Here is a 57,671-nt window from a genome sequence, read left to right as displayed (position 1 = left end):
GACGCCGACCCGACCACCGGCCTGAGCACCGCGCAGGCGCGCGAGCGCGCCGCATCCGGCCTGTCGAACGCGTTCGAGGCCGACACCAGCCGCACCTGGTGGAGCATCGTCCGCTCGAATGTGTTCACCCTGTTCAACGCGATCGTGTTCGCGTGCTTCGCCGCACTGCTGGTGCTCGGCCACTGGCAGGACGCCCTGTTCGGGCTCGCCGCCCTGTTCAACACCCTCGTCGGCTGCTACCAGGAGATCCGCGCCAAGATCGCCCTCGACCGGCTCGCGCTGATGAACGCGCCGCACGCCCGCGTGCGCCGCGACGGACGCGACGCCGAGCTGGCGCCCGCCGAGGTCGTGCTCGGCGACATCCTCGTGTTGCGCGCCGGCGACCAGATCCCGGCCGACGCGGTGGTCGCCGGCGACGGCGGACTCGAGGTCGACGAGTCCATGCTCACCGGCGAGGCCGACCCCGTCGACAAAGTCCCCGGCGACGAGGTGCTCGCCGGATCCGCCGTCGTCGCCGGCCGGGGCCTGGCCCGCGCCACCCGCGTCGGCGCGCACACCTACGCCAGCCGGTTCGCGCACGAGGCGCGCCGGTTCCGCCTCGCCCACTCCGAGCTGCGCCGCTCGATCAACCGCATCCTCGCCTGGGTCGCCTGGGGCATCGGACCGGTCGCCGCCCTGGTCACCAACGCCCAGGTGCAGGTGCACGGCGGCTGGGAGCACGCCCTGCGCAGCGGCGGCTGGCGCCTGGCCGCGGTCGATTCGATCGCCGTGATCATCGCGATGATCCCGCTCGGGCTGGTGCTGCTGACCAGCATCGCCTTCGCGGTCGGCGCCGCGCGGCTGGCCGGCGACCAGGTGCTCGTGCAGGAGCTGCCCGCCGTCGAGGGCCTCGCCCGAGTGGATGTCGTCTGCCTCGACAAGACCGGAACCCTCACCCACGGCGACATCGCGTTCGACGCCGAGCATCCCCTCGACACCCGGCCGGCACCCGGCTGGCGCGACGCGCTCGCCTGGTTCGGCGCCGACCCGAACGCCAACGCCACCGCGCACAGCCTCGCCAGCGCCTACCCGGTCGCATCCGCCCCCGCGGCGCGCGCCGAGATCCCGTTCTCGTCGGCCCGCAAGTGGAGCGCCGTCACGCTCGACGACGGCACGTGGGTCTTCGGTGCTCCCGGCCTCATATTCGCGGATGCCACGCACCGCGCCGTGCCGTGGGACGGAGCCGCCGCGGACGAAGGCGAGGCGTCATTGGCCGCGGCGGTGCACGAGCTGGCCGCCACCGGCCGACGAACCCTGGTGCTCGCGCACACGGCCGCACCGCTGGACGACGACGACGTGCAGGCGCAGCGCCTGCCCGCGGGCCTGCACCCGGTCGCGCTGCTCACCCTGCGCGAGCGGGTGCGCGACGACGCCGCCTCGACACTCGCCTACTTCGCACGGCAAGGCGTGGCCGTCAAGATCATCTCGGGCGATGCCGCCGAGACGGTCACCGCCATCGCCCGCGAGGTCGGCGTTCCCGACCCCGCCGGCGTCGACGCCCGCACCCTGCCCGGCGACCCGCACGCGCTGTCCGAGGTCATCGAGCGCACCACCGTGTTCGGACGGGTCACCCCCGAACAGAAGAAGGCGATGGTGATCGCCCTGCAGCGCCGCGGCCACACCGTCGCGATGACCGGCGACGGCGTCAACGACGCGCTCGCGATCAAGCAGGCCGACATCGGCATCGCCATGAACAGCGGCGCCGCCGCCACCAAGGCCGTCGCCCGGCTCGTGCTGCTCGACGGCCGCTTCGCCCACCTGCCGTTCGTCGTCGACGAGGGCCGCCGGGTCATCGCCAACATCGAGCGGGTGTCGGTGCTGTTTCTGACCAAGACCGTCTATGCGACCGTCATCGCGGTGCTGTTCGGGGTGCTGATCATGCAGGTCCCGTTCCTGCCGCGGCAGCTGTCGATCACCGACGGCCTGACCATCGGCATCCCCGCGTTCTTCCTCGCCCTGCTGCCGAACGCCCGACGCTACCGACCCGGATTCCTGCGCCGCACGCTCAGTCTCGCGGTGCCGGCGGGGGTGGTCATCGGGGTCGGGATGACGATGCTCGCACACATCGGTCGCGACGTGTGGCAGCTGCCGCTGCCAGAGACCCGCACCGCGGCGACCATGCTCGTGGCGATCCTGGGCCTGTGGGTGCTGGTGCTGGTCTCACTGCCGCCCACCGGGGTGAAGGCGCTGGTCGTGGCCGCGATGGTGGCCGGATACCTGCTGGTCACCTGGGTGCCGTTCACCGCCTGGTTCTTCCAGCTGCACACACCCCGCCCCGAACTGCTCGTGCTCGTCGCATGGATCGGCGCCGTCGGCATCGTGCTGATCGGCGTGGCCTTTCTGCTGCAGCGACTGTGGTTGCGGCAGCGGGAACGAGCCGAAACAGCAGACGCCGGTCGGGTATGATGAAGAAAGGTCGAATCGATTCGACCTTTTTCTGTTCCCTCGTGGGCCGCGGACGCCCCGGGCGCGAGGCCACCGGACCATGTCGCGTGGGGCCTCACACCGCCGTCGCGGTACGCCCGCCGTCCGTGCTGCCGCACTCCGTCCGCACTCCGTCCGCAACTCTGTCCGACCCCTGCCTGACCCCGCCTGCCACCGACCGACCCTCTGCCGACCCTCCGCCTGACCCTTCGACCGGAAGCCCCGTGACCGCCGACACCGCCGCACACCCGACCGTCCCCGCCGCCGCCGACGAACCCGCCGCGCACGCCGCTGACGAACCTGCGCCCGACCAGCCCGCTGCCGCGCACGCCGCCGGCGGCGATGCCGCGCCGTCGCGCGAGCCGGTGGCATCCACCGATCTCGCCCCCGGCGAGACGCGCACCGCCACCGGGTCGATCCGCACCGCCACCGGCTCCATCCGCATCCCCGCCGCCACCGCCGCCATCCGCACGCTCGGCCCCGACCCGGCCACCGCGCCGATCATGCTGCACCCCGGCGATGCGATCTCGACCGCACGCCGGGTGCTGTACATCGTGCTGCTGGGGGCGCTGACCGCCCTCGGCCCGTTCACCGTCGACCTGTACCTGCCCGCGTTCCCCGTGCTCGAGCGCGACTTCGACACCACCGCCGCGGCGGTGCAGCTGACCCTCACCGGCACCATGATCGGCTTCGGGCTCGGCCAGCTGATCGTCGGACCGCTCAGCGACAAGCTGGGCCGCCGCATTCCGCTGCTGATCGTCACCGGTGTGCACGTGGTGGCGTCCGTCGCTGCAGCCCTGGCCCCCACGCTCGTGCTGTTGGGCGGTGCGCGCGTGCTGATGGGGGTGGGCGCCGCCGCCGGCGGCGTGGTGGCCATGGCCATGGTGCGCGACCTGTTCGGCGGGCGGCGCCTGGTCGTCATGCTCAGCCGCCTGGCCCTGGTCACCGGGGCTGCGCCGGTGATCGCGCCGCTGATCGGCTCGGCGCTGCTGTCGGTCATGGACTGGCGCGGCATCTTCGTCGTGCTCGCCTCATACGGCGTCGTCATGCTCGGCTGCGCGATCTTCGTGCTGCCCGAGACGCTGCCCAGGGCGCGCCGTCACGACCGCGGCGTCACCACGATGCGGCAGCGCTACGCCGCCGTGTTCCGCGACCGCATCTTCATCGGCGTGCTCATCATCGGCGCGATGACCTTCAGCGGACTGTTCTCGTACCTGTCCAGCTCGTCGTTCCTGTTCCAGCAGACCTACGGCTTCAACGCCCAGCAGTACGGGCTGCTGTTCGCCGCGAACTCGATCGGCCTCGTCATCGGCAACCAGATCGCCGCGCGGCTCGCGGCCCGGTTCGGCCCGCAATGGGTGCTCGCCTTCTCGACGGCGGTGCTCGTGCTCGCCGCCGCCGCGATCGCCGTGTGCGACCAGCTGGGCGCAGGGCTCTGGGGCACGATCGTGCCGCTGTTCGTGTTCATGTCGGCCTGCGGGTTCACGTTCCCGTGCGTGCAGGTGCTCTCGCTCGACCGGCACGGCAAGGCGGCCGGCACCGCGGCATCCCTCATCGGATTCTCGAACAACGCCGTGGCCGGCCTGATCTCGCCGCTGGTCGGGCTGATCGCCCACGAGGCGGGCATCACCCCGACGACCATGGCCGTCGTGATGATCGGCTGCGCGGTGGTCGGCGTGCTGTCGCTGTGGCTGGTGGTGCGCCCGCGCACCGTGCCCCAGCTCACGCCCTGACCGCACTCGCCGGCCGGCCTCGCCGGGCGCACTCGCCGCACGCGCTCGCCGGCGGGCGGTCAGCCGCGTGCCGCGGTGCGCGGCTCGGCCGTGCTGCCGCGCACCACCAGCTGGGTGAGCGCGGTCGCCGCGTCGGGCGCGGCGTCGGGATGCCGGATGCCGCGCATCAGCAGCTGCACGGCGCGTTCGCCCTGTTCGCGCGGGCGCTGGCGCATCGTGGTCAGCGAGAACATCTCGGCCATCGGATGGTCGTCGATGCCCACGATGCTGAGGTCGGCGGGCACCCGGATGCCGAGCCGTCGGGCGGCGATCGATGCCCCGACCGCGACCTCGTCGCACACCGCGACCAGCGCCGTCGGCCGGGTGCGCCGGTCGGCCAGCACCGCGCCGGCGGCGGCGAATCCGTCCGGGGTGGTCGTCGATGCGCAGTCGATGACCCGCATCGGCACCGGCAGGCCGGCCTCGTGCAGCGCTGCCTGCGCGCCCGCCACCCGCTGCCGGTCCCCGTGGCTGCCGCCGTCGGGCGGTCCGCCGATGAAGCAGATGTCGCGGTGACCGAGCTCGACCAGGTGCTCGGCGGCCACCCGTGCGGTGGCGGCGTCGTCGATGCCGACGCTGGGCACGGCCACGCTGTGCGCGCCCACCCCGACCACGGGCCGGCCGAATGCGGCCAGGCGTTCCTCTTCGCGGGAGTCGGGTTCGATGCCGACGGCGACGATCCCGTCGAACCGCTTGCTCGACAGCAGCGCGTCGAACACCTCGGTGCGCACGGGCGTGCCGGCGGCGGCCGCGTACAGCGCGAGCTCGTGGCCCTCGGCCCACAGCGCCGACTGCGCGCCCTCGACCACCTCGGCGAAGAACCAGCGTGACAGCGTCGGCACCAGCACGGCGACGGTCTGCGTGCGTCCGGTGACCAGATTGGCCGCGCTGCGCGAGGCGACGTAGCCGAGTTCGCGGGCGGTGCGCGCCACCCGGTCCCGGGTGGCGGCGGCCACGTAGCCGCGGCCGGTCAGTGCGCGGCTGGCGGTCGCAGGGGAGACCCCCGCGGCACGTGCCACCTCCGCGATCCCGACCATGCACCGCCTCTTCCTCACGACGGTCGTGGAAGCGTTTCCACACGTCACCGTGTGCTCATGCGCTGTTCCACATCTGTGACCAAACGTTATCGCACGGAGATGCTGCTCGTCTTGCCCCGATTGCCACCGCGCAATATCGTGGCGTCTGGAAGCGTTTCCTGAACGTGCTCCGGTGCGGCGCTTCCCCGTGCCGGGGATCTCGAAGGGGAGTCGAATGACTGCGCACAGCAGAAGCCGCCTCGTGGCGGCGATCGGCGGTATCGGCATCGCGGGGCTCCTGCTCGCCGGGTGCTCCGGCGGCGGGGGAGGCACCTCGCCCAGCGAATCCGCGAAGCAGGATCTCTCCGGCAAGACGTTGACCATCGTGGCCTCGTGGTCGGGCGACGAGCAGAAGAACTTCGAAGCGGTGCTGAAGAAGTTCGAGGACGAGACCGGGGCCAAGGTCACCTACACCAGCTTCGGCGACAACGGGCCCACCTATCTGCAGGGTCAGATCGCCGGCGGCAACCCGCCGAACGTGGCCGTGGTCAGCCAGCCTGCCCTGCTGCAGTCGCTGGCGAAGGCCGGCAACATCAAGCCGCTGGATGCCGCCGTCGCCGACGAGGTGAAGAAGAACTACTCGCAGGACTGGGTGAACCTCGGAACCGTGGACTCCAAGCTCTACGGCGTGTGGTTCAAGGGCGCGAACAAGTCGACCGTCTGGTACAACAAGGACATCTACGACGAGGCCGGCGCGACCGTCCCCACCACGTGGGATGACTTCCTCAAGCAGCTGGACGTCGTCCACGACTCGGGCTACTACGGCCTGTCGGTCGGCGCCGACGTCGGCTGGCCGCTCACCGACTGGTTCGAGAACATCTACCTGCGCACGGCCGGTCCCGACAAGTACGACCAGCTCACCGCGCACGAGATCCCGTGGACCGACCCGTCGGTCAAGACCGCGCTTGAGACCCTCGCCCAGGTGTGGAAGAGCCCGGCCCTGCAGCCCGGCGGCGCGCAGCGCACCTTCCCCGAGAGCGTGACCGAGGTCTTCGGAAAGGACCCGAAGGCGGGCACCGTGTACGAGGGTGACTTCGTCGCCGGCAACATCACCGCCGACGGCAACTCCACGGTCGGCAAGAACGCGCTGTTCTACGACTTCCCGTCGATCAACGGGTCGGGACCGGCCGTGGTCGGCGGTGGGGATGCCGCGGTGCAGTTCACCGACGACGAGGCCACGAACGCCCTGATGAAGTACCTGGCCTCGCCCGAGTCGGCCGAGGTGTGGGTGCCCAAGGGCGGTCTGACCTCGCCGAACAAGGCGGTGGACACCTCGCTGTACCCGGACGACGTGTCGCGGCAGATCGCCGAGGCGCTCACCAAGGCCGAGACATTCCGGTTCGACATGTCCGACCAGACCCCCAGCGCGTTCGGCGGCACGCCGGGCCAGGGCTTCTGGCAGGAGATGATCACGTTCTACCAGCACCCGGACGACGTGCAAGGCACGATGGACCGGCTCGAGAAGGCCGCCGCGGCCGCCTACAAGTAGGCCGCGAAGGCAGCCATCGTGACCGCCGTCGTCGACGCCGCCGCCGACCCGGCCGCGGGGAGCGGGCATCCCGTCCGCTCCCCGCGCAACGGGCGGGGGCGACGCGTGCTGCTGCTGGTGTCGTTCCTCGCGCCCGCCCTGGTGGTGCTGGGCGCGTTGGTGGTCTACCCGATCGTCTACACGCTGATCCGCTCGTTCTACGGCGTGCACGGCGAGTTCACCGGGTGGGACAACTACGTGCGGATGTTCACCAACCAGAGCACGTTCACCGCCATCCGCAACAACATCATGTGGGTGATCGTCGCGCCGATCACCTGCACCGTGCTGGGCCTGATCTTCGCCGTGCTGCTCGAGAAGCTGAAGTGGAAGACCGCGTTCAAGCTGATCATCTTCATGCCGATGGCGATCTCGATGCTCGCCGCCGGGGTGATCTTCCGCGGCATGTTCCAAGAGAACCCGAACCTCGGCGTCGTCAACGCGGTGCTGGTCGGGGTCAACGACGCGTTCTCGGCTCAGGCGAGCTACCCCGGCGCCCGGCCGCGCGACGGCTTCGGCATCATCGAAGACAAGGGCGTGGTCGCAGCCGAGCACGAGGTCGCGGCCGGCAGCGTGCAGGACTTCCCGCTCGTGGGCGTCAAGCAGAGCGCGGTGCCCGACACCGCCGAGCAGGCGGCCGCCGCACCCGCCGCGAAGCCCGACCAGATCACCGGCACGGTGTTCCTCGACGTCGTCCCCGGCGGCGGCGGCACGCAGGGGCAGATCGGTGACGGCAAGAAGGGCCTGCCGGGCATCCGGGTGGATGCCGTCGCGCCCGACGGCTCGGTCAAGGGCTACGCCACCACGGGGGCGGGCGGCACCTTCACCATCGAGGGCCTTGCGGCCGGTCAGAGCTATCGTGTCGCGCTGCCGGCATCGAACTTCGCCCAGGGCTTCCAGGGCGTGTCGTGGCTGAGCCCGGCCCTGATCAACGTCGTCATCATCCTGTCGTACGTGTGGATCTGGGCGGGGTTCGCGATGGTGATGATCGCGTCGGGGCTGTCGGCGATGGACCGGTCGCTGCAAGAGGCGTCGCGCATCGACGGCGCGAACGAATGGCAGGTGTTCACCCGCATCACCGCGCCGCTGCTGTCACCGGTGCTGATCGTCGTGTTCGTCACCCTGATCATCAACGTGCTGAAGATCTTCGACCTGGTGTACGTGATCCCACCCGGTGAGTCCAAACCGGCGGCGAACGTGATCGCCGTGGAGATGTGGACGGTCTCGTTCGGCGGCGGCAACGACCAGGGCCTGGGCTCGGCACTGGCGATCCTGCTGCTGATCCTCGTGCTGCCCTCGATGATCATCAACGTCCGTCGCTTCAGAGAGGAGCGCAGCCGGTGAGCGCCGCAGCCGATCTGACCATCGTCCGCGGCAAGAAGACCGCCGCGCAACGCATCCTGGGCGTGCTCAGCTCGGGCATCGTGAACATCGTGCTGCTCATCGTGGCACTGTTCTGGCTGGTGCCCTCGATCGGGCTGTTCCTGATGTCGCTGCGCACCTCGGGCGACAACTCGTCGTCGGGCTGGTGGACGATCTTCACCAAGCCCGCGCAGATCACCCTCGAGAACTACGCCAACCTGCTGGGCAATCCGCTCATCATGGGCTCGTTCTGGAACACCATCGTCATCGCGGTGCCCGCGACCGTACTGGTGGTGATGATCGGGGCGATCGCCGCCTACGCGTTCGCGTGGATGGACTTCCCCGCCCGCGACTGGTTGCTGATCGTGGTGATCGTGCTGCTGGCGGTGCCCGTGCAGGTGGCGCTGATCCCCCTCGCGCAGCTGTTCGGCGCGATCGGCATCTTCGGTTCGGTGCTCGGGGTGATCCTGTTCCACACCGCGTTCGGGCTGCCGTTCGCGATCTTCCTGCTGCGCAACTTCTTCACCCAGGTTCCCGGCGAACTGCTCGAGGCGGCACGCATCGACGGGGCGGGGGAGTGGCGCATCTTCTTCCGCGTCATCCTGCCGCTGGGGTTGCCGGCGATCGCGTCGCTGGCGATCTTCCAGTTCCTGTGGACGTGGAACGACATGCTGGTCGCGCTGATCTTCACGAACGCGGACTCGATGCCGATCACGGTGGCGATCCAGTCGCAGCTGCGTCAGTTCGGGTCGAACATCGACGTGCTCAGCTCCGGCGCGTTCCTGTCGATGATCATCCCGCTGATCGTGTTCTTCGCGTTCCAGCGCTACTTCGTTCAGGCGCTGCTGGCGGGGTCGCAGAAGTAGTCTCGGGCCGCACCGGCCGCAGCAGGAACAGGCGGACGGTGCGGCCCGATTCCTGCTCGTACGAGCGGTAGCGCGGCCATTGCGCCTCGATGCGCGCCCAGGCCGTGTCGCGGTCGGCTCCGGTGATCGGCTCGGCGACCACCGACATCCGTCGCCCGCGCACCGTGATCTCGGCGTGCGGGTGGGCGAGCAGGTTGGCGGTCCACGCGGGATGGCGGGGGCCGGCGAAGTTCGTGCCCGCGACGATGGCCCGCCCCGACCCGTCGGGCGTGTACATCAGCTGCACCTCGCGCGGCTGCCCGGTCTTCGCGCCGACGGTGTGCAGCGTGAGCGACGGGACCAGCAGGCCGCTGATCGGCATGCGCCCGCCGCTCACGACCCGGAACGCGGCTTCGAGCACCGGCATCGCCCGCCGCCCGATGCGCCGGAACAGGCGGGTGTGGGTCAGCGGGGCGATCAGCACGCGCAGCGTACGGCGGATGAGCCTCATCTGCTCATTGTGTCCTACCGGCGTGTTCGGGCCGGTCACTAGGCTGTGGCCATGACCACCGACGATGCCGCCGCCGCCGAACTCGCCCGCCTGCGTGCCGAGGCCGAGGCCGCCGAGGCGGCGCTGAAGGCCGCCCAGGCCAAGGCCGCGCTCGCCGCCGCCGAGGCCGCCGCGGCGAAGGCGCAGGCGACGGATGCCACCGGCCCCGCGCCCGCGCCGGACACCCGGGAATCGGCGACACCGCAGGCATCCGCCCCCCAGCCCGAGTCGGCCGCGACCGAGCCCACTCCTGCCGCGCCGGCGGCCCCTGCACCGCCCGAGTCGGCAGCGCCGGCTGCGACCGAACCCGCACCGGCGGCGGCAGAACCCGCGGCGCAGGGCGAGGCATCCGGCCCCCTCGACGCCACGCAGGTGCAGGCGATCGTCGACGGGTACACGTTCGAGGCCGCCACGCTCGACCTCGGCGCGCTGGTGAACACCGATCCGGTGCCGCAGGCGCAGATCCGCATCCCGCTGGCGATGATGAACCGGCACGGGCTGGTCGCCGGCGCCACCGGCACCGGCAAGACCCGCACCCTGCAGGGGCTGGCCGAGCAGCTCGCCGCGAAGGGGGTGCCGGTGTTCGCCGCCGACATCAAGGGCGACCTGTCGGGCATGGCGACCCCGGGAGAGTCCAGCGACAAGCTGCGCTCGCGCACGCAGGGGATCGGGCAGGACTGGAAGCCTGAGGCGTTTCCGGTGGAGTACCTCGCGCTCGGCGGTGTGGGCAAAGGGGTGCCGGTGCGGGCGACGGTCTCGGGGTTCGGGCCGCTGCTGCTGAGCAAGGTGCTGGGTCTGAACCAGACGCAGGAATCCAGCCTGGGGCTTGTGTTCCACTACGCCGACCAGGCCGGTCTCGCGCTCGTCGACCTGTCGGACCTGCGCGCCGTGCTCACCTACCTCACCAGCGATGAGGGCAAAGACGAGCTGAAAGGCATCGGCGGGCTGTCGGCGGCCACCGCGGGGGTCATCCTGCGAGAGCTCATCACGTTCGCCGATGCCGGCGCCGACGTGTTCTTCGGCGAGCCCGAGTTCGCCGTCACCGACTTCCTGCGCACCGACGCCTCGGGCCGGGGGATCATCAGCCTGCTCGAGGTTCCCGGTGTCATCGACAAGCCCGAGCTGTTCTCGACGTTCCTGATGTACCTGCTGGCCGAGCTGTTCGAGATCCTTCCCGAGGTGGGCGATGCCGACAAGCCGAAGCTGGTGTTCTTCTTCGACGAGGCACATCTGTTGTTCCGCGGCGCGTCCAAGGACTTCCTGGCCGCGATCACGCAGACGGTGCGGCTCATCCGCTCCAAGGGCGTGGGTGTGTTCTTCGTCACGCAGACGCCGAAGGACGTGCCCTCCGATGTGCTCGGCCAGCTCGGCTCCCGGGTGCAGCACGCGTTGCGTGCGTTCACCCCCGACGACGCCAAGGCGCTGAAGGCCACGGTCGGCACGTATCCGCGTTCGGGCTACGACCTCGAGCGGGTGCTGCAGGAGCTCGGCACCGGTGAGGCGATCGTCACCGTGATGAGTGAGAAGGGCGCGCCGACGCCGGTCGCGTGGACCCGGCTGCGCGCGCCCCAGGGCCTGATGTCGCCGACGCCCGACCCGCAGATCGTCGCGGCGGTCAAGGCATCCCCGCTGCTGGCCACATATGGCACCGCCATCGACCGGGAGTCGGCGCGCGAGCTGCTGGCGAAGAAGATGGATGCCGCGGCCGCCGCGCACGCCGCCGACGAGGCCGCGAAGGCCCAGGCCAAAGCCGACGCCGAGGCCGCCAAGGCGCAGGCCGCCGCCGACAAGGCCGCGGCCGCCGCGCAGCGCAAGGCGCAGGCCGAGTACGAGCGGCTGATGCGCAAGACCGGCGGCACGACCCGCACCAGCCGGAAGGCCGCCAAGAGCCCGCTGGAGGAGATCCTCGGCTCGCGCACCACGCAGACGATCCTGGGCGGCGTCATCCGCGGCATCTTCGGCACCGGCCGGCGCTGACAGGCGGCGACAGGCGGCATCGCCTGCGGGGCCGGCCCGTGTCGGTGACGCGCGTGTCACATGGGTGCGCCTGTGCTGTGCGACGGCGCCGTCGATGTGTGGCGCGGTTGCAGCGCCCTGGCGCGGTTCTGTCGCGCGGGTGCAGATCCCTGGTGTGCTCGGGTGAACCGAGCCGGTTCCGCGGTGGGGCGGCACGCCGGGTCAGGTCGGGACGATCCGACCGGCGTCCATCCGCAGCACCCGGTCGATGCGGCCGGCAGGTGCCTCCACGTGTGAGATGAGCAGCACCGCCTGGTCAGGTCCGACCGCTGCGAGCAGGTCGGCCAGCAGGGCGTCGGATGTCGCGGGGTCGACGCCCGCGGTCGGCTCGTCGAGGATCAGCACCGAGAACCCGGCCAGCAGCGCCCGGGCCAGCGCGATGCGCTGCGCCTGCCCGCCCGAGACCAGCCCGCCGCGTTCCCCGACACCGGCGTCCAGCCCGCCGCGGCCGTGCACCCAGTCGGCCAGGCCCACCCGGTCCAGCACCGCCCAGAGCTCATCGTCGGTGGCATCCTCGTGCGCGAACAGCAGGTTCTGCCGGATCGACTCGTGGAACAGGTACGGCGTCTGCTCGCACAGTCCGATGCGGCGGCGCAGGTCGTCGCCGGCGATGCCGTGCACGTCCACCCCGCCGATCCGGTACGTCCCGGTGCACTCCAAGAACCGCACCAGCACATGGGCGAGTGTGGTCTTGCCGGCTCCGCTCGGACCGGTCAGCAGGAGGCGTTCGCCCGGCCGGATCCGCAGGTCCACATCGACGATGCGGCCGTCACCATCACCGTCACCGTCGCCGTCGGCGGCGTGCGGCCAGGCCGCCGACACACCGCGCAGCACGATCCCGTCGCCCAGTGCCGGCGCCGCCCCGGTGGGCTCGGGCTCGTTCTGGGGCAGCTGCGTCGGAATCGCCTGCGGCACGGTCTGCGCGATGCGCTGCGCCGCCGCGCGCACCTGCCGCCACGACGAGAGCGCGAGCGGCACCGGGCCGAACACCTCGAACACCGCCATCGGCACCAGCACCAGCACAGCCAGCTCCGGACCGCCCAGACCCGCTGTGTGTCCGGCGGGCAGACAGGCGAGCAGGATGAGCAGCGACGCCACCCCCGCCAGCAGCGACACCGCCCCGGCAGTCAGCCCTTGGGCTGCGGCGCGGCGGGTCGTCGCCCGCCGCAGCGCCTCGTCGGCTGCGCGCACGCCGCGGGCCGCGGCATCCGTCGCCGCATAGGCGGTGAGCACGTCGAGCGCGACCAACTGGTCGAGCAGTGCATCGGCCAGTTGCGACCGCAGCGGTGCCACCGCGCGTTCGGCGCGGGCGCCCGCGGCCGCCCCCAGCCCCACCGCGAGCACGAAGCCCACCACCAGGCAGCCGAGCAGGATGAGCGCGGCGACCGGGCTCAGCACCGCGGTGAACGCCACGGCCCCCAGTGCGGTCAGGCCCGCCACCGCGAGCGGCTGCACGATGCGCAGCGGCAGGTCTTGCAGCTGGTCGACGTCGTCGACGAGGTTCGACAGCAGGGCGCCGCGTCCGGTGCGGCCCAGGCCGTCGGGCGCCAGCGGCACGAGCCGCCGCACCAGCCCCGCCCGCACGGCGGCCAGCCGGCCGAGGGCGGCGTCGTGACCGGCCACGCGTTCGAGGTAGCGGAACACGCCGCGGCCCAACGCGAACGCGCGCACCGCGACGATCACCGCCGACAGGTACATCAGCTCGGGTCGCTCGGCGGCGCGGGTGATCAGCCAGGCGCTCGCCGCCAGCAGTGCGACGGAGCTGACCGCGGTGCCGAAACCGGCCAGCACCGCGGGGGCGAACCGGCGTGCGGGCGGCTGCGCGCTGCGCAGCACGGCCCGCACCGCAGCACGGTCGACGCTCATGAGTCACCTCCGGCGACCGCCGGTGCGGGCAGTCGTACGATCTCGTCGGCGATGCGGTGGGCGCTGGTGCGGTGCGACACGAGCACCACGGCGGCACCGGCATCCGCCTCGGCGCGCACCGCATCCCAGACGCGTGCCTCGGTGTCGGCATCCAGCGCGCTGGTGGGCTCGTCCAGCACGAGCACCGACGCCGGCGACCGGCGCAGCCGGTACAGCGCGCGGGCGAGCGCGACCCGCTGGGCCTGACCGCCCGACAAGCCCGCGCCCTGTGCACCGAGCACCCGGTCGGGTGCGATCGGGTGCGCCTGCGCCGCGGCCAGGCATGCGCCGACCAGGTCGTCGTCGCGGGCGTCATCACCCAGCGCGACGTTCTCGGCGACGGTGCCGGAGACCAGTCCCGGACGCTGCCCGGCCCAGGCGATCTCATCTCGCGCGTGGGCGACACGGTCACCGCGCACGCGCAGGTCGCCCTCGTAGACGGCGAAGCCGAGCAGGGCGGCCACCACGCTGGACTTCCCCGCCCCGCTCGGCCCCTCCAACAGCAGCACACGGCCCGGTCGCACGTGCAGGTCCACCGCCGGCAGCAGCATGCCGTCCCGCCGCACCCGCAGCCCGGTCGCCGACAGCAGCGGTGCGACGGTCGCGAAGGACAGGGCACCCGACGCCGGGTCCGGCCCTGACCCCGCGCCCGGCCCCGCGGCATCCGTCGTCGGGCCCGGTGCTGGCCCCGCGCCCGGACCCGCGGCATCCGTCGCCGTCTCGGTCGCGCCGGGGCCCGCGGCATCCGTCGCCGTCTCGGCCGCGTCCGGACCTGCGGCATCCGCCCTGGACCCCGGGCCAGGCCCCGTGCCGGGACCCGCGGCATCCGTCGCCGTCGCGGCGGCGTCCAACACCGCGAAGATCCGGTCGGTGGCGGCCACGCCCTCGGCGGCGGCATGGAAGTGTACGCCCACCTGTCGCAGCGGCAGGTACGCCTCGGGTGCCAGCAGCAGCACGAACAGACCGACCAGCAGGTCCATCTCGCCGGCCAGCAGCCGCAGTCCGATCGTCACGGCGATGATCGCCACCGAGATGCTCGCCAAGAACTCGAGCGCGAACCCCGACAGGAACGACACCCGCAGCACCGTCATGGTCTCGCGCTTGTAGTCGGCGGTGACGGTCTCGATGCGCCGCGCCGCCCGGTGCTGCCGCCCGAAGACCTTCAGGGTGCCCAGGCCCCCGACGGTGTCGGCGAAGCGGGCCGCGAGCCGCGCCAGCGTGTCGAACTGGCGGCGCTGCACGGCACGGGTGGCCAGCCCGATCAGCACCATGAACAGCGGGATCAGCGGCAGTGTGACGATCACGGTCAGAGCCGACACCGGGTCGGCGGCGAAGATCGCGACCACGACGATCGGCGTGGTCAGGGCCGTGGCCACCAGCTGCGGCAGATACCGGCCGAAATACGCGTCGAGCGCGTCGAGGCCGTGCCCGGCGGTCACCGCCAGCTCGGGCGCGCTGCGCCGCGCCAGCCACGCCGGACCGAGCCGTTGCACGGCGGCCACGAGCCGGTCGCGCAGCTGCAGCGACGCCCGCGCGGCGCCTGCCGCCGACACCTGCTCCGAGAGCGCGATCAGCACCGCCCGCACCACCACCAGGGCGAACGCGGCCGCCAGCGACGGCAGCAGGGATGCCACCGGCTCGCCCGCGATCGCGCCCACGAGCGTGCGCGCCAACAGCCAGGCGAACCCCACCGTGACCGCGGTCTGCGCCACCACGATCACCGCGCTGACGGCGAAGAACGACCGCGAGGCCCGGGCGTAGCGCAGCAGCCGGGGGTCGACCGGCGGGGTCCGCCGCTGCCGGGGGTCGACCGGCGGGGTCCGCCGCTGCCGGGCGGGCGCCGATCCGTGCTGCTGGTCGGTCACCGTCAGCGGGCCGCGGCGGCCGCCGCCTGTTCGATGCGCGAGCGCGAGATGCGCCGGCGGAACACCCAGTACGTCCAGCCCTGGTACAGCAGCACCAGCGGCAAGAAGACCAGGGCCGCCCAGCTCATGATGGTGAGCGTGTACGGCGTGCTCGACGCGTTCGCGATCGTCAGGCCGAAGGCGGGGTCGGTGGTGGAGGGCATCACATACGGGAACAGCGCGGTCCACAGTGTCAGCACCGCGCACACCACGGTCACCGCGCCGCCGGCGAACGCCCACCCCTCGGCCCCGCGCAGGTTCGCCATGAGCGAGCCGATCAGGGCGAGCGCGGCGATGAGGGCGACCGTGACCGTCACGCCCAGCAGCGGGGCGCCGGATGCCGCGGCCTTCGCGATCGTGAAGGCCAGGAACCCGGCGGCCACCACGACGGTGAGGATGCCGGAGCGGGTCGCCAGGCGACGGGCATCCGTGCGCACCTGCCCGTCGGTCTTCAGCGCGACGAAGTACACCCCGTGCGTGAAGAACAGCAGCAGCGTGGTCAGCCCGCCCAGCAGCCCGTACGGGTTCAGCAGCGTCAGCAGCGATCCGGTGACGTTGTGGTCGGCGTCCATCGGCACGCCCTGCACGATGTTCGCCACGGCCACGCCCCACAAGAACGCCGGCACCGCTGAGCCGACGACGATCATGGTGTCGAAACCGCGCTTCCACCGCAGCGACTCGCGTTGGTGCCGGTACTCGAACGACACCCCGCGCAGGATCAGTGCGAGCAGGATCACCAGCAGTGCCAGATAGAACCCGCTGAACAGCGACGCGTACCACTCGGGGAACGCGGCGAACAAGCAGGCCCCGGCCACGATCACCCAGGTCTCGTTGAGATCCCACACCGGACCGATCGTGTTGATGATCTGCCGGCGACCGACGTCGTCCTTGCCGAGGAACGGCAGCGACATGCCCACGCCGAAGTCGAACCCGTCGAGCACGAAGTAGCCGACGAACAGGATTCCGACGATCCAGAACCAGAGGTAGGCGAGATCCATGACGTCCTCCTAGTACACCGTCGACGGGATGCTCTCGGCCGGGCTGCCCGGCCCGCCCGATCCGTCATCGGGTTCGGGCAGCGGGTCGGGGCCTTTGCGCACGGTGCGCAGGATGAGGCCGAACTCGACGACGGCCAGGGCGGCGTAGATCGCGGTGAACGCGATCAGCGAGGTCAGCACCTGCCAGCCGGGCACGGTCGGCGAGACGCCGTCCTCGGTGAGCATCAGGCTGAACACGATCCACGGCTGCCGGCCCATCTCGGTGAACACCCAGCCGACCAGGCTCCCCAGCAGCGGCAGCGGCGCCGACCAGATCGCCACACGCCATGCCCACTGCGGCACCGCGCGCTTCGCCTTCGTGCGGGTCAGCCACAGCCCCACCACCGAGATCAGGGTGGCGGCCGCACCGAAGCCCATCATCCAGCGGAACGACCAGTAGGTGACCCAGATGATCGGCGAGAACGGCAGGGACCCGTCCAGCTGCTCGGCGAACTGCGGGAACTGGGCGAGGTACGCCGCGTTCAGGTCGTTGATGCCCTCCACACAGCCGTCGAAGGTGTGGGTCGACAGCAACGCCAACAGGTACGGCACCCGGATCGAGAAGATCTCATGGGATCCGTCGGGTGTGCCCAGCGAGAACAGCGAGAACGAGGCATCCGCCCCGCACACCGTGTGGTACGCGGCCTCGGCCGCCGCCATCTTCATCGGCTGGGTTTCGACCATCACCATCGCGAGCTGGTCGCCGGCCAGGAACACCCCGACGAACGCGATGATCATGCCCCACATGCCGAACCGCAGCGCCGGGCGCATCATCTCGACGTCGCGGTGGCGCGACAGGTGCCACGCCGCGGCGGCGATCACCACGGCGGCGGCGAACATGAACGCCGCGAACATGGTGTGCGGGAAGGTCGCCAACGCGACCGGGTTGGTCAGCACCGCCCAGAAGTCGACGAGCTCGGCGCGGCTGCCGTCGGGGGCCATCTCATAGCCGACCGGGTTCTGCATCCACGCGTTCGCGGCGAGGATGAAGTAGGCCGACAGGCAGGCGCCGATCCACACCATCCAGATCGAGGCCAGGTGCGCGAGCTTGGGCAGGCGGTCCCAGCCGAAGATCCACAGGCCCAGGAACGTCGCCTCGAGGAAGAACGCCAGCAGGCCCTCGAACGCGAGCGGGGCGCCGAACACGTCGCCGACGAAGCGGGAGTAGTCCGACCAGTTCATGCCGAACTGGAACTCCTGCACGATGCCGGTGACCACGCCCATGGCGAAGTTGATGAGGAAGATCTTGCCGAAAAAGCGCGTCAGCGCCAGCCACTTCACGTGCGCGGTGCGGTACCAGCAGGTCTGGAAGATCGCCACGATCAGCCCCATGCCGAGGGTGAGCGGCACGAAGATGAAGTGGTACAGCGTGGTCAGCCCGAATTGCCAGCGAGCCAGCAGCAGCGGGTCGAGCAGATCCATGGATGTTCTCCGTTCCGCCGGGACGACGAGGGTCCGCCTCTACGACGAATGCCGCGCCGGGGGTGGCCCCGGCCGCGGCATCGCTTCCGTCTCTCACCCTAGACAATGCCCCGATGGATGCCACAGAACGGGCCGTGAGAAATCACCCATGCGTAGGCTGGATCCATGACATATTCGGCAGCCGTGATCACCGTGTCAGACCGCTCCAGCCGGGGTGAGCGAGAAGACGTCAGCGGGCCCATCGCCGTCGCCGCGCTGCGTGAGGCGGGCTTCGCGTGCGGCGACCCGGTCGTCGTGCCCGACGGGGCCGACAGTGTCGAGGCGGCCCTGCGCGACGCGTTGACCGACGGCATCCGGGTCATCGTCACCACCGGCGGCACCGGTCTCGGCCCGCGCGACGAGACCCCCGAAGGCACCCGGCGTGTGATCACCCGCGACGTGCCCGGCATCGCCGAAGAGCTGCGCCGGCGGGCGACGGCCGAAAAGCCCGGCGGCATGCTCTCGCGCGGGGTCACCGGCATCGCCGAGGCCGCGTTCATCGTGAACCTGCCCGGGTCGCCCGCCGCGGTGCGCGCCGGCATCCCGGTCGTCGTGGCGGTGGCGCCGCACGTGCTCGAGCAGCTGCGCGGCGAGGACCACCGGTGACCGTACGGTTGGCACGGATCAGCACCGAGCCGCTGTCGGTGCCCGCGCACACCGCGGCCGTCGACGACGCGCGCATGGGCGCCGAGATCACGTTCGTGGGGCGCGTGCGCGACCATGATCCGGATGCGGCCACCGGCGTGGTGGCGTTGGAGTACTCCGCGCACCCCGACGCCGAGGCCGCGCTGCACGCGTTGGCCGTCGCCGCGATCGGCGACACCGACGCGATCGTGGCGGTCAGCCACCGCATCGGGCGACTCGAGGTGGGCGAGGCGGCCGTCGTGGTGGCGGTGGCCGCGCCGCATCGCCAGGTGGCGTACGAGGTCTCGCGGGAGCTGATCGAATCGATCAAGCACAGCCTGCCGATCTGGAAGCGCCAGATCGACGCCGACGGCTCCGCCGTCTGGAAAGGCCTGGGCGGCTAGCCCCGCCCGGGGTCGGTGGCCCGCTCCCGAGCCCCGGGCCGGTAGCCCTCGCCTCAAGCCGCGAGAGTGCTTCTGACGGACGAGGATGCGGGTAGTACCCACGCTTTCGTCCGTCAGATGCACTCTCGGCGAGGGTCGCCGGGCGGGCATCCCTCGGCCGGAGCCGCGGGTCGGTATCCGTCGGCCCGCGCGAATCGGTGGCCCGCTCCCGAGCCCCGGGCCGGTAGCCCTCGCCTCAAGCCGCGAGAGTGCTTCTGACGGACGAGGATGCGGGTAGTACCCACGCTTTCGTCCGTCAGATGCACTCTCGCCGAGCGGCGCCCGGCGGGTTCGGGGCCCGGCGGGCGGGGTGTGGCGCGCGGCGCTCAGCCGCCGGCGAAGGGCGGCAGCACGTCGACCACGGCCTGGTCGGACAGTGGTGCGTCGTCGGGAGTGCGGGCGCCGTCCACGAGCACCGCGCACCGGGGCAGGATCGCCGCCAGGCCTGGGTGTGCGGCGCCGAGCGCGGTGCGCAGCGCACCGAGATCGGCGGCGGCCACGTGCAACTCGGCGGCGCCCGCGGCCTCCTCGGCCGCGGCGAACAAGCGCACGGTGGCCATCACATCTCCCAGGTCGAGGCGAGCTCAGAGATCGCGGCGGCGGCCTCGCGCACCTGGTCGGGCGATCCGCCGGCACGCCCGGCGACCAGGCCCGCGACGAAGGCGCTGAACGGGGCGGCCGGCCGCGCGACACCGTTCGCGACGTCCTTCGCCAGGTCCAGGATGAGTGCGATCGGCACGTCCTGCTCTGTGAGTTCGAAACGCTCGCGCAGGGCGTCGGCCCAGCGGTCCAGGGCCTCGGGGGGCAGGTGTTCGCTCATGGCTCCTCCTTCGTGAAAGCGTCGACATCCTCCCAGGTGTCGATGTCGACGGCGGTGCCACCCGGGTCGGCCAGGGCGGCGATGGACAGGTCTGCCAGCAGCGCCCGCATCGACGCGTCGCGGCCCGCATCGGCGAGGGATGCCGCGGCCTCGCGCAGCGCGCGGGTGCGATAGACGCCGGTCAGCCACTGCGGGCGGCTCGACGCGTCGGCCAGGCATGCGCCGTCGGTGTCGGAGGGCAGGAGCATGATGTCTTCGACGAGGCGCCGGACAGCGGCGCCGACACGGGGGAGGTCACATGCCAGCAGGAACGTCCACTCGGCGTCGGGCGCCCCCGTGCGGGTGGGATCGGTGGCCGCCAGTGCGGTGACCACGCCCGCAACCGGACCGCCGAAGGGTGGATCCTCGCGCACCCACCGCACCGTCGCGCCGGTGGGATGTCCCGGCTCGGCGATACGCTCCGGCCCGGCGGGATGTTCCGGCCCGGTGGGATGCTCCAGCCAGGCGGGATGGTCCGGCCCGGCGACATGCTCCGACCCGGGGGGATGTCCCGGCTCGGCGACACCTTCCGGCCCGGTGGGATGCTCCGACCTGGCGGGATGTCCCGGCCCGGCGGGGTGCTCCGACCCAGCGACACGCTCCAGCCCGGCGACATCCTCCGGCGCGGCGACATCCTCCGGCGCGGCGACATCCTCCGGCCCGGCGACATCCTCCGGCCCGGCGGGATGTCCCGGCGCGGCGACGCACCCCGGCCCGGCGGGATGCTCCGGCCCGACGATCACGATCGGATCGCACCCGGCAACGCCTGCCGCGGAGATGGCGCGGTCCAGCAGTGTGGATGCGCCCAGGCGCAGCCGGGGCTTGTCGATGCCGCCCATCCGCGACGCACGGCCGCCGGCGAGGAGGATCGCGGCGAAGGTGGGGGCGGACGACGGGCCGGGCATCAGTCCGGCCTCGTCCAGTCGCCGGACTTGCCGCCCGTCTTGGCGACCAGGCGCACGTCGGCGATCGAGGTGGACTTGTCCATGCCCTTCACCATGTCGACCACGGCGAGAGCTGCGACCGACACCGCGGTGAGTGCTTCCATCTCGACCCCGGTGCGGTCGGCCGTGCGCACGGTCGCCGACACCTCGACACCGGCATCGACCACCTCGAGGTCGACGACGGCGCCGTGCACGCCGATCACGTGCGCCAACGGCAGCAGGTCGGGGGTGCGCTTGGCCGCCGCGATGCCGGCGATGCGCGCCACCGCGAGCACGTCGCCCTTGGGCACCGTGCCCTCGCGCAGCGCCGCGACCACCTCGGGCGCGCAGCGCACGAACCCGCGCGCCGTCGCCGCGCGCACGGTCGGCTGCTTCTCGGTGACGTCGACCATGCGGGCATGGCCCGCGGCATCCAGGTGCGTGAAGCTCATGACACCAGCATGACATCGACGAGGTCGCCGGCGGCCACGGCCTCGACCTCGGCCGGCACGACGGCGTAGGCGTCTGCACGGCCGAGACTCGCGGCCAGATGCGACCCGCCCGACGACGCCGGACGCACCCCATCGCCTTCGACGACGACCGGCAGGTACTGGCGCCGCGCCGGCGGTGTGCGCCAACCCACAAGGGCGGGCAGCGACAGCATCCGTCGCCGCCACTGCGTGCGCCCCTGCATGGCCAGCAGCGCCGGGCGCACGAACACCTCGAACGACACGGCGACGCTCACCGGGTTGCCCGGCAGGCCGAACAGCAGCGGGTCGCCCGCCCCGAATCCCTGCGGCTTGCCCGGCTGCATCGCCACCTTGTCGAACCGCATCGGCGCCACGTTCTTGACGGGCTCGTACGCACCCGCGCTCACCCCGCCCGAGGTGATCACCACGTCGGCGCCGAGAGCGGATGCCTCCGCCAGCGCGCGCCGCAGGCTCTCACCGTCATCCCCCACCACCGTCCGCAGCACGACCTCGGCGTCGGCCTCACGGCACAACCCCTGCAGCAGGGTGCCGTTCGACTCGGGGATCTGCCCGTGCGCGTACGTCGACCCCGGCGGGCGCAACTCATCGCCGGTCGAGACCACGGCCACCCGCGGCAACCGCGACACGACCACCGTGGACACGCCCGCCGCAGCCGCGGCCGCCAGCTGCCGTGCCCCCAGAGCCGTGCCCGCCGGCAGGATCTCATCGCCCGTGCGACACTCCTCACCGCGCCGGCGCACGTGCGCACCGGGCCGTGCAGGCGGGGCGATCACCTCGATGCGGCCCAACGAATCGGCCAGGCCGCCGCGGGTGTCTTCGAACGGCACGACCGTGTCAGCGTCGCCGGGCAGCGGCGCACCGGTCATGATGCGCGCCGCCTGCCCCGCCGCCAGCGCCGGGTCCTCGCCGCTGCCCGCCGGCAGGTCGGCGACCACGTCGAGCGCGACCGGCCGATCCACCGACGCGGCGGCGACATCGGCGAACCGCACGGCGAAGCCGTCCATCGCCGAGTTGTCGAACAGCGGCAGGTCCACCGCCGCCCGCACCGGTTCGCGCAGCGTGCGACCGGCGGCGGCATCCACCGGAACGGTCACCGCCTCCAGAAGGCGCACCGCCTGCAGGATGCGGTCGCGATGTTCGTCGACGGTGATCACGCCGCCCCCTCCCGCCGCCGCAGCCATCCGTCCATGCCGCCGCGCAGCACGGCGACGTCGGCGCCGGCCGCCTGCAGCGCGAGTGCCGCAGTGCGGGCCCGCACACCGGCCTGGCACACGATCACCGCCCGCCGCGAGTCGAGGCCGTGCGCGGCCACGGCGGCGGCGGGGTCGGCGAGCAGAGCCGCCAGCGGCACGTGGATGAACCCGGGCACCGTGCCCGAGGCCAGCTCGAACTGCTCGCGCACATCGATCACCACCGCATCCTGCGGGTCGTCGACCTCGTCGGGCGCGGGCGCGGCAGCCGTCGTCATGCCCGGCGCGGAATCCGCACTCGCACGTATGCCGTCGGCGGCATCCGTCGCCGCACGCAGCGGCACCTCGCGCTGGGTGCCGGCACGCGCGTCGAGCAGCGCGACCCGTCCCAGCAGCGGTCGCCCGATGCCGGCGATGAGCTTGAGCGCCTCGGACGCCATCAGCGCCCCGACCTGCAGGCACAGCGGGCCGAACACGCCCACCGCCGAACACGCCGGCGCCTCGCTGCCGGGCGGATACAGGTCGTGCAGCCGCACCGGCGCGAACGGTTCGGGCGGCGCCGACCAGAACACCGTCACCTGACCGGCGAACTCCTGCACCGTGCCCCACACCAGCGGCACGCCGAGCCGCTCGCACGCGGCGGCGACGATCTCACGGCTGTCGAACGAATCGGTGCCGTCGAGCACGAGGTCCACGCCCGACAGCAGCGCGGCCGCGGTCTCGGGCGTCAGCCGCACCCGCTCGGCGCGCACGCGGGTCTCAGACAGATCGGATGCCACCCGCCGCGCGCTGTCGACCTTCGGGCGCCCGACGTCCTGGCGGCGGTGCATCACCTGACGCTGCAGGTTCGAGGCGTCGACGTCGTCGTCGTCGAACACGACCAGCTCGCCGACGCCGGCGGCCGCCAGCGCGAGCACGACGGGGGAGCCGAGCCCGCCGGCGCCGATCACCGCCACCCGGGCCGCCGCGATGCGGCGCTGACCGTCGGGGCCGAGGCCGGCCAGGCGTTGATGGCGCGCGGTGCGCACGCCCTCGGCGTCGCTGAGGGCGGGGACCGGGTTCACCAGCGGCGGCAGCGGCATGATCCCAGCGTAGTTCGCGGCGTCGGGGTGCGGGCCGGGCCCGGCCGTGAGAAGCGCCGACGCCCCGACGGGGACCTCACGTATCCGCGTACGCGGAATAAACACGGTGGATCATCCGCAGACGCGGTGTTAGCGTAAGCACATGGTCGCAACCTACAAGATCTCGCAGGCCGCCCGCCTGCTCGGCGTCAGCGACGACACCGTGCGCCGATGGGTGGAACAGCAGGTGCTGCCGGTGACCGACTCCAGCCCCGCGCAGATCCCCGGCGACGCCCTGGCACGGCGGGCCGTGGAGCTCTCGCACGCGGCCGACGACCCGACCGACGTGCTCTCGAGTGCCCGCAACCGCTTCACCGGCCTGGTCACCCGGGTGCAGGCCGACGAGGTGATGGCCCAGGTCGACATCCAGGCAGGACCCCATCGTGTCGTCTCGCTCATGTCGGCTGAGGCGGTCCGCGACCTCGGCCTCGAGGTGGGCTCGCTCGCCGTCGCCGTGGTGAAGGCCACCACGGTCATCGTCGAGACCCCGCGCATCTGACACCCACACACCGATCGAAGGAGCACGCCATGCGCCGCACCCTCGCCCTGGCCGCACTGGTGGCAGCCGCCGCCCTGGCCCTCACCGGCTGCGCCGGCGGGCCCGCCGGCGACGGCGGCACGCCCTCGGGCGCCCCCGAGACCTCCGGCCGGCTCAGCGGCGACGTCGCGGTCTCGGCCGCGGCATCCCTGAAAGGCGCCTTCGACACCGCCATCGAGAAGTTCGGTCAGGCCCACCCCGACGTGAAGATCACCGCGAGCTACGACGGCTCGTCCACCCTGGCCACCCAGATCCTCGGCGGCGCGAAGGTCGACGTGTTCGCCTCGGCCGACCAGAAGAACATGGTGAAGGTGACAGGGGCGGGCCTTGCCACCGCCCCGGTCGTGTTCGCGAGCAACACCCTGGTCATCGTCACACCGACAGGAAACCCCGCCGGCGTGAAGAGTCTCGCCGACCTGGCGGGTCCGAAGGTCAAGACGGTGCTGTGCGCCCCGGAAGTGCCCTGCGGCAGCGCCTCGAAGACGCTGCTCGACGACGCCGGCGTGCAGGTGACCCCGGTCAGCCTCGAGCAGAACGTGACCGCGGTGCTCACCAAGGTGCGCACCGGCGAGGCCGATGCCGGACTGGTCTACAAGACGGATGCCGCCACCGCCCCCGGCGAGGTCGAGACCATCGTCCCGGAAGGGGCCGACAAGGTCGTCAACGAGTACCCGATCGTCGTGCTCACCGACGCCCCCGACAAGGCCGCGGCCCAGGCATTCGTCGACTACATCACCGGCGCCGACGGACAAGCGGTGCTCGCGTCGTTCGGGTTCGACAAGCCGTGAGGCGTCGCGGCTACGCGCCGCCGATCCTTGCCCTCCCCGCCCTGATCGGCCTCGCCTTCCTCGTCCTGCCGCTGGCGGCCCTCGTCGGCCGGGTGCAGTGGGGCACGCTGTGGGCCGACATCACGTCACCCGAAGCGCTCGACGCCCTCCGGCTGTCGGTGTCGACGGGACTTGTCGCCACCGTGGTGTGTCTGGTGCTGGGGGTGCCGCTGGCGCTGCTGATCGCCCGCGCCCCGGCACGCACCGCCTCGGTGCTGCGCGCCGTGGTGACGGTGCCGCTGGTGCTGCCCCCGATGGTGGGCGGCCTCGCCCTGCTGTTCCTGTTCGGCCGAGCCGGGTGGCTCGGCTGGACGGGATGGCAGATCCCGTTCACGACCACCGCGGTGGTGATGGCGCAGACCTTCGTCGCGCTGCCGTTCCTGGTGCTCGCGCTGGAGGGAGCGCTGCGCACCTCGGGCCTGGACTACGAGCGCACCGCCGCGGGCCTGGGCGCCGGGCGCTGGACGATCTTCTGGCGCGTCACCTTGCCGCTGGCCGCGCCCGGCCTGCTGTCGGGCGTGATCCTGTGCTTCGCCCGCGCGATCGGCGAATTCGGCGCCACCGCACTGTTCGCCGGCAACGCCCCCGGCACCACGCAGACCATGCCGCTGGCCATCTACACCGCGTTCAACGGGGCCGGCGTCAGCCAGGGCGCGGCGGTCGCCCTGTCGCTGCTGCTGCTGGTCACCGCGATCGCCGTGCTGCTGCTGGTGCGTGCCTGGCGGCCCGGGCAGACCGTGAGCGCGGGGGTGGGCCGATGACCGGGGCGGCGCTGGATGCCACGGTGCACATCGTGCGCGGAAGCTACGTGCTCGACGTGCACGTCCAGGCCGATGCGGGCGAGATCGTCGCGGTGATGGGCCCGTCCGGCGTCGGCAAGTCGACCCTGTTCGGCGCGATCGCCGGCTTCGTCCCGCTGACGGGCGGGCAGGTGCGCCTGGACGGACAGACGGTGGATGCCGCGACCGGGCCGTATGTGCGCCCGCACGAGCGCGGCGTGGTCATGCTCGGACAGGAGCCACGGCTGTTCCCGCACCTGACCGCGCGCGAGAACGTCGCGTTCGGCCCGCGTGCGCACGGCGTCGCCCGGCGCACCGCCCGCGCCGACGCCGACGCGTGGCTGTCCCGCGTGGGGCTCGCCGGCATGGGCGAGCGCCGTCCCGCGCAGCTGTCGGGCGGACAGCAGCAGCGCGTCGCCCTCGCCCGCGCCCTGGCGACGGCGCCGCGCGTGCTGCTGCTGGACGAGCCGCTCACCTCGCTCGACGCCGCCACCGCCGCCGAGATCCGGGCTCTGCTGCGCGAACAGCTGGCCGACACCGGCACGACCGCGCTGGTGGCCACGCACGATGCGCAGGATGCGGCATCCCTCGCCACCCGCCTGATCGTGCTCGAAGGCGGCGCCATCGCGCAGGCGGGGCCCGTGCACGCGGTGCTCGGCAACCCCGCGACGCCGTTCGTGGCCGCCGTGGCCGCCACCCTGCCCAGCGCGGACCGGCCGCACGGGGCGCACGGGTGGCAGGCCCGTGTCACCGCCGCCGCAGACGACGGCACCGTCCGGGCGCTGGGCCCGGACGGTGCCGAGATCGTGCTGCGGCTGCCGGCCGGCGCGGGCGTGGTGCCCGGCTCGGTCGTCACCGTGCGGGCTCCCCGGGCCTGACGACCCACGTCGCGCCGCGGCTACGGTCGGCGCAGGCGTTCGGGATCGGGCGCCGAGACCGGGTCCCACCCGCGGCGGGTGGCGCGCGTTCCGCTGCGGTGCTCTTGGCGCGAGCGGTACACCACGTACGGGCGGAACAGGTACTGCACCGGCGCCGAGAACACGTGCACCAGGCGCGTGAACGGCCACAGGATGAACAGGCACGTGGCCGTCAGTGCATGCAGCTGGAACAGCATCGGCGCCTGCGCCATCAGCTCGGGCTGCGGCTGGAACAGGATGATGCTGCGCACCCACGGGCTGATCGTGGCCCGGTACTCGTACCCCTCGCCGAACAGCTGGTACACGAAGGTGGCCAGGGTGCCGAACAGCAAGGTGGCACCCAGGAACACGTACATGACCTTGTCCATGGTGGTGGTGGCCAAGAACACCGGGCCGACGGTGCGGCGGCGGTAGATCAGGATCGCCAGGCCCACCAGGGTCAGCACGGCCGCCGCCGTCCCCAGCACGGTCGCGCCGATGTGGTACATGTGCTCGGTGATGCCGATGGCGTACAGCCACTCCCGGGGGATGAGCAGGCCCACCGCGTGACCGACGAGCACGCACAGGATGCCGATGTGGAACATCGGCGATCCCCAGCGCAGCAGGCGGTTCTCGTAGGTCTGGCTGGAGCGGGTGGTCCACCCGAACTTGTCGTAGCGGTACCGCCAGATGTGCCCGACGATGAACACCGCGATCGCGATGTAGGGCAGCGCGACCCACAGGAACATGGACAGGGGGTTCATGCGTCCTCCCTCATTCGGAACGGCGGCAGGGCGCCCAGAAAACTCAGCCCCACCGTCTCGGTGGGCGGGCCCTGGCTGATCAGGTCGAGATAGCGCTCACGGGTGGCCTCGTCGATCGGCGGCAGCGACAGTGTCACCGCGCGCACCACGTCCGCCCACGGGCTGCCCATCTCTTCGAGCGCGGCCCGCAGCACTTCGATGCCTTCGCGGTGGCTCGACAGCAGCGCCGCGGCGATCTCGTCGTCGCACAGCGCCGAGAACTCCAGCACCGCCGGCAGGTAGTCGGGCAGCTCGTCGGCGTCGAACTCCCAGCCCGCCGCCTTGTAGGCGTCCTGGATCGTCACCAGCGCCGTACCGCGCTTGCGGGTGTCGCCGGTGGCGAAGTAGGTCAGGTACAGGCTGCACTTGCGCTTCAGGTCGAACGTGTTCACGTACGCCTGCTCGAACGGGTGCGCCGCCGGGCGTGCGGTGCCGGATGCCGCAGCCTGCGCCGCGACCGTCGCCTCCGCATCGGCGACGGCCGCGGCATCCAGGAACCGCTGCAACGGGACCCGAAGATCGTCCGGCAGCGGTGACACGAGCTGCGCGATCGTGGGCAGCTTCGCGTACCAGTCGGCGTCGGGGTAGTCCAGCAACACCGACGCGGCCATGTGCACCCGCTGACGCTGCTCGCGGCTGAGGGTCAGCTCGGCCAGCGGCGGCGGCAGCTTGCGGCGCGGGGTGACCCGCAGCCGGGGACGGGTGGCGGCGGGCATCTCAACGCTCCGTGTCGGTGTTCTGCGGCGGGAACAGGCCGTCGGGCGAACCGTTGCCGTCCCAGTTGAGCAGATTCACCCGGTCGCCGGTCGAGGGCCGGTCGGCCGTCTGCCGGGCCTTCAGCGCGTGGAAGGTCTCCACCGCCACCGGCTCGGGGTGCCCGCTCGAGGACCCGAAGTGACCGCCGCCGCCCATGCCCGGGCCGCCGTCGAAGTCCAGCGCGCACGCCAGCTCTTCGAGCTCGCGCGCCTGCTCGGCGTGGGCGGCCGGGATGACGTAGCGGTCGTTGTACTTGGCGATCGCCAGCAGCCGGTACATCTCCTCGACCTCGGTGCCGGTCATGCCCACCGCCTGTGCGATGGACTCGTCGCGGCCCTCGTCGAGGTTGATGCCGCGCATGTACGAGCGCATCGCGGCGAGCTTGCGCAGCGACTCGTCGACCGGTGCCGTGTCACCGGCGGTGAACAGCTCGGCCAGGTACGAGATCGGGATGCGCAGCTTGTCGATCGCGGCGAACAGGGTGCGCGCGTCCTCACCGTCGTTGCCCGACCCGGTGACCACGTCGACCACCGGCGACAGCGGCGGGATGTACCAGACCATCGGCATGGTGCGGTACTCGGGGTGCAGCGGCAGCGCCACCTTGTACTGCGAGATGAGCTTGTGGATCGGGCTGTTCTGCGCCGCCTCGATCCAGTCCTCGGGGATGCCGTCGCGCCGGGCCGCTTCGATCACGGCCGGGTCGTGCGGGTCGAGGAAGACGCTGCGCTGGGCCTCGAGCAGGTCGTGCTCGTTCTCGACGCTGGCCGCCTCGGCGACCCGGTCCACGTCGTACAGCACCAGGCCCAGGTAGCGCAGGCGCCCCACGCACGTCTCGGAGCAGACCGTGGGCAGTCCCACCTCGATGCGCGGGTAGCACAGCGTGCACTTCTCGGCCTTGCCGGTCTTGTGGTTGAAGTACACCTTCTTGTACGGGCAGCCCGACACGCACATCCGCCAGCCGCGGCACTTGTCCTGGTCGACCAGCACGATGCCGTCCTCGGCGCGCTTGTAGATCGCGCCCGAGGGGCACGATGCCGCGCACGACGGGTTCAGGCAGTGCTCGCAGATGCGCGGCAGGTAGAACATGAACGCCTGCTCGAACTCGGCGGAGACCCGCTCGCTCATCTTGCGCAGGATCGGGTCATCCTGCATCGTCTCGACCGAGCCGCCCAGATCGTCGTCCCAGTTGGCCGACCACGAGATCTTCATGTCTTTGCCGGTCAGCAGCGACTTCGGCCGTGCGACCGGGATGTGCTCGCCCTTGGGGGCGTTCAGCAGCATGTCGTAGTCGTACGTCCAGGGCTCGTAGTAGTCCTCGATGCTCGGCAGCTTCGGGTTCGAGAAGATGTGCGCCAGCTTGTTCAGCCGGCCGCCGCTGCGCAGCTTGAGGCGGCCGCGCTTAGTGCGCACCCAGCCGCCGCCCCACTTCTCCTGGTCCTCGTAGGTGCGCGGGTAGCCGACGCCGGGACGGGTCTCGACGTTGTTGAACCACACGTACTCCACACCCGTGCGGTTCGTCCACGCCTGCTTGCACGTGACCGAGCAGGTGTGGCATCCGATGCACTTGTCGAGGTTCATCACCATCGACATCTGCGCCATGACCTTCATCGGTACTGCACCTCCTGGCTGCGCCGGCGGATCGTGGTGACCTCATCGCGCTGGTTGCCGGTGGGGCCGAGATAGTTGAACGCCCACGCCAGCTGCGCGTACCCGCCGATGAGGTGACTCGGTTTGAGCAGGATGCGGGTCAGCGAGTTGTGGATGCCGCCGCGCATGCCGCTGGTCTCACTCAGCGGCACGTCGACCGTGCGGTCCTTGGCGTGGTACATGTACACCGTGCCCTCGGGCATGCGGTGCGACACGATCGCGCGGGCCACCACGACGCCGTTGCGGTTGTACGCCTCGATCCACTCGTTGTCGCGCACCCCGATCTTGGCGGCGTCCTCGACGCTCATCCAGATCGTGGGGCCGCCGCGCGAGAGCGACAGCATGAACAGGTTGTCCTGGTACTCGGAGTGGATCGACCACTTCGAGTGCGGCGTCAGATACCGCACCGACACCTCGGTCTGACCGGGCGCGCCCGGCCCGCCCACGCGGCCGACCTCGCCGACCTTCGCGTCGCCGAACAGGCGATGCATGTCCAGCGGCGGGCGGTACACCGGCATGTTCTCGCCGAGCTCGCTCATCCAGTCGTGGTCGAGGTAGAAGTGCTGGCGCCCGGTGAGGGTGTGCCAGGGCTTGAGCTGCTCGACGTTGACGGCGAACGCCGTGTAGCGGCGGCCGCCGTGCTCCGAGCCCGACCATTCCGGGGAGGTGATCACGCTGCGCGGCTGCACCTGCACGTCGGTGAACGTGATGTGCGTGCCCTCGTGCTCCTCGGCCAGGAATGCCAGCTGCTGCCCGGTCTGCTCCTCGAGCTGCCGGAACCCCTGCACCGCCAGACGCCCGTTGGTGGTGCCCGATAGCGCGAGCACCATCTCGCACGCCCGCCGGTCGGTGTCCAGGCGCACCCGCCCGGCCATCGGGCCGGCCTCGACGGTGCCGTTGAGGTGCTTGAGCATGTCGACGTCGCGGTCGGGCCGGAACGTGACGCCCTTCGTGGTCATGCCGAGCTTCTCGGTCAGCGGCCCGAGCGTCTTCCACTTGTCGGCCAGAGCCGGGTAGTCGCGCTCGACGACGATGAGCTTGGCCATCGTCACGCCCGGCACCAGCGGCAGGTCCTCGACCCGGCCGTGCGGGGTGGCCATCACGTCGGGCGTGTCGTGCTGCAACGGCGACGCCACCACGTCGCGGCGCACGCCCAGGTGCGTGCGGGCCATCTCGCTGAACCGCTCGGCGATGACCTTGAACGTCTCGAAGTCGGTGCGGGTCTGCCACGGCGGGTCGATCGCCGGCGAGAACGAGTGCACGAACGGGTGCATGTCGGTCGACGACAGATCGTACTTCTCGTACCAGGTGGCCGTGGGCAGCACCACGTCGCTGAACAGCGTGGTGCTGGTCATGCGGAAATCGCTGGTCACCAGCAGGTCGAGCTTGCCGATGGGTGCGTCCTCACGCCAGCGGATGTCGCGGGGGCGGGACCCCTCGGGCGTCTCACCGACCCGGATCGCCGCGTCGGTGCCCAGCAGGTGCTTGAGGAAGTATTCGTTGCCCTTGCCCGACGAGCCGAGCACGTTCGCCCGCCAGATCGAGATCACGCGCGGGAAGTTCTCGGGCGCGTCCGGGTCCTCGCAGGCGTAGTGCAGGGTGCCGTCGTTCAGCGAGTCGACGATGTGCTGCGCCGGCTCTTTGCCCGCCGCCTCGGCCTCGTCGCACAGATCCAGCGGGTTGCGCGAGAACGTGGGGTAGCTGGGCATCCAGCCGCGCTTGACCGATTCCACGAGGCAGTCCGCGGTGGTGCGCTCGTCGAACAGGCCGCGCGCCAGCGGCGAGGCCAGCTGGTTGGCCGGCAGGCCGTCGTACCGCCACTGGTCGGTGGCCAGGTACCAGAACGCGGTGCCGATCGCCTGCCGCGGCGGGCGGTTCCAGTCGGCCGCACCCGCGTACTGGTTGTAGCCGGTGAGCGGACGCACCTTCTCCTGTCCGACGTAGTGCGCCCATCCGCCGCCGTTGACCCCCTGGCATCCGGTCATCATGGTCAGCGCCAGGAACGTGCGATAGATGGTGTCGGAGTGGAACCAGTGGTTCGTGCCGGCACCCATCAGGATCATGGAGCGGCCGCCGCTGCGCTCGGCGTTGTCGGCGAACTCGCGCCCGATGCGGATGGCCTGCTCGGCGGGCACCGAGGTGATCTCGGCCTGCCAGGCGGGGGTGCCGGGGGTCGACGGGTCGTCGTACCCGGTCGGCCATTCGCCGGGGAGCGTCGGCCGGGCCACGCCGTAGCGGGCGAGCATCAGGTCGAACACGGTGGTGACCATGCGGCCGGCGACGGTGCGCACCGGCACGCCGCGGGCGACGATGCCGGTGCCCCCGGCGTGCTCCTGCCCGGGCTCGGGCGCCACGTCGAAGCGGGGCAGCGCGACCTCGGCCGCCGTGCCGTCCCAGTCGTCCAGGTCGGCGACCGACAGCGGCGGCACCACGTCGCCCAGGTCCAGGTTCCAGCGGCCCTTGTCTTCGGGGCTGAACCGGTGCCCGAGCGACCCGTTGGGCACCACCGGGGCGCCGGCCTGGTCGAAAAGCACCGGCTTGAACTCCGCGCGCGGTGCGGCCGCGGCGTCGGAGTCGAGGTCGCTGGCGGTGACGAACTTGCCCGGCACCAGCCGGTCGCCGCGCTGCTCGAGGGTGACCAGGTAGGGCGCGTCGGTGTACCGGCGCATGTAGTCCTCGAAGCGCGGGGTGCGCGTGTTCACGAAGTGCTCGGTGAGGATGACGTGGCCCATCGCGATCGCCAGCGCCGCGTCGGTGCCCGGGTGGGGCGAGACCCACTCGTCGGCGAACTTCGTGTTGTCGGTGTAGTCGGGCGAGACCACGACCACCTTCTGCCCGCGGTAGCGCGCCTCGGTCATGAAGTGCGCGTCGGGGGTGCGGGTGACCGGCACGTTCGAGCCCCACATGATGAGGTAGCCGGCGTTGAACCAGTCCGCCGACTCGGGCACGTCGGTCTGGTCGCCGAACACCTGGGGGCTGGCCACCGGAAGGTCGGCGTACCAGTCGTAGAACGACAGGATGGTGCCGCCCAGCAGGTTCAGGAACCGGGCTCCGGCCCCGTGCGAGATCATCGACATCGCCGGGATCGGCGAGAACCCGGCGACCCGGTCGGGGCCGTACGTCTTGACGGTGTGCACGTGCGCGGCCGACACGATCTCGACCGCCTCGTCCCAGTTCACCCGCACCAGGCCGCCCTTGCCGCGGGCGTGCTTGTAGGCGGCGGATGCCTCGGGGTCCTCGACGATCGAGGCCCACGCGTCGACCGGGTCGGGGTGGGTGCGCTTGGCGGTGCGGTACAGCTCGAGCAGCGTGTCGCGGATGTAGGGGTAGCGCACCCGGGTGGGGGAGTACGTGTACCAGCTGAACGCGGCACCGCGCGGGCAGCCGCGCGGCTCGTACTCGGGCGAGTCCGGCCCCACCGACGGGTAGTCGGTCTGCTGGGTCTCCCAGGTGATGATGCCGTCCTTGACGTACACCTTCCAGGAACACGATCCGGTGCAGTTCACGCCGTGCGTGGAGCGCACGACCTTGTCGTGCGACCACCGATCGCGGTAGAACACATCGCCGTCGCGGCCGCCCTGAAGGAACAGCGTGCGCTGGTCCTTCGAGATCTCACCGGGTCGGATGTACCGGCTCAGCGAGAGCAGGGCCTCGGCGAGCGGGCCATCCGTTGCCGGATGTGCGGTGCGGATGTCAGGAGTCATGCGGAATCCTCCAGCCTCAAGTACGACTCAGTATGGAACGCCCCCTGCACCGCCGCCAGGGGGCGGGCCGTTTTTATCCCGATCCGGCACGTGGCCCGCTCGGCGGGCACGCTTCCGTGCCCATACCCCAATAAACACGGTGTGAGCCTGGTGGACCGCGCGCGATCCTTACTACTGTGTCGCCAAACGAGAGGAGTCGACATGGCCCCCACCCCGGGCACGACACCCGCCACCGCCGTGGACGCCGCGGTGCCCGCCGCCGCGAACCTGCGCGGTGGACTCTTCCAGGTCATCCTGGCCACCCTCGCCTCGACGGCGGGCTTCTGGGCGTGGATGGCGATCGCGCCGCTGCAGAACATCTACGCGCAGGAGATGGGCCTGAACCAGGGCCAGGTGTCGCTGATGCTGGCCACCCCGGTGCTCGTCGGCTCGCTCGGCCGCATCGTCGTCGGCGCGTACACCGACCGCTGGGGCGGTCGCAAGATGTTCACCATCATCCTGTTGGCGGGCATCCCCGCCGTGCTGCTGGTCATGCTCGCCGGCATGATCGGCAACTTCTGGCTGCTCGTGCTGGGCGGCTTCCTGCTCGGCGTGTCGGGCACGATCTTCGCCGTCGGTATCCCGTTCTCGAGCGCCTGGTACCCACCGGCCCGCCGCGGCTTCGCCAACGGCGTGTTCGGCATGGGCATGGTGGGAACCGCCGTCTCGGCGTTCTTCACCCCGCGCCTGGCCGCCTCGATCGGCTACGTGCCCACCCACCTGCTCATCGCCGCGGTACTGCTGGCGATGGCGATCCTGGTCTGGTTCGTGCTGCGCGACTCGCCGGCCTTCGCCCCCAGCCACGAGAAGCTCGTACCCAAGGTGACCGGTGCCCTGCGGCTGCTGGTGACCTGGCAGATGTCGTTCCTGTACGCCATCGTCTTCGGCGGGTTCGTGGCCTTTTCGACCTACCTGCCCAAGTACCTGCTGACCATCTACCCCGACGAGGTCGACGCGGTCGGCGCCGGCACCCGCACCGCCCTGTTCGCCGTCGCCGCGGTGATCGCCCGGCCGATCGGCGGCGTGCTCGCCGACAAGTTCGGCCCCAAGGTGGTCTCGCTGCTCTCGCTGGCGGGCATCGTCGCGGCCGCGTACGTGGTCGGCCAGGAGCCGCCGGAGGGCATCGTCACCGGCGTCACGTTCATCCTGATGGCCGCCGCGATGGGCCTGGGCATGGGTGCGGTGTTCGCCTGGATCGGCCCGTCCACCCCGCCGAACAAGGTCGGCGCAGTCACCGGCGTGGTCGCCGCCGCCGGCGGCCTGGGCGGCTACTTCCCGCCCCTGGTGATGGGCGCCACCTACCAGGCCGACACCAACTCGTACTGGCTGGGGCTGTGGCTGCTGGTGCTCGTCGGTGCGGTCGCCCTGGTGGTCGCCGGAATGCTGCGGGATACCCGGGCGAAGAAATGACCCCGGCCCCCGCCGGGGTGGCTACGGTGGAAGACATGGCCGCGCAGATCCTTCCCACCGTGCGCGACGAGCGCGGCCGGGCGCTGCGCGACCTGCGCATCTCGGTGACCGACCGGTGCAACTTCCGGTGCGTGTACTGCATGCCCAAAGAGATCTTCGGCCGCGACTTCGCGTTCCTGCCTCGGGAGCAGCTGCTCACGTTCGAAGAGATCGAACGGGTCGCCCGCGCCGGCATGGCGCTGGGCGTGCACAAGCTGCGGCTCACCGGCGGGGAACCGCTGCTGCGCCGCGGCATCGAGCAGCTGATCGGGATGCTGGTGGCCCTGCGCACCGCGGACGGCGAACCGCCCGACGTGGCACTGACCACGAACGGGTCGGCGCTCGCCGTGAAGGCGCAGGCGCTGGCCGACGCGGGACTTCACCGGGTGACGGTGTCGCTGGACTCGCTGGATGACGCCACGTTCCGGGCGATGAACGACATCGACTTTCCGGTCGCACGTGTGCTGGACGGCATCCGTGCCGCCCGTGAGGCGGGTCTGCCGGTCAAGGTCAACACGGTGGTCAAGCGCGGCGTCAACGACCACGACATCGTGGCGGTCGCCGAGCATTTCCGGGGCACCGGGGTGACCGTGCGGTTCATCGAGTTCATGGACGTGGGCACCACCAACGGCTGGAACCTTCAGGCCGTGGTGGGCTCGGCCGAGGTGATCGACCGGATCGGCGCCGTGCACCCGCTCGAGCCGGTGCCGCCGGCCTACCCGGGTGAGACCGCGACCCGCTGGCGCTATGCCGACGGCGCCGGCGAGATCGGCGTGATCTCGAGTGTGACCGCGCCGTTCTGCGGCGCCTGCACCCGCGCGCGCATCTCGGCCGACGGCAAGCTGTTCACGTGCCTGTTCGCCACCGCCGGGCACGACCTGCGTGCGCTGCTGCGTTCCGGGGCGCCGGATGCCGCGGTGCAGGACGCCCTCGCCGGCATCTGGGCGCGGCGCTCGGACCGCTACTCCGAGCTGCGCACCGCCGGTACCCCGCGCGCGCAGCGCGTGGAGATGTCGTACATCGGCGGCTGATCAGGGCCTGGCGGCCCGAGGGGGCCTCACCCGGCGGTCAGCGGCTCGGCGAGGTCGCGCACCCGCCGTCGTTCGTGCAGCGGTGCCACCCCGGTGCGTCCGACGATGCGGTCGTCGTCCTTGGCCGTGCCGTCCTCGCGCCAGCCGTGCCGCTGGTAGAACGCGGCGGCCCGCTCGTTGCCGTCCAGCACCCACAGCGACGCGGTGCGGTACCCGGCCGCACGCAGCGCGTGCTCGACGGCCACCATCAGCGCGTGCCCGACTCCGGTCGACCAGTGCTCGGGCAGCGCGTACAGCGCGTACAGCTCACCGCGGTCGGGCCCGTCGTCGTCGCGGCACGGGCCGGAACTGGCCCAGCCGGCCGGCGCCCCGTCCACCTCGGCGACGAAGTCTGCGACGCGGGGGTCGGTGTGGTACTTCTCCCACTGCAGCGCGCGGCGCTGTGCCTCGGCCTCGACGTCGAGGCGGTCGAGCACGGCGGCCGGGATCAGCCCCGCATAGGCGACGCGCCACGACGAGATCCGGATCGTCGAGATGGCCCGAGCATCCGTCACCTGCGCCGGGCGCACCGTGATCGTCATACCGGCGACGATACCGGTTTCGCCGCGGGCGACATGGTCAGTTGCACCTGGCAGTTCACCGGGTCGCAGGTCGGCAGCAGTCCCTCGACCTCGAGCGGACCCCCGGCCTCGCTGAGCACGCCCTGCATCAGGGCGACGTGCACCGCGCACAGCACGTCACGGTGCGCGGCCTGCGACTGCGCGTACGCGCACGGGGTGAGGTCGACGGTGAGTTCGGTCTGATCGACGACGGGGTCGAAGCCCGCGTCCTGCAGGTCTTCGACGAGCGCGTCGATCTGGTGCTGAGCGGCTTCGGGCAACTCGGTGTCGGTCCACGGCATCACCCGGCGCATCAGGTCGCCGCGCTCGGCCGCCTCGCGCACCTTGCGGCGCGCGATCGGGCTCGAGGGGGCATCCGGTCCGCTCACCGCGCTGTACAGCATGCGCGGTCGCCCGCGGGTGGTGCGATGCTCGGTGCGGGGCACCACGTAGCCGCCTTCGATGAGCCGTTGCAGATGCTCGCGCACCGTGTTGGCGTGCAGCCCGGTCGCCGCGGTGAGTTCGGCGATGGTGCGGGCGGGTCGCTCCTGCAGCAGATGCAGGATCTGCACTCGGGAGTAGCTCGAGATCGCGCTGTATCCGGGTGGCATGGCTCCATTATCACCGGCTGTGACAGGGGCAGGGGCCGGTGATCGTGAGAAACGATGAGGTCACGGCGATCGCCCATCGGATTGTCTGCCCGCTCATCGGATGCTCATGGTTTCGGCCCGGTCGCGAGGGCGGCGAGCCGGGGCCGGCTGCGGCATGGTGGGATGGATGCCGATGACCCCTGCACCGTCCGTACCGTCCGAGGCTCCCCTGCCCGGAGCGCTCGCGCTGGCCGCCGACGTCCGCGCCGGCCGCACCGCCGCCGCCGCGGTCGTCGACGCGCACCTGCGCCGCATCGACGCGCTCAACCCGCGGCTGAACGCACTGACCGTGGTGTTCACCGATCGGGCGCGACGGCTGGCCGACGAGGTCGACCGTACGATCGCCGCGGGCGGCGATCCGGGACCGCTGGCCGGTGTGCCGATCAGCGTGAAGGAGAACATCGACCTGACCTGGTCGGCCACCACCGAGGGCTGGCGCGGGCAGGCCGACGCCGTGCCGGCCCGCGACGCGACCGTGGTGCGGCGGCTGCGTGCAGCCGGCGCCATCCCGATCGGGCGCGGCAACATGCCCGATTTCGGTATGCGCTGGGACACCGACAACGACCTGTTCGGCCGCACCCTCAACCCCTGGGACCACACGCGCACGACGTTCGGCTCGAGCGGCGGCGACGCCGTCGCGGTGGCCACGGGGATGAGCGCCCTGGGGCTGGGCAACGACTTCGGCGGATCGATCCGGCTGCCCGCGCAGGCGCTCGGCGTGTACGGACTGCGTCCCTCGCTCGGCCGCGTGCCGCGGGCGGCGGTGGGGGAGCTGCCGGTGGCGTTGACCCTGCAGCGTTTCGCGGTGAACGGGATGCTCGCCCGCAGCGTCGCCGACCTCGAGGCGGCGCTCGCCGTCGCCTCAGGTGTCGACGTCGACGACCCGGTCTCGCTCGCGCTGCCTGGCGTGGGCGAGTTCGACGGTCCGCGACGGGTCGGGCTCGTGCGGGATCCGCTGGGCTGGGGCGTGCACCCCGACGTCGCCGCGGGAATCGAGCGCGCCGCCTCGGCACTGCGCGCCGCCGGCTGGCAGGTCGAGGCGGTCGAGCCGCCGCACCTCGAAGAGGCGTTCACCCTGATGCGTCGGTTGGCGGTCACCGACATGAACGGCGGCGCGCTTCCCGCACCACTCGGCCGGTCGGCGGACGCGTTCATGCGCGCCAGCGTCCGCGCCACCGAGCTGTTCACCACCGCCGCCGAGTACGGCGCGGCCTGGGCGCGACGTGCGGTCATCGAGGCGGAGTGGCGACGGCTGCAGGCCGAATACCCGGTGATCCTGGGGCCCGCCTCGACCGACGGCATCCCGCCCGTCGACTTCGATCTCGGTGGGCCCGAGCAGGCGAGCGCGGCGTGGCGCATGTTGCGCCTGGTCGTCGTGGTGAACTTCCTCGGACTTCCCGCGGTGGCCGTTCCCACTGGATGGGGCACCGACTCGCTGCCCACCGGTGTGCAGCTGATCGGGCCCATGCACGGTGAGGCCGCCGTGCTCGCCGCCGCCCGCGACGTCGAGGCGGCGTACGGGCCGGCGGGCCCGCCGCGCTAGCCGGGCCGGGCGGCTGCGTACCGTCGACAGGCGGGATCGTGCGCGTCGGGGCGTGTCGTGCGCCTCCGGGCCGTCTGAGCCTGTCGACGGCCCGCGGTGCGGGCTACGGCGGGCCGCCGTGCTCGCCGCCGCCCGCGACGTCGAGGCGGCGTTCGGGCCGGTGGTGCCGCCGCGCTAGCCGGGCCGGGCGGCTGCGTACCGTCGACAGGCGGGATCGTGCGCGTCGGGGCGTGTCGTGCGCCTGGGGACGGTCTCAGCCTGTCGACGGCCCGCGGCGCGGCGCTGACCGCCCGTTCTCGCCGCCGCCCGCGCCGTTCAGGTGCGGGCGACGGCGGGCCGCTATGGCAGGTAGTACGTCGGGTTGGGCAGCTTGACGACCCGGTCGGCGTGGCCGCCGATGAGGTCGCTGTACTGGTCGCCGAAGTTCGCGACGATGCGGTAGCCGCCGCCCGAGCGCGTCTCGACGTGCGCGCGGGTCTGCGACTTGTACTCGATGGTCGTGCACTTCGCGGCGGCGCAGTGGATGTAGGTCGGCTGCTGCGAATCGCCCACGCCGGTCCACTTGGTGTAGTAGTCCGCTGCGGTGAACCCGGTGTACCCGACCTTCGCCAGGTTGCCGATCGTCGCGGTCTTCTGGTCGTCGTTGCGGCCGGTGAGTCCGATCAGCGTGCACCCGGCGCGCCGCAGCAGCGTCGTCGCACTCACCATGCCCGGGGTCGCGGGGAACCGCTCGTCCTGCACCCACACGTCCTGTTCAGCCGGGTCGAACACGAAGTGCATGTCGGCGACCTCCATGTCGTACGTGAACAGCGTGGTGTCGTCGGCGTCCAGCACGATCGCCGGGTTCTGGTGCCGGTGCTTCACCTGTGCGCACTGCGCCGCGATCTGCGGCACCTGCCGGCGCAGCAGCGCGCGCATCTCGCTGATGTAGGGGGAGTGATCCTTGTCGGCGATGCCGGTGCCGGGGTCGCCGTAGTAGGTGGCGATGGTCTTTTTGACCACGTCGATGTTGGGGATGCCTTCACCGCCCTGCGTGAGGCCGCTGGAGCCGTCGGCGGCCATCTCGAAGTGCGTGCGCGGCGTCAGGCGCGGCTCGTGCACCCCGGGCAGGTTCGGTGACGGCAGGTAGTAGGTGGGGTTCGGCAGCTTGACGGTGTGGTTCGCATAGCCGCCCTGCAGGTCGGACCACTGGTCGCCGATGTTCACGGCGATGTCGTAGCCGAGGTCCCGCTCCAGGTGCCGCCGGGTGCCCGCCTTGAACTCGACGGTGGTGCAGGTCGCGGTGGCGCACCGGATGTACGACGGCTGCGCCCCGGTCGGCCACTTCGTGTAGTAGTTCGCCGCCGTGAACCCGCGATAGCCGACCTTCGTGACGTTGGCGATCGACGCGGCTTTCTGCGCGTCGCTGCGCCCGGTGATGCCGATCACCGCGAAGCCCATCTTCTGTGCGCGGTCCACCAGATCCACCATGCCGGGCGTGGCCGGGAACCGTTCGTCCTGCACCCACACGTCCTGCTCGGCGGGGTCGAACACGAAGTGCATGTCGCCGGCCTCCATGTCGTAGGTGAACAGCATGGTGTCGTCGGTGTCGACCACGATCGCGGGCGTGCGGTGGTGGCGCTTGGCCTCCCGCAGGTACTGCGGCAGCTTGCGCTCCAGGTTCGCGGTGATCCGATCCATCTCGCTGATGTACGGCGAGCGCGTCTTGTCGGCGATGCCGGTGCCGGGGTCGCCGTAGTAGGTGGCGATGGTCTTCTTCACGATGTCGATGTTCGGGATGCCCTCACCGCCCTGCGTGCGCCCGCTCGACCCGTCGGCGGCCATCGTGAAGTGCGTGCGCGGCGCGAGCTGCGTCTGAGAATGCGAGTGACCGGGCGACCGGTCGGGCGCGTAGGCCTGGGCCGAGACGGAACCGGCGACGGTCAGTGCCAGAGTGAGGGCGGCCGTGACGGATGCGGCTGCCAGACGGCGTGCGCGGATCATCGGTGACTCGCTTTCGATCGGGGGGCGCCGGGCCTGCGGAACGGACCGGCCGTGCGCCAGGCTAAACCCGGCAGCGGCCCCGGCGACAGCCCCGGGTCGATGAGGGTCTTCTCCTTTTCCGGTCGGTTGCGGGCTTTCCGGCCGGCTGCCGGACCGCTGCGCGCGCCGGTGGGACGGCGGGCGTCGGATGGTGCTGGTTGACTGGGAGCATGACCGACCTGCCCCGCCCCGCGAACGAGAACCTGACCCGTGACGAAGCCGCCGCCCGCGCGCGCACCGTGCGTACCCACGAGTACGCCGTCGACGTGGACTTCTCGGATGCCGCCGACCCCGCCGTGGACACGTTCGGGGTGCGTACCCACATCCGATTCGACGCCGAGCCGGGCGCGGCCACGTTCCTGGACTACCTGGGCGCCGCCGTGCACACCGTGACGCTGAACGGGGTGGCGCAGGAGGTCGGATCGATCGTGGACGGGGCCCGCATCGCGCTGGCACCGCTGGCCGCACACAACGAGGTGGTCATCGAGTCGGCGTCGATCTACTCGCGTTCGGGCGAGGGCGTGCACCGGTTCGTCGACCCGGCCGACGGGGCCACCTACCTGTACTCGCAGAACGAGCCGGTCGACTGCCGCCGCATCTACCCGTGCTTCGACCAGCCCGACCTGAAGGCGCGGTTCACGGTGACCATCACCGCCGACGACACCTGGCATGTCGCCGCCAACGGGGCGCTGGTGGCCTCCCACCCGGCCGGCGAGGGGCTCAGCACGCGCGAGTTCGCGACGACCGAGCCGATGTCGACGTACATCACCACGTTCCTGGCCGGTCCGTACGCGCTCTGGCACGACGAGTACGCCGGGCGCACGGCATCCGGTGTCGACGTGACGGTGCCGCTGTCGATCGCGTGCCGCGCCTCGCTTGCGGCGAGCATGGACGCCGACGAGGTGTTCGAGATCACCACGCGGGGGCTGGACTGGTTCCACCGCCACTTCGACGTCGCGTACCCGTGGGGCAAGTACGACCAGGTGTTCGTGCCCGAGTACAACCTCGGCGCGATGGAGAACCCGGGCCTGGTGACCTTCACCGAACGGTACGTGTTCACCTCGCCGGCGACCGAAGCACAGCACGAGCAGCGGGCGAACACGATCCTGCACGAGATGTGCCACATGTGGTTCGGCGACCTGGTCACCATGGTGTGGTGGGACGACCTGTGGCTCAAGGAGTCGTTCGCCGACTACGTGGGCACGCTCGCGGTCGACGAGGCGACCGACTTCACCACCGCCTGGACCACGTTCGCCTCCCGCCGCAAGGCGTGGGCCTACCGGCAGGACCAGTACCCGACCACGCACCCGATCGTCGCCGACATCGTCGACCTCGAGGCGGCCGACCAGAACTTCGACGGCATCACCTACGCGAAGGGCGCCTCGGTGCTCAAGCAGCTGTCGGCCTATGTCGGGCAGGACGTGTTCCTGGCCGCCGCCCGGGCGTACTTCGCGCGGCACGCCTGGGGCAACACGACGCTCGACGATTTCCTCGCGGCGCTGCACGAGGCATCCGGCCGCGACATGACCGGCTGGGCGACCAGCTGGCTGACCACCGCGGGCGTGAACCGGCTGCGCGTGGAGGCGACCGTCGACGACGGGGTCGTCACCGCGGCGGTGCTGCACCAGGACGGCGTGGATCCGCGCACCGGTGACGAGGTGCTGCGCCCGCACGTGCTGAACGTGGGCGTGTACGCACCCGCAGGCGACGGCGGGCCGGCGTGTGTCGAGGCGTCGCACGAGGTGCGCATCGAGGGCGGGTCGGTGCCGCTGCCGCAGCTGGCCGGCACGCCCGCCGACCGGGTGCTGCTGCCGAACGACGGCGACCTCACCTACGCGAAGATCGTGCAGGATCCGCACTCGCTGCAGCTCGTGCTCGATGTCGGCCTCGACGACGAGCTGGCGCGGGCGACGGCTCTGGCCGGCGCCTGGAACATGGTGCGCGACGGCGACCTGCCCGCCGAGCGCTTCGCCGACGGGGTGGTCGCGAACCAGCACCTGATCGAGGATTCCGGTGTGCTCGCGCAGGTGCTGCAGCAGGCGACCGCCGGGCTCGCCGCGTACACCGTCGTCGCCGACAGGCAGCGGCTGCTGTCGCGATGGGCGACGTTCCTGCTCGAGGCCGTGGTCGACGATCCGGCGCCCTCGGATCGCCGCACCGTGCTGCTGCGCACCCTGTTCGCGGCGCTCGGCGAGCTGCGTGAGCCGGTCGACCCGATGCTCGACGTGGTGCGGTCGTGGCTCGAGGACCCGGGCTTCGCACTGGGCGAGGACCTCACCTGGGACGCGTATGTCGTCCTGAGCGCGCACGGGCGCGTCGACGACGGCGAACTGCGCGCGGCACAGGCGGCGGCGCCGACCGCGGTGTCGGCGACCGGGCTCGTCCGGGCGCTGGCCGCGCGACCCGATGCGGCGGTGAAGGATGCCGCGCGCCAGGCCGCGTACTCCGGACGGGGCGCCGACGGCGCCGTGCTGTCGAACGACCATCTGCAGGCGACGATCGACGGGCTGGGCATCGACCCGACCGCAGCCGGTGCCGGGCACAGTGCCGAGTACTGGCGGCGGATCGAGCAGGTGTGGGCGCAGCAGACCCAGGGGCAGGCCACGCGCGTGGTGACCGGGCTCTTCCCGTCCGACGCGGAGCTGGCCGACGGTGACGCCGACACCCACCCGGACGTGCGGGCCGCGCAGGAGTGGCTGACCACGCGACCGGATGCGCCGCACGCGCTGCGCCGCATCGTGATCGAGCGGCTCGACGACCTGCAGCGGCGGCTGCGGGCGCAGGCGGCGTCGGCGGCGTAGCCTGCGGCGAGCCTCCGCGCCGGGTCAGGCCGTGGTGGGCTGCCAGCCCAGCGCCGGGGCCACGTGCTGGGCGAACGACTCCACGATGCGCAGGTTGAACGCGACCCCCAGCTGTGAGGGGATCGTCAGCATCAGCGTGTCGGCCGCCTGCACCGCGGCATCCTGCCGCAGCTGCTCGACGAGCTCGTCGGGCTCGGCCGCATAGGTCTTGCCGAACGTCGAGCGGAAGCCGTCGATGTAGCCGACGCCCTCGCCCTCGCGGCTGTGCCCGAAATACAGGTGGTCTTCGGCGGTCACCAGCGGGAACACCGATCGGCTCACCGACGTGCGCGGCTCGCCGTCGTGTCCGGCCTCGCGCCACGCCGCCCGGAACGCCTCGAGCTGCTGCGCCTGCAGTTGGTCGAAGGGGATGCCGCGGTCTTCGGTGAGCAGCGTCGACGACATCAGGTTCACCCCGACCCGTCCCGCCCATTCGGCGGTCTCGACGGTGCCCGCACCCCACCACACGTGCGAGCGCAGCGTCGGCGAGTACGGTTCGACCCGCTGCATGCCGGTGCCGCCGCCGAAGGGGCTCGCCGGGTCGCGTTCGGCCAGGCCCTCGCCGTCGATCGCGCGCAGGAACAGGGCGAAGTGGTCGCGGGCGATGTCGGCACCGCGTGCGTCGGTCGAGCCGGTGTAGCCGAACGTCTCGTAGCCGCGCACGACGGTCTCGGGTGATCCGCGGCTGACGCCGAGCGCGAGCCGTCCGCCGCTGATCAGGTCGAGGGCCGCGGCCTCTTCGGCCAGGTGCAGCGGGTTCTCGTACCGCATGTCGATCACGCCGGTGCCCACCTCGATGCGCGAGGTGCGGGCGGCGATCGCCGCCAGCAGCGGCATCGGCGAGGACTGCTGCCGCGCGAAATGGTGCACGCGGAAGTACGTGCCGTTCACCCCCAGCTCGTCCATCGCCTGCGCCAGGTCGATCGCCTGGAGCATGGAGTCGGCGGCGGTCAGCTGCCTGCCGCCGCCCAGGGGACCGTAGTGCCCGAACGAGAGCGTTCCGAATCGCTGCATGATGGCTGCAACGGTACGCCGGTCAAGTCTATTCCGGTGAATGGATGCGGTCGCCTGCGCGATCGGTGCGGGCACGACGGCGGGTGACCGCCGTGGCGATCAGGCGCCACCCGACCAGCGTGACCAGCAGGAACACCGAGGCCACCACGATGAACGGCACGGCCGTCCCCTGACCGGTCAGCGCACGCAGCAGCATCCCGCCGGCCACCGTGACCGCCCAGACCGGCAGGCCGGTGCGCACCGGCCGGATCGGCGCCCGCCAGGCCAGACTCACCGCCCACCCGACGACCAGTGCCGCCAGGAACGGCCAGGCGGTGAGGGCGATGCCGCCGGGATCGAGCGGCTCGCCGTGGCTGGCGCGGCCGATCACCGCGAACACCACGACGAGAAGCAGGTCGGCCAGGAGCGACCAGGTGCGTTGCGGTGCCATCGGGATCCTTCCGTGTCGTTCCATCCTCGCATCCGGCGATGCGGCCTTGGACGGCCCGCACGGCGGGTAGGGTGCACAGCATCATGCGAAGCGATGCCGCGATCTCCCGGATCTCCACGACTCAGGATGCCGTGGACCTGGCCGCCCGCATCCTGGCGCCGCGCGAGCGTCCGCTTGTGGTGATCTCCACCGACCCCGCAACCGGAGAGGTCGCCCTCGACATCGACGATGTGCGCGACGGCATCCACGGGGTCGCCGACATCGTGCTCATCCCCACCGGACGCCTCACCCACACGCTCGACGACCACCTGCCCGACCGCACCCAGGTGTACGGCGGCGCGGGACGCTCGTACCCCGTCGACTTCGGTGCAGACCCCGACTGGCGGCGCTCGCCGTTGCGCTTTCCCGGTCCGCGGACGGCGACGTTGCTGGTCGGCGACGCGCTCACCCAGGCCAACGCCGCCGGCACGTTCGTGCGGCGGCACCAGGACGAGCAGATCCCGGTGCGCGGGGTGGTCAAGGCCGTGCTCGGTGCGCGCGCCATCGTCGACGTCGACGGGCACGGTATGGCGACCGTGTCGGGTGAGCTGCTGTACCCGCCGGTGCCGCTGGAATGGATGCTGCAGCCCGGACAGCAGGTGCAGGGCACGCTCGATCTCGCCTCGCGACGGCTGCTGCTGCCGCACCGCACGCCCGAACCCGCCGCGCTGCGTGCCGCGTTTCCGGACGGCTGCGTGACGCTCGCGCTGGTGACGAAGACGACCCCGTCCCGGGCCACGCTGCTGTTGCACCCCGAGGTGGCCGTCGAGGTGCGGCACGACGACGTGTCGACCAACCCGCTCGACACCGTCGACCTGCTGCTGGCGGAGGGCGATGTGGTTGCCGTCCGGGTACGGCACACCGGTGACGGGATGCGGGTGACCATGACCGACATCGACGACGACGAGCCGGTGCGGCCCGCGCTGGTGCTCGTCGACGACGGGCCGCCGTGGCTCATCGAGGGGCGCGCGTACCCGGTGGCCGACTCCGACGACGTGCCCGACGCCGAGGAGTCGGACGGCCGGGCTGCGCCCGGTCTCGTGGTCGGGTCGGATGGTGGGGCCGGGTCGGACGGCGTGTCGGGCGACACGGCCGGGCTGGGTGAGTCGGGCGGTGGGGCGAGCGCGGGGGAGTCCAGCGTCACGACCGGGGACGATGAGCCGAGCGGTACGACCGGGCTGGGTGAGTCGGACGGTACGACCGGGGTGGACGAGTCGGGCGGTGCCGCGCGAACGGGCGACACCGGCGGGTCGGACCCGGTGGTCGCTCCCGTGCCGGGACCGGGCCCGTACCCGGCGGCATCCACCACCGCGAACCCGGCGGCACCCGCACCGCGGCCGGGGGCTGCGACCTCGCCGGACGCGTCCGGCGCATCGCCCGCATCCGGCGCATCGCCCGCATCGGGCGCGCAGGCCGGGGTCGCACCCGCACCGGGCGCGGCGCGCGGGTCGGCACTGCACTCCACTCAGTTGGAGCTGGCGGCGGCCCGAGCCCGGATCGCGCAACTCGAGCAGCAGCTGAAGGACGTCGGCGCCGACGACTCCGGCATCGAGCGGCTGCGGGCCGAGGCGCGCGGTGCCCGTGCCCGCCTCAAACAGGAGCTTGCCGAACGCGGCGAACTCGAACGTCGACTGCGGCAGATGCGCGAGAAGCAGCTGGCCGGCACCCAGGCGCTGCGCCGGGCGCGCAAGGCGGCCGACCCGGGCCCGGCGCGCGCCGGACGGCAGGAACGACGGGGCCGATGGCTCACCGACGACGAGTGGGTGCGCCACGAGATCTACCTGGCGTGGGTCGACCGGGTCGAACCCGGCGACCGCGCCCAGTGGCCGCTGCGCCCGTACACCGTGGGTGAGCGGTTCGCGGCATCCCTCGCCCCGCTCGACGAGGCACAGTTCACGAAGGCCATGCGCGCGTGCGTCGACGCGATCACCGGTCGCATCCGCGAGATCGCGTCACACGAAGCGCATCCGCTGCGCAGCGGTGACGGCGCCGACGACCCCGACGTGCAGCGTGCGGACGGCGCGAAATGCTGGCGCGCCTACATCGAGCACAAGCGCCCGCAGGCACGGCGTCTGCACTACTGGGCGCTGCCGGGCGGCGGCGTGGAGTTGAGCCGGGTGGTCGCCCACGACGACACCGAACCGTGAGCGAGACGGTGGATGCGGCATCCCCAGCCCTCGCGCAGGTGTCGCCGGGCGCGGCCCGGTAGAATCGGCAGCACCCCCTCTCTTCGCACGTTTCGGCGTGCCCACCCGTGAGATCGCCGCCTGTCCACGAGGCCGTGCGGCACACGAAGGAGTGCTGTGAACAGCCCGGTCGACGTCCACCGCCGCACTTGGATCGCCCGTGAGGAGCAGGCCGAGCGCCTGATCCCGCTTGTGGGCGGTCTGTACCGCAACCACGGGGTGGTGACATCCATCCACGGCCGCCGGTTGATCGGGCTGAGCTCGATCGACTTGATCAAGGCGCACAAGTTCGCGCGGCAGGCCGGTGCCGACGAGCTGAGTCTGGATGCCTCGACCGCGGTGTTGCAGGCGTTGACCGAGCTGCGGCCGGGCCCTGCCTCGCTCGACATCGCCCGGCTGCACGAGGCGTACGTGTCGGCCGGCGACGGGCAGAGCCTTCTCGAGTTCCTGCGGGGCGAACTGGACACGATCCTGCACAACGGCGAGGACGCCGGTGAGGGCAAGGATGTCGTGCTGTACGGCTTTGGACGCATCGGCCGGCTGCTGGCGCGGTTGCTGATCTCGCACGCCGGCAGCGAGTCGGGCCTGCGGCTGCGCGCCATCGTCGTGCGCAAGGGCAGCGATGACGACCTGCACAAGCGCGCCAGCCTGCTGCGGCGCGACAGCGTGCACGGCCCGTTCGCCGGAACGCTCACGGTCGACGACGAGAACGACACGATCCTGGCGAACGGGACACTGATCCAGGTGATCTACTCGAACGATCCGGCCGGCGTGGACTACACCGCCTACGGCATCCACGACGCGATCGTCGTGGACAACACCGGCCGTTGGCGCGACCGCGAAGGTCTCGAGCAGCATCTGCGTGCCAAGGGAGTGGCCCGCGTGCTGCTGACCGCGCCGGGCAAGGGCGACATCAAGAACATCGTGCACGGCATCAACCACACCGACATCACCGCGGACGACCGCATCCTGTCGGCCGCGTCGTGCACGACCAACGCGATCACGCCGGTGCTGGCCGCGATCGACGAGGCCTACGGCATCGTGCGCGGACACGTCGAGACCGTCCACTCGTACACGAACGACCAGAACCTGATCGACAACTTCCACAAGGGCAGCCGTCGCGGCCGCTCTGCGGCGCTGAACATGGTGATCACCGAGACCGGTGCGGCCAAGGCCGTGGCCAAGGCGTTGCCGCAGTTGGCCGGAAAGCTCACCGGCAGCGCGATCCGGGTGCCCACCCCGGATGTGTCGCTGGCGATCCTGAACCTGACGCTGGAGCGGCCGGCGGTCAAGGACGAACTGAACACCTACCTGCGTGCGGTGTCGCTGCACTCCAAGCTGCGCCAGCAAGTGGACTACATCGAGTCGCCCGAGGTGGTCTCGACCGACTTCGTCGGTTCGCACCGTGCCGGCATCGTCGACGGGCTGGCCACGATCGCCGAGGGCGAGAACGTGGTGCTGTACGTCTGGTACGACAACGAGTTCGGATACAGCTGCCAGGTCGTGCGGGTCATCGAGCAGATGGCCGGCACGCACCCGGTCGTGCTGCCGCCGCGCGTGGACGTGACGCTTCAAACCGTGCGTCAGCTGGAGGAGATGGCGCCGCAGGTCGAACCCGCCGTCGTCTGACCCGACGCCGCCCTCGCCGCGTGCGCGGCGCCGGCGTCGTCTCACCCGACATCGCCTCGCCGCGTGCGCGGCCACTGCGCCGACTGCCGTCGTCGTCGATCGAGTCGTGACGGCGCAGGATGCCGCAGCCGTGCGGACCGCGGCATCCTGCGCCGAAGCGGCGGAGCGGCGAAGCGGACCTAGGCGCTCGCCGCCCCGTCGCGGGTGGGCAGCACCCAGTCCGGCCGCGCGAAGTGACAGGTGTACCCGTTCGGGTACCGCTCCAGGTAGTCCTGGTGCTCGGGCTCGGCCTCCCAGAACGGGCCCGCCGGCTCGATCGTGGTCACCACCGGCCCGGGCCACAGGCCCGAGGCATCCACATCGGCGATGGTCTCGCGCGCCACCCGCTCCTGCTCGGCGTCGAGCGGGAAGATCGCCGACCGGTAGCTCGTGCCGATGTCGTTGCCCTGCCGGTTGCGCGTGGTGGGGTCGTGGATCTGGAACGTGTACGCCAGGATGTCGCGGTACGACGTGCGCGCCGGATCGTAGACGATCTCGATCGCCTCGGCATGCCCGGGATGGTCGCGGTAGGTGGCGTGGTCGTTCTGCCCGCCGGTGTACCCGACCCGGGTGCGCAGCACGCCGGGCCGTCGCCGGATGAGGTCCTGCATGCCCCAGAAGCAGCCGCCCGCCAGGACGGCGGTCTCGGTGCCGGGGATGCGGGTGATGCTGCCGTCGTCGGTCATGGTGGTGTCCTTCCGCGGGCGGATGCAGGTCGTGTCCCAGTCTGCCGCACGGCTGCGACAGCGGTCCCACGGAATGCAACGCGCGAACACACGGATCGATGCCCGAGCCGCCCGCGTGCGTGTCGGATGCCTCGCGGCGGCCACGTTCCCGGTCTGGAGGCCGGTCGAGCGGTCCGCGCGTGTCGGATGCCTGTTCTACCCTGATCGGATGGTGCACGAGCTGACCCGCGATCAGGCCCGCCGCATCGTCGTGCGCGCCCAACTGCTCGACGCCGACCGGCCCGGCGACGTGGTCGAGGTGGCCGAACAACTGGCGGCGATCAAGATCGACCCGACCGCCACCATCGCCTCCTGTGAACACACCACCCTGTTCAGCCGCATCGGACCGGCCTACGAGACCGTGCAGCTGAAGAAGGCGGTCGAGGACGACCGGCTGCTGTTCGAGTTCGACGGCACCTACCGGCCCACGAGCCTGCTGCCGGCGATGCTCCCGGCGATGCGGGCGTGGCCGCAGCGGCAGGGCACTCGGAACTGGCTCGACGCCAACGCCGCCTTTCGCGACGACGTGCTCGCGCGCCTGCGCGCCGAGGGCCCGCTGCGGGCGGAGCAGATCCCCGACACGGCCGCGGTGGCCTACGACTCGGCCGACGGCTGGTACGGACCCAATCAGGTGCCGCGCATGCTCGAAGCCCTCGCCCGGCAGGGGCTCGTCGCGGTCTCGGCCCGCGAGGGCCGCCGCCGCATCTGGGACCTGGCCGAGCGCGTGTTCGGCACCGATGTGCCCGAATACCCGGCCGACGAGGCCGAACGGATGCTCGCCGAGCGCCGGCTGCAGGCCGCCGGCATCGCCAAACAGCGCTCGCCGTGGACCCCGGTCGGTGAGGCGGGCGAGCCGGCGCGGGTGGAGGGTTCGAAGTGGACGTGGCGCGTCGATCCGGAGGCGTTGGCCCGCGTCGACGACGAGGTCGACGGCCGGGTCGCGTTCCTGAACCCGTACGACACCATGCTGTTCGACCGCCCGCGGCTGCGCGAGCTGTTCGAGTTCGACTATGTGCTCGAGCAGTTCAAACCCAAGTCGCAGCGTGTCTACGGCTACTTCGCGCACCCGATCCTGATGGGCGACCGGTTCGTCGGGCTGCTCGATGCCACCTTCGACAAGAAAGAGGGCGTGCTGCGGGTCGACGCCGTGCACGAGCTCGTCGAGTTCGAGCCCGAAGAGATGGACATGGTGCGCGCCGAGATCGACGACCTCGCCACCTGGTTGGGCGTGCCGGTCACCGGCGTCGGTGAGCGCTGAACCCCGCGGCATCCGGCCGGTCGGCCTAGACTTCCCCCGTGCCGTCGAGGCGGCAGAGGGAGGATGTCACATGCAGCTGGGAATGATCGGCCTCGGTCGGATGGGCGCGAACATCGTGCGGCGGCTGATGCGCGCCGGGCACGACTGCGTCGTGTACGACACGAACCCGGATGCCGTCGCCGCGCTGGTCGCCGAGGGCGCCACCGGTGCCGACGACCTGGCGGATTTCGCCGGCAAGCTCACGGTCCCACGGGCCGCTTGGGTCATGGTCCCGGCATCCATCACCGGAAAGGTCGTCGACCAGCTCGCCGAGCTTTTCGAACCCGGCGATGCGATCATCGACGGCGGCAACTCCAACTACCGCGACGACGTTCGCCGCGCCGCGGCGCTCGCCGAACGCGGCATCGACTACCTCGACGCGGGCACCTCCGGCGGCGTGTTCGGCCTCGAACGCGGCTACTGCCTGATGATCGGCGGGCCGGATGCCGCGGTGTCGCGGCTCGAACCGATCTTCCGCACCATCGCACCCGGCGCCGGCGACATCCCGCGCACACCGGGCCGCACCGGTACCCTCGCGCCCGAAGAGCAGGGCTACCTGCACTGCGGGCCCAGCGGCGCCGGCCACTTCGTCAAGATGGTGCACAACGGCATCGAATACGGCATCATGGCCGCCCTCGCCGAGGGGTTGAACATCCTGCACAACGCCGACGCCGGTGCGCGCGAGGCCGAGCACTCGGCCGAGATCGCACCGATGGAAGAGCCCGAGTTCTACCGGTTCACGATCGACACGCCCAAGGTCGCCGAGCTGTGGCGGCGCGGGTCGGTGATCTCGTCGTGGCTGCTCGATCTGACCGCCGCCGCGCTGGCCGAGAACCACGACCTCGATGGGCTCGCCGGGCGCGTGTCGGACTCGGGCGAGGGCCGGTGGACGGTCAAGGCCGCCGTCGATGTGGGCGTGCCGGCGCCGGTGCTCGCGGCATCCCTGTTCGAACGGTTCGCCTCACGCGACGAGGACCACTACGCCAACCAGCTGCTGTCGGCGATGCGGCTGCAGTTCGGCGGGCACAAAGAGCTGCCCGCCGGCGACGTGCTCGAGGCCGGCGGCCGCAAGGCCGACCACTCGGGATAGCAAGGCCGACCACTCGGGATAGCCAGACCCGCCGCGGGTGGTAGCCCTCTCCGAGACCCCGCGTGGTTTGGGGCGGATCTGTGCGTTTGGGGCGGATCTGTGCAGCCTGATCTGCACAGATCCGCCCCAAACGGCGGTCGTCAGCCCCGCGGATGCGAGCGGGCGGCCTGTTCGGCGGCCCGGACCGCCTCGAGGTCGGCCAGCGGGCCGAGTTCGGGCTCGAGGTGGTGCAGCTTGTCGGGGTTGAGCACGCTGCGGATGGCGGCGATCCGCCCGTCCTGCACGTCGAACGCCATGACCGCGACCACGCCGCCGCCGGCCGGCAGGTCCACGATCACGACCACGCCCGGCCCGCCGTTGACGGCGTGCGGCTCGACGCGCACCGGGTACGCGGCCCGGTGCGCGAACGAAGCCAGCAACCGCGCCACCGCGTCGGCGCCGCGTACCGGATGCGAGATCGCGAACCCCGGAGGCACCTTGCCGCCGCCGTCGGCCGTCGCGACCACGTCGGTGGTCAGCACCGAGACGAACTCGTCCACGTCGCCCGACTCGATCGCGGCGATGAACCGCGACACCAGCCGGCGGTGCGCTGCGGCGGGTGCCGGGTAGCGCGGCACCCGGCCCGACACGCGCGACCGCGCCCGCGACACCAACTGCCGTGCGGCCGCCGGCGAGGGCCGGTCGAGCACCGACGCGACCTCGTCGTAGGAGTAGTCGAGCACGTCGTGCAGCAGGAACGCCGCGCGCTCGCTGGGGCTCAAGGTCTCGAGCAGCACCAGGAACGCGAACGAGAGCTCCTCGGCGAGCTCGGCGTGACCGGACGAGTCGGGCGAGGCGGGGACACCGCCGACCAGCGGCTCCGGAAGCCAATCGCCCACGTACTCCTCGCGCCTCGCGCGGGCCGAACGCAGCTGGTCGACCGCCAGCCGGGTCGCGACGGTGGTGAGCCAGGCCTCCGCGTTGCGGGGCTGCTCGTCGGGGCCGAGGCGCAGCATCCGTTCGATCGCCGACTGCGCAACGTCCTCGGCGTCGGCGACCGAGCCCAGCATGCGGTACGCCGCGCCGAACGCGACCCGGCGCAGTGCCTCGGAGATCTCGGCCATGATCCGATCATGCTCCGATCGTCTGGCGGCGGCCACCGGTGCGCACATGCGCCCGCCGGTGCGGTCCGTACGGGCCGGGATGGCGCGCCACGAACAGGTTGCCGCGGTGGATGTACTCCTTCACCACCCGCGCCGCACGTCCGGTCAGGATCCGGTCGGTGGGGGCTCCGTCGGCGGTCAACCACTGCAGCAGCGCATCGCCGCGGCCGAGGCTGATGCACTCCGCGAAGTAGCGTCCGGCGAACGGCTCTGCCGGCGCGCCGCTCAGCTGCTGCGCGATCGTGTGCGGGGCGGCGAACGCCATGAACGCGCCGGTGCGACATCCCATCTTCAACGGCACCCCGTCGGGGCCGGGCACCCGCGCGGCGTCACCGATCACCCACACGTCGGGATGCGAAAGCGACCGGAACGTGGCGTCGACGTGGGCGCGGCCGAGTTCGTCGGCCTCGAGCCCGGATGCCGCCACGATCGGGTTGGCGCGGAACCCGCCGGCCCAGAATGTGAGCGCCGAGGGCACCTGGGCGCCGTCGGCCAGGACGACGGCGTCGCCGGTGATGCGGGCGACCCGTCCGACGCGGTGGGCGATGCCGAGCCGCTCGAACGCGCGAGCGAGGTAGCGCCGCGCGGGGTCGCTGAGCCAATGCCCCGGCTCGCGCGAGCCGACGATCGTCACCGCGAGACGCGGGTGCGACTCGGCGATCTCGGTCGCCAGTTCGATGCCCGTCAGGCCGCCCCCGATCACGGTGACCGGGGCGCCGTCGGGCAGCGCGCCGAGCGTGGCCGCCGCGGCGCGGACGGACTCGACGTCGGTCAGCCCGTGCGCGTGCTCGCGGGCGCCCGGCACAGCGCCGAAGTCGATGACGCTGCCGAGCGCGACGACCAGCCGGTCGTAGTGCTCGGAACGCCCGTCGGCCAGCTGCACGGCGTGCCCGTCGAGGTCGATCCGCTCGACGCGGCCGATCTCGAGCGCGACGGGCGACCCGGCCAGCGCGTCCGCGATCGACAGCAGCGGGTACCGTCCACCCGCTGCCAGCTCGTGCCAGCGCATGCGCTCGTCGCGCGTCGGGTGGGCGGTGATGAGCGTGACGGATGCCTCATCCGCACGTACCTGTCGTGCCAGCCGTCCGGCGGCCACGATGCCGGTGTAGCCGCCACCCAGAACGATGATCCGTTGCGTGTCCATACCAGTCCGACGAGACAGCATCCCGGATTGTGACATCGTGTTCGGGCCGGGCCGGGTGCGAGCCGCGCTCAGCCCGTTCGCGCTCGCCTCAGGCGGCCTTCACACTCCCGGCTCCGGCCGTGTCAGCGCGCCGCTCAGCTCCAGCCCATCGCCTCGTGTCCGGCGCGGGCGAGGGCGGCGGATGAGTTCGTGCCGTGCTCGAGGAACTCGCGCGCGGCCAGGGCCGCGGCGCCGTAGGCCGCGAACGCGAAGGATCCGCCGATCGAGATCCGCGCGACGCCGAGTTCGGCGAGCTCGGCGACGGTGAGCCCGGACATGCCGAACAGCACGTTGACGGGACGGTCGACGCTCGTGACCACGGAGCGGATCTCACCCGCATCCGACAGGCCCGGTGCGTAGAGCACGTCGGCGCCGGCCTGCTGATACGCCTGCAGCCGGGCGATCACGTCGGCCAGATCGCGCCGTCCGTGCAGATAGCCCTCGGCGCGGGCGGTGACCACGAACGCCGGGTTGCGGCCGTGCGCGGCCTCGGCGGCGGCGTGTACCCGGTCGGCGGCCTCGTCGAGCTCGAACAGCGGCCGCGCCGGGTCGCCCGTGGCGTCCTCGATGGACGCGCCGGCGAGGCCCGAGACCGCAGCGCCGGCATAGGTGTCGGCCAAGGCTGCGGCATCCGTCCCGAATCCGCTCTCGAGGTCGGCGGTCACCGGCAGCGATGTGGCCCGGACGATCGCGTCGACGCCCGCCAGCGCCTGATCGCGGGGCACGGCGCCGTCGGGCAGGCCGAGCGAGAGCGCGTGGCCGCTGCTCGTGGTGGCCAGCGCCTGAAAGCCGAGGCGCTCGAACAGCACGGCCGACCCGGCGTCCCACGGGTTCGGCAGCAGCAGCGGCCCGGGGCCGTGGTGCAGGGCGCGGAATCGGTCGGCGCGTCCGGTCGGGGTCATGGCGGCTCCCGTCGCTGGCAGGGGCCTCCCACGCTACTCGGGGGCGCCGACAGGCGTGTCCGGGCTCGGGTGCGGAGGCGTCTATCCGCCCGGCCGAGCGGCGAACACGGCCGAACCCGTCGACAGGTTCAGCGCCACGGGCTGCGAGGTGTCGTATCCGGCCGCCTCGAGCGTGCCGTAGCTGATCGCGCCGTCGTCGAGGCGGGTTCCGTCTGAGCGGCACGGGTAGAGCCGGTCCGCCGCCGGGTAGGCGAACTCGCCGGTGTCGGCGTCGCCGTAGACGCTGATCAGGTCGATGTCGGTCGCCTCGTCGACGCAGAGCAGGGTGGCGTCCTTCGGGAACGGCGTGGTCGCACCTGTCTTCGGGTCGATCGCCGTCGCACGGTCGTCGATCCACGCGACGGGGTCGCCGCCGCTGTACAGCGACGGGCCGGCGAGCGACACGAAGTTACGGGGATCGGCGCCGAGAGGCACGGTCCAGCGGATCGTGCCCGTCTTCGCGTCGACGCCGATCAGATCCATGTCGAAGTCCGTGAACCGCAGCCGCGAGAGCTTCTTGTCCGTCGTGGGCCACTGTGCCGTGCCCGAGTTCACCCGACAGGCGACGAGCGTGCCATCGTCGCGCACGTAGGCCTGCGTCACCTCGCATTGGCCGGCACCGGGGATGCTCCACACCGTCTTTCCGGTCGCGCGGTCCAGCCCGACCAGACGGGAGCCGGCCACGTCCACGGTGTACGTGTCGCCACGGGCCTGCCGGGCGGGGCCGCCGAGGCCGATGACTGGCAGGTCGAGGTGACCGTCGTCCCACATCCAGCCGCCCTCGGTGGTCGCCGCGGCGCCGAACACGTCGGTGTACGGGCGCTCCCACCGGATCCTGCCGTCCGTTCCGTATCGGAGCATCTGCTTGCCGGAGGCGCCCTTCACCGAGACGTAGTCGCCGAGGAACCAGCCTCCGTCGAGGTATGGGGCCGGATCGTCGTCGCTTCGCCGGGCGTCCTCGATCGTGCCGTCGTCGAGCGCGTACTGGCGGGCGTGCAGCTGCGTCTCGCCGTCGAACAGCGCGCTCAGGCAGAACGTATCGCCGCAGACCTCCGGGCGCGTACCGTACAGAAAGCGCACGGCGTCCCGCCGCGGCTCGCCGGTGACGACATCGACGACCTGCAGTGAGCCCCAGTTCTCGTTCCAGTCGTCGGGCAGCGGTGCCAGGAACGCGGTGTACGTGGTGCCGGCATCGTCGAGGAGCGGGATGCGGTGTCTCACGCCGGGCGCCTGTTCTCCGGGTACGGCGGCATGGCGCCAGCGTTCGACGCCGGTTGCGGCATCCCACGCCACCACGGCCTCGCCGCCGTCGCCGTCCGACACGTACGCGAGCACCGTGTCACCGGTCACCCGGGGCACGCTCATGAGCGCCTCGTGGTTGCGCCAGATCGGCGTCGCCGCCTGCGTCCACGCGGAGGGCGGCGTCGGTTTCGCATCGGGGATGACGGTGCATCCGGCGACGAGAACGGCCGACGCGGACAGAACCGCGGCGATGGCGAGCCGTGAACGTGTGTGCCTCATGCCGATTCACGCTAACCAGGTGAGTGCCCCGGCCGCAGGCGCAATCCACGATCTGTGGATAACTTCGGTGGACCAGCGCGGGTCGGGTCGATCCCCGGCAGCCCCGGTAGGCGCGGCAGAGCGGACGCGATTCCACGCTCTTCCGGCGCCGCATGAGAGATCGCGACATCGTGTCGCGGATGCGGGGTCCGGGGAGGCGGGGATGCGACGCGCCGCCCCTGCGGGACGACGCTCGACACACATGGCGGAGGATGGGGGATTCGTCCCCACGGCCACTCCACGCGCCGGCTGCGCCGTCGCGCGGAGCCTCCGGCCGCGGGGGCCCACCCAAGGGTTCGAATCCGCTCAGCCGATATGTGTATCGAGCGCCGCCCCTGCGGGACGACGCTCGATACACATGGCGGAGGATGGGGTGTCTGGGTTCGCGACATAGGTCACAGATGATGGGTCGCTGGTGAGTCGGGTCATAGGTCACAGTCGGGGGCATGTCGAAGCATCGTGTCGTCGTGTTGAAGATCGTTGCCCGGGAGCTGACGGTCACCGAAGCCGCTGACGCCTACCAGATGTCGCGCCGCCATATCCACCGTCTCCTCGCCCGCTACCGGGAAGGTGGAATCGACGCGGTCGAACCCCGGTCCCGGGCACCGCTGTCCTCGCCGCAGCGGGTCACCGACCGGGTTCGGGAACGCGTCATCGCGTTGCGCCGGTCGCTGACGGCAGAGGGGCTGGACGCGGGACCACTCAC

At 71.7% G+C, this 57,671-nt stretch carries 47 protein-coding genes (1 of these 47 running past the window's edge); 21 read left to right on the top strand and 26 right to left on the bottom strand.

Going from position 1 to position 57,671, the window contains the following annotated elements:
- Positions 1-2,445 carry the 3' portion of an HAD-IC family P-type ATPase gene (locus H577_RS15930; protein WP_084516062.1) on the top strand. It extends 54 nt beyond the left edge of the window, so 2,445 of the gene's 2,499 nt are visible here — the last part of the coding sequence; the start codon falls outside the window, past its left edge; the stop codon is at positions 2,443-2,445.
- A 521-nt stretch (positions 2,446-2,966) separates the two neighbouring features.
- Complete coding sequence (locus H577_RS0109695) at positions 2,967-4,196, top strand: multidrug effflux MFS transporter (RefSeq protein ID WP_036284545.1); 1,230 nt, start codon at positions 2,967-2,969, stop codon at positions 4,194-4,196.
- Between the two features lie 59 nt (positions 4,197-4,255).
- On the opposite strand, the gene H577_RS0109690 is transcribed toward H577_RS0109695, so the two are convergent.
- Entirely contained in the window at positions 4,256-5,272 is a 1,017-nt protein-coding gene (locus H577_RS0109690; protein ID WP_029145796.1) for a LacI family DNA-binding transcriptional regulator, read from the bottom strand.
- 214 nt (positions 5,273-5,486) lie between these two features.
- Here H577_RS0109690 and H577_RS0109685 point away from each other — a divergent pair, with 214 nt between their 5' ends.
- Genes H577_RS0109685 through H577_RS0109675 form a run of 3 tightly spaced genes read left to right on the top strand, consistent with a single transcriptional unit; the run spans position 5,487 to position 9,064 of the window.
- Complete coding sequence (locus H577_RS0109685) at positions 5,487-6,800, top strand: ABC transporter substrate-binding protein (protein ID WP_029145795.1); 1,314 nt, start codon at positions 5,487-5,489, stop codon at positions 6,798-6,800.
- Between the two features lie 18 nt (positions 6,801-6,818).
- Positions 6,819-8,180: a carbohydrate ABC transporter permease gene (locus H577_RS15925; protein WP_084516058.1), complete on the top strand. Its 1,362-nt coding sequence runs from the start codon at positions 6,819-6,821 to the stop codon at positions 8,178-8,180.
- Positions 8,177-9,064, top strand: coding sequence for a carbohydrate ABC transporter permease (locus H577_RS0109675; RefSeq protein WP_029145794.1), 888 nt, complete (start codon positions 8,177-8,179; stop codon positions 9,062-9,064). The genes H577_RS15925 and H577_RS0109675 overlap by 4 nt, the downstream gene beginning before the upstream one ends.
- Here H577_RS0109675 and H577_RS0109670 read toward each other — a convergent pair.
- Positions 8,991-9,554 carry a nitroreductase family deazaflavin-dependent oxidoreductase gene (locus H577_RS0109670; RefSeq protein ID WP_029145793.1) on the bottom strand — a complete coding sequence of 188 codons (564 nt, stop codon included), beginning with the start codon at positions 9,552-9,554 and terminating at the stop codon, positions 8,991-8,993. The two genes, H577_RS0109675 and H577_RS0109670, sit on opposite strands and share 74 nt — an antisense overlap.
- A gap of 51 nt (positions 9,555-9,605) precedes the next feature.
- On the opposite strand from H577_RS0109670, the gene H577_RS0109665 reads away from it, so the two are divergent.
- On the top strand, positions 9,606-11,570 hold the full coding sequence (locus H577_RS0109665; RefSeq protein WP_036284485.1) for a helicase HerA-like domain-containing protein: 1,965 nt from the start codon (positions 9,606-9,608) through the stop codon (positions 11,568-11,570).
- Positions 11,571-11,771: 201 nt separating this feature from the next.
- Here the strand turns inward: H577_RS0109665 and cydC are convergent, their stop codons facing one another.
- Genes cydC through H577_RS0109645 form a run of 4 tightly spaced genes read right to left on the bottom strand, consistent with a single transcriptional unit; the run spans position 11,772 to position 17,877 of the window.
- Complete coding sequence (gene cydC, locus H577_RS0109660; protein WP_029145791.1) at positions 11,772-13,475, bottom strand: thiol reductant ABC exporter subunit CydC; 1,704 nt, start codon at positions 13,473-13,475, stop codon at positions 11,772-11,774.
- Complete coding sequence (locus H577_RS15920; protein ID WP_084516056.1) at positions 13,472-15,379, bottom strand: ABC transporter ATP-binding protein/permease; 1,908 nt, start codon at positions 15,377-15,379, stop codon at positions 13,472-13,474. The genes cydC and H577_RS15920 overlap by 4 nt, the downstream gene beginning before the upstream one ends.
- Before the next feature lie 2 nt (positions 15,380-15,381).
- Entirely contained in the window at positions 15,382-16,416 is a 1,035-nt protein-coding gene (gene cydB / locus H577_RS0109650) for a cytochrome d ubiquinol oxidase subunit II (RefSeq protein ID WP_029145790.1), read from the bottom strand.
- Positions 16,417-16,425: 9 nt separating this feature from the next.
- Positions 16,426-17,877, bottom strand: coding sequence for a cytochrome ubiquinol oxidase subunit I (locus tag H577_RS0109645; RefSeq protein ID WP_029145789.1), 1,452 nt, complete (start codon positions 17,875-17,877; stop codon positions 16,426-16,428).
- A gap of 165 nt (positions 17,878-18,042) precedes the next feature.
- Here H577_RS0109645 and H577_RS0109640 point away from each other — a divergent pair, with 165 nt between their 5' ends.
- Both H577_RS0109640 and H577_RS0109635 read left to right on the top strand, forming a co-directional pair.
- Positions 18,043-18,522, top strand: coding sequence for a MogA/MoaB family molybdenum cofactor biosynthesis protein (locus tag H577_RS0109640; protein WP_029145788.1), 480 nt, complete (start codon positions 18,043-18,045; stop codon positions 18,520-18,522).
- Positions 18,519-18,944: a molybdenum cofactor biosynthesis protein MoaE gene (locus H577_RS0109635; protein WP_029145787.1), complete on the top strand. Its 426-nt coding sequence runs from the start codon at positions 18,519-18,521 to the stop codon at positions 18,942-18,944. Before H577_RS0109640 ends, H577_RS0109635 begins: the two co-directional genes overlap by 4 nt.
- Before the next feature lie 365 nt (positions 18,945-19,309).
- Here H577_RS0109635 and H577_RS0109630 read toward each other — a convergent pair whose 3' ends face one another.
- The 6 genes from H577_RS0109630 to H577_RS15910 are packed head-to-tail and all read right to left on the bottom strand — an operon-like array spanning position 19,310 to position 23,528.
- Positions 19,310-19,543: a MoaD/ThiS family protein gene (locus tag H577_RS0109630; RefSeq protein WP_029145786.1), complete on the bottom strand. Its 234-nt coding sequence runs from the start codon at positions 19,541-19,543 to the stop codon at positions 19,310-19,312.
- The gene (locus tag H577_RS0109625) at positions 19,543-19,803 is read right to left on the bottom strand and encodes a DUF6457 domain-containing protein (RefSeq protein ID WP_029145785.1); all 261 of its coding nucleotides are present in this window, start codon (positions 19,801-19,803) and stop codon (positions 19,543-19,545) included. Before H577_RS0109625 ends, H577_RS0109630 begins: the two co-directional genes overlap by 1 nt.
- The gene (mobA, locus tag H577_RS17950; RefSeq protein WP_051191921.1) at positions 19,800-20,747 is read right to left on the bottom strand and encodes a molybdenum cofactor guanylyltransferase; all 948 of its coding nucleotides are present in this window, start codon (positions 20,745-20,747) and stop codon (positions 19,800-19,802) included. Before mobA ends, H577_RS0109625 begins: the two co-directional genes overlap by 4 nt.
- Positions 20,747-21,217, bottom strand: a complete 471-nt coding sequence (gene moaC, locus H577_RS0109615; RefSeq protein WP_029145784.1) for a cyclic pyranopterin monophosphate synthase MoaC — start codon at positions 21,215-21,217, stop codon at positions 20,747-20,749. The genes mobA and moaC overlap by 1 nt, the downstream gene beginning before the upstream one ends.
- Positions 21,214-22,437, bottom strand: a complete 1,224-nt coding sequence (locus H577_RS0109610; protein ID WP_036284481.1) for a molybdopterin molybdotransferase MoeA — start codon at positions 22,435-22,437, stop codon at positions 21,214-21,216. The genes moaC and H577_RS0109610 overlap by 4 nt, the downstream gene beginning before the upstream one ends.
- Positions 22,407-23,528: a ThiF family adenylyltransferase gene (locus H577_RS15910; protein ID WP_036284477.1), complete on the bottom strand. Its 1,122-nt coding sequence runs from the start codon at positions 23,526-23,528 to the stop codon at positions 22,407-22,409. The genes H577_RS0109610 and H577_RS15910 overlap by 31 nt, the downstream gene beginning before the upstream one ends.
- A 142-nt stretch (positions 23,529-23,670) precedes the next feature.
- Here H577_RS15910 and H577_RS0109600 point away from each other — a divergent pair, with 142 nt between their 5' ends.
- From H577_RS0109600 to H577_RS15905, 4 genes are read left to right on the top strand one after another with little or no spacing between them, the layout of a single operon-like run.
- Complete coding sequence (locus H577_RS0109600; RefSeq protein WP_036284474.1) at positions 23,671-24,066, top strand: TOBE domain-containing protein; 396 nt, start codon at positions 23,671-23,673, stop codon at positions 24,064-24,066.
- 29 nt (positions 24,067-24,095) lie between these two features.
- Positions 24,096-24,893 carry a molybdate ABC transporter substrate-binding protein gene (gene modA / locus H577_RS0109595; protein ID WP_029145781.1) on the top strand — a complete coding sequence of 266 codons (798 nt, stop codon included), beginning with the start codon at positions 24,096-24,098 and terminating at the stop codon, positions 24,891-24,893.
- The gene (locus tag H577_RS0109590) at positions 24,890-25,693 is read left to right on the top strand and encodes an ABC transporter permease (RefSeq protein ID WP_029145780.1); all 804 of its coding nucleotides are present in this window, start codon (positions 24,890-24,892) and stop codon (positions 25,691-25,693) included. The genes modA and H577_RS0109590 overlap by 4 nt, the downstream gene beginning before the upstream one ends.
- Positions 25,690-26,589 carry an ABC transporter ATP-binding protein gene (locus tag H577_RS15905; RefSeq protein ID WP_051191920.1) on the top strand — a complete coding sequence of 300 codons (900 nt, stop codon included), beginning with the start codon at positions 25,690-25,692 and terminating at the stop codon, positions 26,587-26,589. The genes H577_RS0109590 and H577_RS15905 overlap by 4 nt, the downstream gene beginning before the upstream one ends.
- 20 nt (positions 26,590-26,609) lie before the next feature.
- On the opposite strand, the gene narI is transcribed toward H577_RS15905, so the two are convergent.
- The 4 genes from narI to H577_RS0109565 are packed head-to-tail and all read right to left on the bottom strand — an operon-like array spanning position 26,610 to position 33,517.
- Positions 26,610-27,371 (bottom strand): respiratory nitrate reductase subunit gamma, encoded by a 762-nt coding sequence (gene narI, locus H577_RS0109580; RefSeq protein ID WP_029145779.1) that lies wholly within the window; start codon positions 27,369-27,371, stop codon positions 26,610-26,612.
- Positions 27,368-28,126, bottom strand: coding sequence for a nitrate reductase molybdenum cofactor assembly chaperone (gene narJ / locus H577_RS0109575; protein WP_051191919.1), 759 nt, complete (start codon positions 28,124-28,126; stop codon positions 27,368-27,370). The genes narI and narJ overlap by 4 nt, the downstream gene beginning before the upstream one ends.
- 1 nt (position 28,127) lies before the next feature.
- Positions 28,128-29,774 carry a nitrate reductase subunit beta gene (narH, locus tag H577_RS0109570; protein WP_029145777.1) on the bottom strand — a complete coding sequence of 549 codons (1,647 nt, stop codon included), beginning with the start codon at positions 29,772-29,774 and terminating at the stop codon, positions 28,128-28,130.
- A complete protein-coding gene (locus tag H577_RS0109565) occupies positions 29,771-33,517 on the bottom strand; it encodes a nitrate reductase subunit alpha (protein WP_029145776.1) in 3,747 nt (1,248 codons plus the stop codon). The genes narH and H577_RS0109565 overlap by 4 nt, the downstream gene beginning before the upstream one ends.
- Before the next feature lie 201 nt (positions 33,518-33,718).
- On the opposite strand from H577_RS0109565, the gene H577_RS0109560 reads away from it, so the two are divergent.
- Both H577_RS0109560 and moaA read left to right on the top strand, forming a co-directional pair.
- Positions 33,719-34,966: an MFS transporter gene (locus tag H577_RS0109560; protein ID WP_084516054.1), complete on the top strand. Its 1,248-nt coding sequence runs from the start codon at positions 33,719-33,721 to the stop codon at positions 34,964-34,966.
- A gap of 35 nt (positions 34,967-35,001) precedes the next feature.
- Positions 35,002-36,036, top strand: coding sequence for a GTP 3',8-cyclase MoaA (gene moaA, locus H577_RS0109555; protein ID WP_029145774.1), 1,035 nt, complete (start codon positions 35,002-35,004; stop codon positions 36,034-36,036).
- A 26-nt stretch (positions 36,037-36,062) separates the two neighbouring features.
- Here the strand turns inward: moaA and H577_RS15900 are convergent, their stop codons facing one another.
- Positions 36,063-36,617: a GNAT family N-acetyltransferase gene (locus H577_RS15900; RefSeq protein WP_036284470.1), complete on the bottom strand. Its 555-nt coding sequence runs from the start codon at positions 36,615-36,617 to the stop codon at positions 36,063-36,065.
- A complete protein-coding gene (locus H577_RS0109545; protein ID WP_029145773.1) occupies positions 36,614-37,246 on the bottom strand; it encodes a helix-turn-helix transcriptional regulator in 633 nt (210 codons plus the stop codon). Before H577_RS0109545 ends, H577_RS15900 begins: the two co-directional genes overlap by 4 nt.
- A gap of 166 nt (positions 37,247-37,412) precedes the next feature.
- Between H577_RS0109545 and H577_RS0109540 the strand changes: the two genes are divergently transcribed.
- On the top strand, positions 37,413-38,828 hold the full coding sequence (locus tag H577_RS0109540) for an amidase (protein WP_245570378.1): 1,416 nt from the start codon (positions 37,413-37,415) through the stop codon (positions 38,826-38,828).
- Positions 38,829-39,167: 339 nt separating this feature from the next.
- Here H577_RS0109540 and H577_RS0109535 read toward each other — a convergent pair whose 3' ends face one another.
- Positions 39,168-40,811 (bottom strand): HAD family acid phosphatase, encoded by a 1,644-nt coding sequence (locus tag H577_RS0109535; RefSeq protein WP_029145771.1) that lies wholly within the window; start codon positions 40,809-40,811, stop codon positions 39,168-39,170.
- A gap of 209 nt (positions 40,812-41,020) precedes the next feature.
- On the opposite strand from H577_RS0109535, the gene pepN reads away from it, so the two are divergent.
- On the top strand, positions 41,021-43,651 hold the full coding sequence (pepN, locus tag H577_RS0109530) for an aminopeptidase N (protein ID WP_029145770.1): 2,631 nt from the start codon (positions 41,021-41,023) through the stop codon (positions 43,649-43,651).
- 24 nt (positions 43,652-43,675) lie between these two features.
- Here pepN and H577_RS0109525 read toward each other — a convergent pair whose 3' ends face one another.
- Positions 43,676-44,704 (bottom strand): LLM class flavin-dependent oxidoreductase, encoded by a 1,029-nt coding sequence (locus H577_RS0109525; protein WP_029145769.1) that lies wholly within the window; start codon positions 44,702-44,704, stop codon positions 43,676-43,678.
- A 28-nt stretch (positions 44,705-44,732) separates the two neighbouring features.
- A complete protein-coding gene (locus H577_RS15895) occupies positions 44,733-45,134 on the bottom strand; it encodes a DUF3054 domain-containing protein (RefSeq protein WP_051191917.1) in 402 nt (133 codons plus the stop codon).
- An 83-nt stretch (positions 45,135-45,217) separates the two neighbouring features.
- Here H577_RS15895 and H577_RS0109515 point away from each other — a divergent pair, with 83 nt between their 5' ends.
- Complete coding sequence (locus H577_RS0109515; protein WP_029145768.1) at positions 45,218-47,320, top strand: hypothetical protein; 2,103 nt, start codon at positions 45,218-45,220, stop codon at positions 47,318-47,320.
- Positions 47,321-47,476: 156 nt separating this feature from the next.
- Positions 47,477-48,988 carry a glyceraldehyde-3-phosphate dehydrogenase gene (locus H577_RS15890; RefSeq protein ID WP_051191916.1) on the top strand — a complete coding sequence of 504 codons (1,512 nt, stop codon included), beginning with the start codon at positions 47,477-47,479 and terminating at the stop codon, positions 48,986-48,988.
- A 179-nt stretch (positions 48,989-49,167) separates the two neighbouring features.
- Here the strand turns inward: H577_RS15890 and msrA are convergent, their stop codons facing one another.
- Complete coding sequence (gene msrA / locus H577_RS0109505) at positions 49,168-49,713, bottom strand: peptide-methionine (S)-S-oxide reductase MsrA (protein ID WP_029145767.1); 546 nt, start codon at positions 49,711-49,713, stop codon at positions 49,168-49,170.
- 208 nt (positions 49,714-49,921) lie between these two features.
- Here msrA and H577_RS0109500 point away from each other — a divergent pair, with 208 nt between their 5' ends.
- Together H577_RS0109500 and gnd are read left to right on the top strand one after the other, a co-directional pair.
- Positions 49,922-51,010, top strand: a complete 1,089-nt coding sequence (locus H577_RS0109500) for a DNA glycosylase AlkZ-like family protein (protein WP_245570377.1) — start codon at positions 49,922-49,924, stop codon at positions 51,008-51,010.
- 70 nt (positions 51,011-51,080) lie between these two features.
- Positions 51,081-52,139, top strand: a complete 1,059-nt coding sequence (gene gnd / locus H577_RS0109495) for a phosphogluconate dehydrogenase (NAD(+)-dependent, decarboxylating) (protein ID WP_029145765.1) — start codon at positions 51,081-51,083, stop codon at positions 52,137-52,139.
- Between the two features lie 140 nt (positions 52,140-52,279).
- Here gnd and sigJ read toward each other — a convergent pair whose 3' ends face one another.
- The 4 genes from sigJ to H577_RS0109475 form a co-directional block, all read right to left on the bottom strand.
- Positions 52,280-53,242: an RNA polymerase sigma factor SigJ gene (gene sigJ / locus H577_RS0109490; RefSeq protein ID WP_029145764.1), complete on the bottom strand. Its 963-nt coding sequence runs from the start codon at positions 53,240-53,242 to the stop codon at positions 52,280-52,282.
- Between the two features lie 7 nt (positions 53,243-53,249).
- On the bottom strand, positions 53,250-54,425 hold the full coding sequence (locus tag H577_RS15885) for an NAD(P)/FAD-dependent oxidoreductase (RefSeq protein ID WP_051191915.1): 1,176 nt from the start codon (positions 54,423-54,425) through the stop codon (positions 53,250-53,252).
- A 134-nt stretch (positions 54,426-54,559) separates the two neighbouring features.
- Entirely contained in the window at positions 54,560-55,366 is an 807-nt protein-coding gene (locus tag H577_RS0109480) for an isocitrate lyase/PEP mutase family protein (protein ID WP_029145763.1), read from the bottom strand.
- An 81-nt stretch (positions 55,367-55,447) separates the two neighbouring features.
- The gene (locus H577_RS0109475) at positions 55,448-56,926 is read right to left on the bottom strand and encodes an outer membrane protein assembly factor BamB family protein (RefSeq protein ID WP_029145762.1); all 1,479 of its coding nucleotides are present in this window, start codon (positions 56,924-56,926) and stop codon (positions 55,448-55,450) included.
- Positions 56,927-57,411: 485 nt separating this feature from the next.
- On the opposite strand from H577_RS0109475, the gene H577_RS0109470 reads away from it, so the two are divergent.
- Positions 57,412-57,671: helix-turn-helix domain-containing protein (locus tag H577_RS0109470; RefSeq protein ID WP_029145761.1), on the top strand; the 260-nt coding region annotated here is incomplete at its 3' end.

The sequence above is a fragment of the Microbacterium luticocti DSM 19459 genome, assembly GCF_000422405.1.
GTDB lineage: Bacteria > Actinomycetota > Actinomycetes > Actinomycetales > Microbacteriaceae > Microbacterium > Microbacterium luticocti.
Note: the sequence above shows the minus strand (reverse complement) of the source record. Positions and strands in the feature narration are given on the sequence as shown.

Bases quoted from the DNA above. Each gene is read 5' to 3' on its own strand.
- pepN (WP_029145770.1), top strand. From the start codon at position 41,021: ATGACCGACCTGCCCCGCCCCGCGAACGAGAACCTGACCCGTGACGAA.
- H577_RS0109640 (WP_029145788.1), top strand. From the start codon at position 18,043: ATGACATATTCGGCAGCCGTGATCACCGTGTCAGACCGCTCCAGCCGG.
- H577_RS0109630 (WP_029145786.1), bottom strand. From the start codon at position 19,543: ATGGCCACCGTGCGCTTGTTCGCCGCGGCCGAGGAGGCCGCGGGCGCC.
- H577_RS0109545 (WP_029145773.1), bottom strand. From the start codon at position 37,246: ATGCCACCCGGATACAGCGCGATCTCGAGCTACTCCCGAGTGCAGATC.
- H577_RS0109480 (WP_029145763.1), bottom strand. From the start codon at position 55,366: ATGACCCCGACCGGACGCGCCGACCGATTCCGCGCCCTGCACCACGGC.
- msrA (WP_029145767.1), bottom strand. From the start codon at position 49,713: ATGACCGACGACGGCAGCATCACCCGCATCCCCGGCACCGAGACCGCC.
- H577_RS0109560 (WP_084516054.1), top strand. From the start codon at position 33,719: ATGGCCCCCACCCCGGGCACGACACCCGCCACCGCCGTGGACGCCGCG.
- H577_RS0109500 (WP_245570377.1), top strand. From the start codon at position 49,922: ATGGTGCACGAGCTGACCCGCGATCAGGCCCGCCGCATCGTCGTGCGC.
- H577_RS0109600 (WP_036284474.1), top strand. From the start codon at position 23,671: ATGGTCGCAACCTACAAGATCTCGCAGGCCGCCCGCCTGCTCGGCGTC.
- moaC (WP_029145784.1), bottom strand. From the start codon at position 21,217: ATGAGCTTCACGCACCTGGATGCCGCGGGCCATGCCCGCATGGTCGAC.
- H577_RS0109685 (WP_029145795.1), top strand. From the start codon at position 5,487: ATGACTGCGCACAGCAGAAGCCGCCTCGTGGCGGCGATCGGCGGTATC.
- H577_RS0109665 (WP_036284485.1), top strand. From the start codon at position 9,606: ATGACCACCGACGATGCCGCCGCCGCCGAACTCGCCCGCCTGCGTGCC.
- H577_RS0109610 (WP_036284481.1), bottom strand. From the start codon at position 22,437: ATGGCTGCGGCGGCGGGAGGGGGCGGCGTGATCACCGTCGACGAACAT.
- H577_RS15885 (WP_051191915.1), bottom strand. From the start codon at position 54,425: ATGGACACGCAACGGATCATCGTTCTGGGTGGCGGCTACACCGGCATC.
- gnd (WP_029145765.1), top strand. From the start codon at position 51,081: ATGCAGCTGGGAATGATCGGCCTCGGTCGGATGGGCGCGAACATCGTG.
- H577_RS0109625 (WP_029145785.1), bottom strand. From the start codon at position 19,803: ATGAGCGAACACCTGCCCCCCGAGGCCCTGGACCGCTGGGCCGACGCC.
- mobA (WP_051191921.1), bottom strand. From the start codon at position 20,747: ATGCCCGGCCCGTCGTCCGCCCCCACCTTCGCCGCGATCCTCCTCGCC.
- H577_RS0109515 (WP_029145768.1), top strand. From the start codon at position 45,218: ATGCGAAGCGATGCCGCGATCTCCCGGATCTCCACGACTCAGGATGCC.
- narI (WP_029145779.1), bottom strand. From the start codon at position 27,371: ATGAACCCCCTGTCCATGTTCCTGTGGGTCGCGCTGCCCTACATCGCG.
- H577_RS0109670 (WP_029145793.1), bottom strand. From the start codon at position 9,554: ATGAGGCTCATCCGCCGTACGCTGCGCGTGCTGATCGCCCCGCTGACC.
- modA (WP_029145781.1), top strand. From the start codon at position 24,096: ATGCGCCGCACCCTCGCCCTGGCCGCACTGGTGGCAGCCGCCGCCCTG.
- H577_RS15910 (WP_036284477.1), bottom strand. From the start codon at position 23,528: ATGCCGCTGCCGCCGCTGGTGAACCCGGTCCCCGCCCTCAGCGACGCC.
- H577_RS0109695 (WP_036284545.1), top strand. From the start codon at position 2,967: ATGCTGCACCCCGGCGATGCGATCTCGACCGCACGCCGGGTGCTGTAC.
- H577_RS15895 (WP_051191917.1), bottom strand. From the start codon at position 45,134: ATGGCACCGCAACGCACCTGGTCGCTCCTGGCCGACCTGCTTCTCGTC.
- H577_RS0109565 (WP_029145776.1), bottom strand. From the start codon at position 33,517: ATGACTCCTGACATCCGCACCGCACATCCGGCAACGGATGGCCCGCTC.
- cydB (WP_029145790.1), bottom strand. From the start codon at position 16,416: ATGGATCTCGCCTACCTCTGGTTCTGGATCGTCGGAATCCTGTTCGTC.
- H577_RS0109525 (WP_029145769.1), bottom strand. From the start codon at position 44,704: ATGCAGCGATTCGGAACGCTCTCGTTCGGGCACTACGGTCCCCTGGGC.
- H577_RS0109645 (WP_029145789.1), bottom strand. From the start codon at position 17,877: ATGGATCTGCTCGACCCGCTGCTGCTGGCTCGCTGGCAATTCGGGCTG.
- narJ (WP_051191919.1), bottom strand. From the start codon at position 28,126: ATGCCCGCCGCCACCCGTCCCCGGCTGCGGGTCACCCCGCGCCGCAAG.
- H577_RS0109535 (WP_029145771.1), bottom strand. From the start codon at position 40,811: ATGATCCGCGCACGCCGTCTGGCAGCCGCATCCGTCACGGCCGCCCTC.
- cydC (WP_029145791.1), bottom strand. From the start codon at position 13,475: ATGAGCGTCGACCGTGCTGCGGTGCGGGCCGTGCTGCGCAGCGCGCAG.
- H577_RS0109540 (WP_245570378.1), top strand. From the start codon at position 37,413: ATGCCGATGACCCCTGCACCGTCCGTACCGTCCGAGGCTCCCCTGCCC.
- narH (WP_029145777.1), bottom strand. From the start codon at position 29,774: ATGAAGGTCATGGCGCAGATGTCGATGGTGATGAACCTCGACAAGTGC.
- H577_RS15905 (WP_051191920.1), top strand. From the start codon at position 25,690: ATGACCGGGGCGGCGCTGGATGCCACGGTGCACATCGTGCGCGGAAGC.
- H577_RS0109475 (WP_029145762.1), bottom strand. From the start codon at position 56,926: ATGAGGCACACACGTTCACGGCTCGCCATCGCCGCGGTTCTGTCCGCG.
- sigJ (WP_029145764.1), bottom strand. From the start codon at position 53,242: ATGGCCGAGATCTCCGAGGCACTGCGCCGGGTCGCGTTCGGCGCGGCG.
- H577_RS15900 (WP_036284470.1), bottom strand. From the start codon at position 36,617: ATGACGATCACGGTGCGCCCGGCGCAGGTGACGGATGCTCGGGCCATC.
- H577_RS0109690 (WP_029145796.1), bottom strand. From the start codon at position 5,272: ATGGTCGGGATCGCGGAGGTGGCACGTGCCGCGGGGGTCTCCCCTGCG.
- moaA (WP_029145774.1), top strand. From the start codon at position 35,002: ATGGCCGCGCAGATCCTTCCCACCGTGCGCGACGAGCGCGGCCGGGCG.